Annotated in this window: 40 protein-coding genes and 3 tRNA genes (1 of these 43 running past the window's edge); 21 read left to right on the top strand and 22 right to left on the bottom strand. The window is 72.0% G+C overall.

Annotated elements, in window-relative coordinates; genetic code table 11:
• The 3 genes from GGQ69_RS00220 to GGQ69_RS00210 form a co-directional block, all read left to right on the top strand.
• Window positions 1-1,704: the 3' portion of a prolyl oligopeptidase family protein gene (locus GGQ69_RS00220; RefSeq protein WP_221243322.1), read on the top strand. Its footprint begins 702 nt before the window's first position; 1,704 of the gene's 2,406 nt are visible here — the last part of the coding sequence; its start codon lies beyond the left edge, outside the window; its stop codon occupies window positions 1,702-1,704.
• An 81-nt stretch (window positions 1,705-1,785) separates the two neighbouring features.
• Window positions 1,786-1,874, top strand: a tRNA-Ser gene (locus tag GGQ69_RS00215).
• 383 nt (window positions 1,875-2,257) lie between these two features.
• Window positions 2,258-3,205, top strand: a complete 948-nt coding sequence (locus tag GGQ69_RS00210) for a DUF2382 domain-containing protein (RefSeq protein ID WP_183523293.1) — start codon at window positions 2,258-2,260, stop codon at window positions 3,203-3,205.
• A gap of 63 nt (window positions 3,206-3,268) precedes the next feature.
• Here GGQ69_RS00210 and GGQ69_RS00205 read toward each other — a convergent pair whose 3' ends face one another.
• The 4 genes from GGQ69_RS00205 to GGQ69_RS00190 all read right to left on the bottom strand — a co-directional run bounded on the left by GGQ69_RS00205 (window position 3,269) and on the right by GGQ69_RS00190 (window position 8,442).
• The gene (locus GGQ69_RS00205; protein ID WP_183523291.1) at window positions 3,269-4,006 is read right to left on the bottom strand and encodes a hypothetical protein; all 738 of its coding nucleotides are present in this window, start codon (window positions 4,004-4,006) and stop codon (window positions 3,269-3,271) included.
• 23 nt (window positions 4,007-4,029) lie between these two features.
• Entirely contained in the window at window positions 4,030-5,874 is a 1,845-nt protein-coding gene (locus tag GGQ69_RS00200) for an ABC transporter ATP-binding protein (protein WP_183523289.1), read from the bottom strand.
• A 7-nt stretch (window positions 5,875-5,881) separates the two neighbouring features.
• Window positions 5,882-7,027: a DUF1611 domain-containing protein gene (locus GGQ69_RS00195; RefSeq protein ID WP_221243321.1), complete on the bottom strand. Its 1,146-nt coding sequence runs from the start codon at window positions 7,025-7,027 to the stop codon at window positions 5,882-5,884.
• Window positions 7,028-7,230: 203 nt separating this feature from the next.
• Complete coding sequence (locus tag GGQ69_RS00190) at window positions 7,231-8,442, bottom strand: MFS transporter (protein WP_370577027.1); 1,212 nt, start codon at window positions 8,440-8,442, stop codon at window positions 7,231-7,233.
• 123 nt (window positions 8,443-8,565) lie between these two features.
• Here GGQ69_RS00190 and manB point away from each other — a divergent pair, with 123 nt between their 5' ends.
• Window positions 8,566-10,083, top strand: coding sequence for a phosphomannomutase/phosphoglucomutase (gene manB, locus GGQ69_RS00185; RefSeq protein ID WP_183528086.1), 1,518 nt, complete (start codon window positions 8,566-8,568; stop codon window positions 10,081-10,083).
• A gap of 144 nt (window positions 10,084-10,227) precedes the next feature.
• Here manB and GGQ69_RS00180 read toward each other — a convergent pair whose 3' ends face one another.
• Window positions 10,228-12,438: a RecQ family ATP-dependent DNA helicase gene (locus tag GGQ69_RS00180; RefSeq protein WP_255459357.1), complete on the bottom strand. Its 2,211-nt coding sequence runs from the start codon at window positions 12,436-12,438 to the stop codon at window positions 10,228-10,230.
• Window positions 12,439-12,567: 129 nt separating this feature from the next.
• Between GGQ69_RS00180 and GGQ69_RS00175 the strand changes: the two genes are divergently transcribed.
• Together GGQ69_RS00175 and GGQ69_RS00170 are read left to right on the top strand one after the other, a co-directional pair.
• Window positions 12,568-13,014, top strand: a complete 447-nt coding sequence (locus GGQ69_RS00175) for an Rrf2 family transcriptional regulator (RefSeq protein WP_183523287.1) — start codon at window positions 12,568-12,570, stop codon at window positions 13,012-13,014.
• Window positions 13,015-13,276: 262 nt separating this feature from the next.
• Window positions 13,277-14,458 (top strand): globin domain-containing protein, encoded by a 1,182-nt coding sequence (locus tag GGQ69_RS00170; RefSeq protein ID WP_183523285.1) that lies wholly within the window; start codon window positions 13,277-13,279, stop codon window positions 14,456-14,458.
• 139 nt (window positions 14,459-14,597) lie between these two features.
• Here GGQ69_RS00170 and GGQ69_RS00165 read toward each other — a convergent pair whose 3' ends face one another.
• Window positions 14,598-16,439 carry a phosphoenolpyruvate carboxykinase (GTP) gene (locus GGQ69_RS00165; RefSeq protein WP_183523283.1) on the bottom strand — a complete coding sequence of 614 codons (1,842 nt, stop codon included), beginning with the start codon at window positions 16,437-16,439 and terminating at the stop codon, window positions 14,598-14,600.
• Between the two features lie 300 nt (window positions 16,440-16,739).
• Between GGQ69_RS00165 and GGQ69_RS00160 the strand changes: the two genes are divergently transcribed.
• A tRNA-Arg gene (locus GGQ69_RS00160) sits at window positions 16,740-16,816 on the top strand.
• 121 nt (window positions 16,817-16,937) lie between these two features.
• On the opposite strand, the gene GGQ69_RS00155 is transcribed toward GGQ69_RS00160, so the two are convergent.
• The 12 genes from GGQ69_RS00155 to upp all read right to left on the bottom strand — a co-directional run bounded on the left by GGQ69_RS00155 (window position 16,938) and on the right by upp (window position 29,263).
• A complete protein-coding gene (locus GGQ69_RS00155; RefSeq protein WP_183523281.1) occupies window positions 16,938-17,492 on the bottom strand; it encodes a histidine phosphatase family protein in 555 nt (184 codons plus the stop codon).
• A 43-nt stretch (window positions 17,493-17,535) separates the two neighbouring features.
• The gene (locus GGQ69_RS00150; protein ID WP_183523279.1) at window positions 17,536-18,807 is read right to left on the bottom strand and encodes an acyl-CoA dehydrogenase family protein; all 1,272 of its coding nucleotides are present in this window, start codon (window positions 18,805-18,807) and stop codon (window positions 17,536-17,538) included.
• 4 nt (window positions 18,808-18,811) lie between these two features.
• Entirely contained in the window at window positions 18,812-19,720 is a 909-nt protein-coding gene (locus GGQ69_RS00145; protein ID WP_183523277.1) for a 3-hydroxyacyl-CoA dehydrogenase family protein, read from the bottom strand.
• A gap of 46 nt (window positions 19,721-19,766) precedes the next feature.
• Complete coding sequence (locus GGQ69_RS00140; protein ID WP_255459353.1) at window positions 19,767-20,603, bottom strand: enoyl-CoA hydratase/isomerase family protein; 837 nt, start codon at window positions 20,601-20,603, stop codon at window positions 19,767-19,769.
• A 2-nt stretch (window positions 20,604-20,605) separates the two neighbouring features.
• Entirely contained in the window at window positions 20,606-21,781 is a 1,176-nt protein-coding gene (locus GGQ69_RS00135; RefSeq protein ID WP_221243395.1) for an acyl-CoA dehydrogenase family protein, read from the bottom strand.
• Window positions 21,782-21,879: 98 nt separating this feature from the next.
• Complete coding sequence (locus GGQ69_RS00130; RefSeq protein WP_183523275.1) at window positions 21,880-23,547, bottom strand: AMP-binding protein; 1,668 nt, start codon at window positions 23,545-23,547, stop codon at window positions 21,880-21,882.
• Window positions 23,548-23,600: 53 nt separating this feature from the next.
• Window positions 23,601-24,380, bottom strand: coding sequence for an SDR family NAD(P)-dependent oxidoreductase (locus GGQ69_RS00125; RefSeq protein WP_183523273.1), 780 nt, complete (start codon window positions 24,378-24,380; stop codon window positions 23,601-23,603).
• Between the two features lie 73 nt (window positions 24,381-24,453).
• Window positions 24,454-25,596 (bottom strand): acyl-CoA dehydrogenase family protein, encoded by a 1,143-nt coding sequence (locus GGQ69_RS00120; RefSeq protein WP_183523271.1) that lies wholly within the window; start codon window positions 25,594-25,596, stop codon window positions 24,454-24,456.
• A gap of 50 nt (window positions 25,597-25,646) precedes the next feature.
• Window positions 25,647-26,495: an enoyl-CoA hydratase-related protein gene (locus GGQ69_RS00115; RefSeq protein ID WP_183523269.1), complete on the bottom strand. Its 849-nt coding sequence runs from the start codon at window positions 26,493-26,495 to the stop codon at window positions 25,647-25,649.
• Between the two features lie 73 nt (window positions 26,496-26,568).
• Window positions 26,569-27,243, bottom strand: a complete 675-nt coding sequence (locus GGQ69_RS00110) for a TetR/AcrR family transcriptional regulator (RefSeq protein WP_183523267.1) — start codon at window positions 27,241-27,243, stop codon at window positions 26,569-26,571.
• 169 nt (window positions 27,244-27,412) lie between these two features.
• Window positions 27,413-28,249, bottom strand: a complete 837-nt coding sequence (locus GGQ69_RS00105) for a winged helix-turn-helix domain-containing protein (RefSeq protein ID WP_183523265.1) — start codon at window positions 28,247-28,249, stop codon at window positions 27,413-27,415.
• A gap of 378 nt (window positions 28,250-28,627) precedes the next feature.
• Complete coding sequence (gene upp / locus GGQ69_RS00100) at window positions 28,628-29,263, bottom strand: uracil phosphoribosyltransferase (RefSeq protein ID WP_183523263.1); 636 nt, start codon at window positions 29,261-29,263, stop codon at window positions 28,628-28,630.
• Between the two features lie 56 nt (window positions 29,264-29,319).
• Between upp and tadA the strand changes: the two genes are divergently transcribed.
• From tadA to GGQ69_RS00070, 6 genes are all read left to right on the top strand, one after another.
• Window positions 29,320-29,796 carry a tRNA adenosine(34) deaminase TadA gene (gene tadA, locus GGQ69_RS00095; protein ID WP_183523261.1) on the top strand — a complete coding sequence of 159 codons (477 nt, stop codon included), beginning with the start codon at window positions 29,320-29,322 and terminating at the stop codon, window positions 29,794-29,796.
• Window positions 29,797-29,945: 149 nt separating this feature from the next.
• Window positions 29,946-31,379, top strand: a complete 1,434-nt coding sequence (locus GGQ69_RS00090; RefSeq protein ID WP_183523259.1) for an FAD-binding oxidoreductase — start codon at window positions 29,946-29,948, stop codon at window positions 31,377-31,379.
• A gap of 47 nt (window positions 31,380-31,426) precedes the next feature.
• Window positions 31,427-31,513 (top strand) — tRNA-Ser (locus GGQ69_RS00085).
• A gap of 106 nt (window positions 31,514-31,619) precedes the next feature.
• Entirely contained in the window at window positions 31,620-32,921 is a 1,302-nt protein-coding gene (locus GGQ69_RS00080; protein ID WP_183523257.1) for a cysteine desulfurase, read from the top strand.
• The gene (gene sufU / locus GGQ69_RS00075) at window positions 32,918-33,370 is read left to right on the top strand and encodes a Fe-S cluster assembly sulfur transfer protein SufU (protein WP_183523255.1); all 453 of its coding nucleotides are present in this window, start codon (window positions 32,918-32,920) and stop codon (window positions 33,368-33,370) included. Before GGQ69_RS00080 ends, sufU begins: the two co-directional genes overlap by 4 nt.
• A 132-nt stretch (window positions 33,371-33,502) precedes the next feature.
• Window positions 33,503-34,942, top strand: a complete 1,440-nt coding sequence (locus GGQ69_RS00070; protein WP_255459351.1) for a PHB depolymerase family esterase — start codon at window positions 33,503-33,505, stop codon at window positions 34,940-34,942.
• 28 nt (window positions 34,943-34,970) lie between these two features.
• On the opposite strand, the gene GGQ69_RS00065 is transcribed toward GGQ69_RS00070, so the two are convergent.
• Window positions 34,971-36,146 carry an alpha/beta hydrolase gene (locus GGQ69_RS00065; protein WP_183523253.1) on the bottom strand — a complete coding sequence of 392 codons (1,176 nt, stop codon included), beginning with the start codon at window positions 36,144-36,146 and terminating at the stop codon, window positions 34,971-34,973.
• 126 nt (window positions 36,147-36,272) lie between these two features.
• On the opposite strand from GGQ69_RS00065, the gene rlmH reads away from it, so the two are divergent.
• From rlmH to GGQ69_RS00045, 4 genes are all read left to right on the top strand, one after another.
• Complete coding sequence (gene rlmH / locus GGQ69_RS00060) at window positions 36,273-36,731, top strand: 23S rRNA (pseudouridine(1915)-N(3))-methyltransferase RlmH (RefSeq protein WP_183523252.1); 459 nt, start codon at window positions 36,273-36,275, stop codon at window positions 36,729-36,731.
• A gap of 61 nt (window positions 36,732-36,792) precedes the next feature.
• Window positions 36,793-41,997 carry an ATP-dependent helicase gene (locus GGQ69_RS00055; protein WP_183523251.1) on the top strand — a complete coding sequence of 1,735 codons (5,205 nt, stop codon included), beginning with the start codon at window positions 36,793-36,795 and terminating at the stop codon, window positions 41,995-41,997.
• A gap of 39 nt (window positions 41,998-42,036) precedes the next feature.
• Window positions 42,037-43,071, top strand: a complete 1,035-nt coding sequence (locus GGQ69_RS00050) for a DNA-formamidopyrimidine glycosylase family protein (RefSeq protein ID WP_183523250.1) — start codon at window positions 42,037-42,039, stop codon at window positions 43,069-43,071.
• Between the two features lie 210 nt (window positions 43,072-43,281).
• Window positions 43,282-44,472 (top strand): glucose-1-phosphate adenylyltransferase family protein, encoded by a 1,191-nt coding sequence (locus GGQ69_RS00045; RefSeq protein WP_183523249.1) that lies wholly within the window; start codon window positions 43,282-43,284, stop codon window positions 44,470-44,472.
• Window positions 44,473-44,598: 126 nt separating this feature from the next.
• Here the strand turns inward: GGQ69_RS00045 and GGQ69_RS00040 are convergent, their stop codons facing one another.
• Window positions 44,599-50,118: a carboxyl transferase domain-containing protein gene (locus GGQ69_RS00040; protein WP_183523248.1), complete on the bottom strand. Its 5,520-nt coding sequence runs from the start codon at window positions 50,116-50,118 to the stop codon at window positions 44,599-44,601.
• Between the two features lie 58 nt (window positions 50,119-50,176).
• Window positions 50,177-52,114: a ketoacyl-ACP synthase III gene (locus GGQ69_RS00035; RefSeq protein WP_183523247.1), complete on the bottom strand. Its 1,938-nt coding sequence runs from the start codon at window positions 52,112-52,114 to the stop codon at window positions 50,177-50,179.
• 270 nt (window positions 52,115-52,384) lie between these two features.
• On the opposite strand from GGQ69_RS00035, the gene GGQ69_RS00030 reads away from it, so the two are divergent.
• The 3 genes from GGQ69_RS00030 to GGQ69_RS00020 are packed head-to-tail and all read left to right on the top strand — an operon-like array spanning window position 52,385 to window position 55,974.
• On the top strand, window positions 52,385-53,410 hold the full coding sequence (locus GGQ69_RS00030; RefSeq protein ID WP_183523246.1) for a pseudouridine synthase: 1,026 nt from the start codon (window positions 52,385-52,387) through the stop codon (window positions 53,408-53,410).
• Entirely contained in the window at window positions 53,407-54,009 is a 603-nt protein-coding gene (locus tag GGQ69_RS00025; protein WP_183523245.1) for a DedA family protein, read from the top strand. The genes GGQ69_RS00030 and GGQ69_RS00025 overlap by 4 nt, the downstream gene beginning before the upstream one ends.
• A complete protein-coding gene (locus tag GGQ69_RS00020; protein WP_183523243.1) occupies window positions 54,010-55,974 on the top strand; it encodes a DMT family transporter in 1,965 nt (654 codons plus the stop codon).
• Window positions 55,975-56,007: 33 nt separating this feature from the next.
• Here GGQ69_RS00020 and GGQ69_RS00015 read toward each other — a convergent pair whose 3' ends face one another.
• Complete coding sequence (locus tag GGQ69_RS00015) at window positions 56,008-56,325, bottom strand: hypothetical protein (RefSeq protein ID WP_183523241.1); 318 nt, start codon at window positions 56,323-56,325, stop codon at window positions 56,008-56,010.
• Between the two features lie 73 nt (window positions 56,326-56,398).
• Here GGQ69_RS00015 and GGQ69_RS00010 point away from each other — a divergent pair, with 73 nt between their 5' ends.
• On the top strand, window positions 56,399-57,556 hold the full coding sequence (locus GGQ69_RS00010) for an NADH:flavin oxidoreductase/NADH oxidase (RefSeq protein ID WP_183523239.1): 1,158 nt from the start codon (window positions 56,399-56,401) through the stop codon (window positions 57,554-57,556).
• The last annotated feature ends 115 nt before the right edge of the window (window positions 57,557-57,671 follow it).

Here is a 57,671-nt window from a genome sequence, read left to right as displayed (position 1 = left end):
ACCGTGTTCTCGGTGGACCGCGGGCACGTGGCGGCCTTCGGCGGCCACGACTCGACACCGGGGTGGGAACGCACCGTGGCGATCGACGCGATCGACTTCTACCGCTCCACCACGTGGCTGCGGGACCCGGAGGCCGACGGCCCGCGGCCGGGCTGGCGGCTCGTGGACGTGCCCGAGGACGCCGAGGTGGACGTGCACCGGCAGTGGCTGGTGCTGTTCCTGAAGTCGGACTGGGACCGGAGCCTGCCCGACGGGACCACCGTCCGCCATCCCTCCGGCTCCCTGCTCGTCTGCACGGTGACCGGCCTCCTCGGCGGGACGGAGGAGCCGCAGCTGGCCTTCGTGCCCGGCCCCGAGGCCACCCTGTCCTCCTGGTCCTGGACGAGGTCCCACCTGGTGCTGACGGTCTTGCGCCACGTGGCCTCCTCCGTCCTGGTCCTGCCCCAGTCGTTCCTGGGCACCCCGGATGCCGCGGCGAGCGCCCGGCCCCTGGTCCTGCAGACCCCCAATCCCGCCGACCCCTACCTGACGCTCTCGGTCGGGGCCGTGGACGACGAGGACGAGGACTGCGGCGACGACCTGTGGATCACCGCCACCGGAGCCCTGACGCCGCCGACCCTGCTCCGGGCCACCCTGCCGGCGGTCCTGCCCGCGGCCCCGTCGACCGGGCCGGCCGGGTCGGCCGGGTCGGGCGCCCCGGGCCCGGGGACCGGTGCGGCCGGCGTCGTCCCCGCGCTGGTGACCGTGCGCACGGCCCCGCACCGCTTCGACGCCACCGGGCTGTGCGTGCGGCAGTTCTTCGCGGTGTCCGCGGACGGCACCCGGGTCCCGTACTTCCAGGTCGGTCCTGAGGACCTGGCGGCCGACGGGACGCACCCGGTGCTGATGGACGGGTACGGCGGCTTCCTGGCGTCCAAGCTGCCGGCCTACTCCGGTGTCCACGGACTCGGCTGGCTGACCCGGGTCAACGACGCCGGACGCAGCGGGATCCACGTGATCGCCAACATCCGCGGCGGCGGGGAGTACGGGCCGGTCTGGCACCGGGCGGCACTGCGGGAGAACCGGCACCGGGCCTACGAGGACTTCGCCGCGGTCGCCCGGGATCTCGTGCGCCGCGGGGTCACCGACCGCGCCCACCTGGCGGCCACGGGCCGGTCGAACGGAGGGCTGCTCATGGGCGTGATGGCCACCCGGTACCCCGAACTGTTCGGCGCGCTGAGCTGCGGGGTGCCGTTGCTGGACATGCGCCGGTACACGGCGCTGTCCGCCGGGCACAGCTGGATCGCCGAGTACGGGGACCCGGACGATGCCGACCAGTGGGAGTTCATCCGGACCTTCTCCCCCTACCACCTGCTGCTGGACGAGCCGGTGGCGGACGCGGCGCAGGGCCGGGACGGGGCCGGTGCGGGCAGCGGGCACCCGGACCTGCTGGTGTGGACGGCCACCTCGGATGACCGGGTCGGGCCGGTCCAGGCGCGCAAGATGGCCGCGCGGATGCAGCGCCTCGGGGTGCCGAACGCGTGGTTCCACGAGGACCTGGAGGGCGGGCACGCCGGGGCGAGTGACAACCGCCAGGCCGCGGCCATGCACGCCAGGTCGTTGGAGTTCCTCTGGCAGTCGGTCGGTGACGGCGCCCGGGTCCCGGCGGTGTGCCAGGACGCCGGGACGGCCGATCCCGCAGGCGTCGGCGGGCCCGCACGGTGACCCGGCCGGGGCGCGCTTTGATTCGGAGCGCCCGAGGCGGCTAACATGGCATGGTTACCGGCCGTCGAGCCGGTGGCCGAAGGAGACGTGCCAGAGCGGCCGAATGGACTTCACTGCTAATGAAGGGCCCGGCGAAAGTTGGGCCGGGGGTTCAAATCCCCCCGTCTCCGCCCGCGATGCCGCGGGACCCGTTGTCCGGGTCCCGCGGCATCTCTCGTTCCGGCGGTCTCTCCGGACCTCCCGCCGGGGCACCGCCCCTACGCCTCCCCTCCGTCCGGGCTGCGGTCCGACGCCTCCGCGAGGGGCCTCCGCATCGACGTCCGTGACCTTGGCGGATCCTCTGAAGAGGCTGGTAAGTCCCTGTTTAAAGAGACAAGCCCCCGGGTGGTGTGCCTAGCGTCAGGGGTAGGCACTCGGTCGGTATCCCACCTGCTTCCGCGACCCGGACAGGCGAGACCGGTCGATACCGAATCCTCGCCGGTTCATCCCGGCAGGTGCGTCTCCATCAGGCATGTGAACGCATGCCGGACACCACGAGTAAGGGGAACATGCCATGCAGGATTTCACCTCAGTCGAGAAGCTTCAGCACGCCACCGTCTACGGCACCGACGGGGACAAGATCGGGTCCGTCGGCCAGGTCTACCTGGACGACCAGACCAACCAGCCGACGTTCGTCACCGTCCGGACCGGGCTGTTCGGCATGAAGGAGACCTTCATCCCGGTCTCCCAGGCCACCCAGTCCCAGGACGGCCTCCAGCTCCCGTTCGACAAGGCCTTCGTCAAGGACGCCCCGAACATCGACGCCGACGGATCCCTGACGCCCGAGGAAGAGCGTCGGATCTACGAGTACTACTCCTTGGACTACCCGGCGGGCGGGCGGCACGGCGATGACGCCGTCGGCTCCCCGCGGGCCGCGGGGACCGGCCTCCGGCAGGACACCGACCCCGACGCCGGACGGACTGCCGCCAGCGGCACCACGGCCGGCGGCGTGGGGGGCCTGGGTGTCCAGCGCGGCCACGCGAACGACACCGCAGCCGACCTGGACCGCGATGTGGATGCCGGCGGAGCCGACCGGCAGGGCGGCATCCACACCACCGGCACCGGCGGGGCGGACACCCACGGTGTCGGCACCGACCGTGAGTCGGTCGTCGTGCGCGATGAACAGCTCGACGTGGGCACCGAGGTCCGCGAGACCGGGCAGGTGCGGTTGCGCAAGCACACCTACACGGACACCGAGACCGTCGAGGTCCCCGTGTCCAAGGAGGAGGTCGTCGTCGAGCGCGAGTCCATCGACCCGAACTCCCCCGAGGCCCTGAGGAACACCGGGGACGAGGAGGTCGTGGTGACCACCCGCGAGGAGGTGCCGGTCGTGGACAAGACCGCCACCGCCGAGAAGGTCACCGTGGACAAGAACCGCGTGCAGGACACCGAGCGCGTCTCGGGCACCGTCCAGCACGAGGACGTCGAGGTGGACGGCGAGGGCGACGCCCGTCGTCGCTGACCCGACCCACACCTGAAGGCGCCCGGTCCCCTCGTCGAGGGGCCGGGCGCCTTCACGTGTGCCTCAGTCGTCCTGGCCCTGTTCGCGCTGCAGGATGTGCAGGAACTGCAGTGACTCCTCCGCGGTCAGCACGGTGTGCGCCGACAGTTCCAGGGCCGCTTCCTCGATGCGGCCGTCCCGCACCATCGCGGTGAGCTGGTCGCGCAGGAAGGGGGGCAGGTCCGCGCTGGAGACCCGCACCGTGGTCTCATCGCGGACCACTTCCAGCTCGAAGGGCCGATCTGCCGGCAGCGCGTCGGTGAGCCAGTCCTGGGGAACCACCAGGTTGGTGGTGTCCGGGACCTCCTCGGTCGCGGAGTCCCGCGGTTCCGGCGGACGAGCCTGCTCCGGCGAGGGCTGGGGCTGAACTGCCGTCCCGGTGTCCGCGGCCGATGCCGGGCCCGGCGCCGCCCCGGGGCGGACCCACATCTGCGGAAACGTGGCCAGCGCCTGGACGTCCAGCATGGACTCGAAGGTCCCCAGGCCGGTGGACTGGCGGTAGGCCATGACGGCGTCGCTGGTCCGGCCCGCGGCGATGAGCCGGTAGATCTCCCGGTGGGACTCCTGGTCGAGCCGGCCCGAGGCCACGCGGGCACTCTCCGAACTGACCCTGCCGGCCAGGGACCGCCTGCCGCGGCGCCGCTGTCCCGCAGCGCCGGGCTCTGGGGTCGCGGAGGACGCGCGGCGGGAAAGCCACCAGGCTCCACCGCCCACGATGGCGCCCACCACCACGACGATCAACGCCGGCACGAGGTATTCCATGGGACCAGTCTAGGTGGCCCCCCTCAGGGCGCGTCGACCGTCCAGACCCGGTGACCGGGGGCCACCCTGCCGGGATTCTGTGAGGTGAACAGCACCACTCCGGGGTACTCCTCCAGCTCGCGGCGCAGCAACCGCAGGCCCTCCTCGTCCAGGTCCGTGTCGATGCCGTCCAGCACGAGCAGGGGTGGGTCGTCCAGCAGCGCCCGGCCCAGTTTCAGGCGGGCGATCTGGGACCCGGTGAGCGGGTGCCCGCCGTTGGTGATCCTCGTGTGGGCGCCCTTCGGCAGGCTCGGCAGCACCTCGTCCAGTCCCACCCGCGCCAGGGCCTGCGCGGCCTCGTCGTCGGTGGCCGAGGGCTTGCGGTAGGTGATCGCGCGCGAGACCGTGCCGCGCTCCAGCGGCACCCTCCCGGAGGCGTGGCCCACCAGCCTGCGGCGCTGGCGTCCCGGGGCGAGGGTGTAGTCGTAGCCGGCCACGGTCATCTCCAGCTCCGGCACCGGTTGCCCCGGAGCGGCAGGCGTGTTCTGCCCCGCGAGCAGGTTGCGCAGGAACGGGTGGACCCGGCCCGGGTCCTCGGACCGGACGTGGATGACGTCCCCGGCGTGGGCCTGGAGCATCGGCACCCGTTGGCCCTGGACCACCATGTTCCCGATCCTCAGGCCGTGGCGACCGGAGGCGGACCGGTCCCGGGGGCGGTCCTTCCAGCGCTGCTCGCGGTCCCTCTCCGCCTTCTCCAGGGCCGCGGCCTCGGCGAGCAGCGGGGCCTGGATGCGACGGGCGGCCTTGTAGTTCTGCCGGTACTCCACCACGCGCCCCAGGTCGCCCAGCGGGGTGGTCATCACGCCCACAAGGGTCATGGAGGAGGCCACCCCGGCGGCGTCGATGATCCCCAGGGCGCCCAGCACCACCACGGTCGCGGTGGCGAGGGAGGCCGCCGTGATGGCCGAGGCGCGGACCAGCCCGGTGATCCGGGCGCGCGCGACGGCGGCACCCACCACCTTGCCCGAGTCGCGGTCCAGTGCGTTCAGTTCGCGACGCACCCCGCCGGCGGCCTGGATGGATTCCCCGGCCCGTACCGTGTCCGCGATCCGGGCCGACATCCGGCCCCGACGGCGGCGCAGGTACCGGGCGCGGGTGAAGGTCGCCCTGGCCAGCGGGGGCACGGCGAGTCCGAACAGCACGATCGGCATGCCCACGGCCAGGCCTACCCTCCAGTCGGCCAGGGACAGCACGGCCAGCACCACCGCCACCAGGGGCAGGGAGGTCATCAGCGGGACGATGCCCTGGGAGACCCAGTTGCGCACCGCGGTGAGGTCGTTGGAGGCCCGGGTGATGGTCACCCCGAGGGAGGGGTTGCCCGCGCCTGCCAGGGAGGTGCCGATGAGCTTGCGGCGCAGTTCGTACACGTAGTCCTGGCCGAGGTCCTCCCCGGCCACCCGCTCGGCCCAGCGTGCACCGAAGACGGAGAACACGGCCACGCCCAGGACGGCCAACTGCGGCCAGGGGACGAGGGGCCGCGCGCCGGCGACAGCGGCCGGGTCCAGGGCCGATCCGTCCGGCGCGGTCCCGGAGTTCAGGGCGGCGTTGTACTGCGCCGGGGCGCCCAGCAGGGCGTCCACGCTGAACGCCATCACCAGTGCCATGACGGCCTGGAAGACGCCGAGCAGGACGAGGATCACCAGCAGGTGGCGGCGCCGGCCCGCCCAGATCGTGGGCATCCGCTCGGACGTGCCGGTCGCCTCGGCGGTGCCCTCGTCCTCGAGGTCCGCAGCGTCGCCCGCGGTGCCGGGGGTATCCAGGATGTCCTCCAACGTGGGATGGGTGGCGGCCGCTCGAGGGACCGGTCGCGAGGCCGTGATGTGCTCCACCGCGTGCTCAGTGCCGCGGCAGCAGCGCGGTGGAGACGGCGGCCCCGGTCAGTGCGTAGGTGTCGATGACCGGAACGGACAGGACCGCGCGGGCCTCTGCAGTGGCCAGCGGTGAGGAGGTCAGCACGCCGGACACCGCCGCGACGTCCAGGCCGGCGGCCTGCAGCTCGCCCACGCCGGCGACCGCGCCGAGGGCGTCCCCGGCCGCGAACACGATGCGGTCCACGACGGCGTGGAACAGCGGATCCCGCAGCAGCCGGGCGGTCTCGCCCTGGTACACGCCGTCGGCGATCTCCACGACGACCACGTCGGTGTCCGTCCCCGACAGGGCGTCGATGACGTTGACCGTCAGCGCACGGACCTGCTCGAAGTCCAGCCGGAAGGTGGTCGGGTAGCCGAAGTCGGTGAAGTCCAGGACCCTGGCGGCGCCGCCGTCGCGGTAGATCATCGGGTCGTTGCCCGCACCGGTGCCGGTGGACTTGCCGGCCGAGACCGTCAGGCCGGCGTTCGTCAGGCCGTTGACCAGGGTGGCCATGGCCGTGGACTTCCCCGAGTTCATGGAGGTGCCCAGCACCCCGATGACCGTGGGCCGGCCGGGCAGGGTGCCGGCCAGCTCTGGGGCGGCGGCGCCGAGCGGAGGGACCGGGTTCAGGGCATAGGGCGCGAACCGGGTGAGGTTGACGATGCCGAGGTCGTCGGCGAGCAACCCGAGTGGCTCGATCCGGGTCGGGTCGTCCACGCTGACGTGCTGCTCGGTGACCGTCCCGGCCACCCCGCCGGCGGCCACCAGGTGGCAGGGCTCGAGGGAGTCAGGTACGTGGGCCAGGAACTGGTCGGCCGCGTAGCGGTGGCCGTAGGCCAGCATGATGAGCGCGCCGGGGAACAGGATGGCCTTGCGGGACTCGGGGGTCTCGACGCGCTTGTGGTTGAGGATCTCGGTCACGCGCGCCACCACCACGTCGCCGGCCTTCGGCGTGACGGTCGGACCGGCGGCCAGGTGGAACCTGGCCCGGTCCGCCTCCACGGCGCGAGCTACGAAGCGGGTGGTGTAGGACGCCTGGATGCGGGCGGGCAGCTCCAGCCGCTGGTAGGTGGCACCGGCGGTCTCGACCAGGGGAAGGGTGCTGGCGGTGTTGGTCATCTCGATCGTCATGGCTGATGCCTCTCACGTGCGGTGCGTCGGTGACCGTCCGGGGTGTTCCGTCGGCCTCGTCACCCATGGAACCAACCGGCCATGAACGGCACATGAGCGGCGGATGAGAGGGCTCTCATCTTCGGTGCCGGCCGCGCCAGATCCCCCTGAACTGGGGCGATGCCGCATCGAGGACCGTCACGGAACGGGTGCCGTGAGCCTTCTCACGGCGGGGTGTCGCGGGGCAGGAACACCGAGGCGAGCACGAGGGCCAGCAGCGCCAGCACCACCGTCATCAGGACCGTCCCGGGCCAGCCCAGCCCGGTCAGGAACACCCCGCCCAGCCAGCCGAACACGCTGGAACCGGCGTAGTAGCCCAGGTTGTACAGGGACGCGGACTGTGCCCGTCCGGCCGCGGCCGCGGCCCCGGCCCAGCCGGAGGCGACCGCGTGCGCTGCGAAGAACGCCCCGGTGAACAGGACAGTGGCCCCGAGCACGACCCACACGCTGGGCACCAGGGTGAGCAGCACGCCGGCGACCATCACGGCAGTGGCCGCCCGCAGCACTGACCGGCGGCCGTGGCGCGCGGCGAGCCGGCCGGCCAGCGGTGAGGTCCAGGTCCCGGCCAGGTAGGCCAGGAAGACGAGGGAGACCAGGGTGATCGGCAGGCCGAAGGGCTCCTCGAGCAGGTGGTAGCCCAGATAGTTGTACATGGCCACGAAGCCGCCCATGAGCAACGTGCCCTGGGCGTAGATGCCCAGCAGCACCGGGGAGCGCAGATTGACCGTCAGGGCCCGCACGGCCCGCCGGAGGGTCGTGCGGTGCGGGGTGAAGCGGCGGGCGGCGGGAGCCAGGGCCAGGAACCCGGCCGCGCAGGCGACGGACAGCAGGGTCACCACCAGCATCCCCAGCCGCCAGTCCACGAGCTCGCCCAGCGGGGCGGCGACGATCCGCCCGGTCAGCCCGCCCACGGTCGTCCCCGAGATGTAGGTCCCGGCGGCGGCCGCGGCGGAGAGCCGGTGGACCTCCTCGTTGAGGTACGCGATGGCCAGGGCGGGCACGCCGCCGAGCGCGAGCCCTTCGAGGAAGCGCAGCGCGAGCACGGCCTCGAAGGCGGGGACGATGGTGGCGACCAGGGAGAAGGCGCAGGCCGCCAGGACCGCGCAGCCCATGGTGCGCTTGCGGCCGAAGCGGTCCCCAGCATAGGACCAGGGGATCACGCTGACCGCCAGCCCCAGGGTGGCCAGGGACACCATCAGGGCGGCGTCCTGGGCGGAGACGGCCAGGTCGGAGCTGATCAGCGGCAGCATGGCCTGCGGCGAGTAGAGCTGGGCGAAGGTCGCGACGCCGGCCAGGAACAGTCCCAGCAGCAGCCGCCGGTAGCCTCCGGCGCCCGGCACGTGGCCGGACCACGCAGCACTGCCTGAACCGTTCACGGTGGCGACTCTAGACCCTCGGCGCAGGCCCCTCTGTCCGGTGGCGTGGCACAGGACGCCGGCACGGGCACGGCGCGGACACGCGGATCCGGACCGGGGACTGGCCTAGGATGGCATGTCGTGATGACTTCAGTTGACCTCAGCCAGTCCTTCAAGGCCTACGACGTCCGGGGCATCGTCGGCGAGACGATCACCGCCGCCTCGGTGCGCGCGGTGGGTGCCGCGTTCGTGGACGTGCTGGGGCTGGCCGGGGACCGCGTCCTGGTGGGTGGGGACATGCGCCCCTCCTCCCCGGAGTTCGCCCGTGCCTTCGCCGAGGGGGCGACGGCACGCGGCGCCGACGTGGTCATGCTGGGCCTGGTCTCCACGGACATGCTCTACTACGCCTGCGGCGTGGAGCAGGCGGCGGGCGTGGTGTTCACCGCTTCCCACAACCCCGCCGAGTACAACGGCATGAAGATGGCCAAGGCCGGAGCCGTCCCGGTGTCCTCGGACACGGGCCTGTTCCAGATCCGCGACGTCGCCCAGGGGTACCTGGACGCCGGTGACGTGCCTGCTGGTGAACGCACCGGGGCGGTCACGGAACAGGACATGCTCTCGGGTTACGCCTCCTACCTGCGGTCCCTGGTCGACCTGTCCGGCATCCGCCCGCTGAAGGTGGTCGTGGACGCCGGCAACGGCATGGCCGGCAAGACGACGCCCGCCGTGCTCGGTGACGCCGTCCTGGAGGCGTTGCCGCTGGAGATCGTGCCGCTGTACTTCGAGCTGGACGGCACGTTCCCGAACCACCCGGCCAACCCGCTGGAGCCGGAGAACCTGCGGGACCTGCAGCGGGCCGTCACGGAACACGGGGCGGACCTGGGCCTGGCCTTCGACGGCGACGCGGACCGTTGCTTCGTGATCGACGAGCAGGGCGCCCCGGTGTCCCCGTCCGCCGTGACCGGCCTGGTGGCGCGCCGGGAGATCGCCCGGGCCAGGGCCGGTGACACCGTGAACGGCACCGTGCACGCCCCCGAGGCCGAACCGGTCATCATCCACAACCTGATCACCTCCCACGCCGTGCCGGAACTGGTGGCCGCCGAGGGCGGCCGCGCCGTGCGGACCCGCGTGGGACACTCCTTCATCAAGGCGGTCATGGCCGAGGAGAGCGCCGTGTTCGGTGGCGAGCACTCCGCGCACTACTACTTCCGGGACTTCTTCAACGCCGACACCGGGATGCTGGCCGCCATGCACGTCCTGGCGGCCCTCGGGGCCCAGGAGGGGCCGCTGTCGGAGCTGGCCGCCGAGTACGACCCGTACTCCGCCTCCGGTGAGCTCAACTCCGAGGTCGAGGACAAGGCCGGAGCGGTGGCGCGCGTGCTCGAGGTCTTCGCCCCCACGCTGGCCGGGGACACCGCCTCCTCCGGGCAGGACACCGTGGCGGACGACGACCACCTGCGGGGATCGGGCCTGGCCGGCACGCGGGTGAGCGTGGACCGGATGGACGGCACGACGGTCGCGGCCGTGGACGGCGCCTGGTGGTTCAACCTCCGCCCGTCCAACACGGAGCCGTTCCTGCGCTACAACGGGGAGGCCCGGGACACCTCGACCATGGAACGCGTCCGTGACGCCGTGCTGGCCCTGGTCCGACAGGGTTCCTGAGCCCCGTTCCCGGGCCCCGTTCCTGAGTCCCCTCTCCCGAGGACGCCACCGAGGGATGCCCCGCAGGGACGCCCCGCCAGGACGCCACCGCCAGGACGTCCCTTTGGCGCGTGGCGGGTGCCCGCGGATGCCCTCCTGCCCCTCCTAGCCCGCGAGGGCCAGGACGAGGGGCAGCACGCCCTGGGCGCCGGCCTCGCGCAGCACCCGGCCGGCCTCGGTCAGCGTCCAGCGGCTGTCCGCGCGGTCATCCACCAGCAGGACCGGTCCGTGCCGACCCGCCTCCTCGGCGGAGGCGAGCTGGTCCCGCATCGGGCCGGGCACCGTGTACCGCTGCCAGACCGAGGCCAGGCGGAACGCGCTGTTCCCGCCGGACTCGCTGCGCGGGACGTCACTGGCGAACTCCAGGTGGCCCAGGTAGGGCAACCGCCCGATCCGTGCGATCCCCTCGGCGAACGAGGTGACCAGCTGGTTCCGTGACGTCGACGGAACCGAGACCACGGCGATCGGACGCTGCTCCCACTCCCAGGCCGTCAGGACCTTGACGGCCGCCTGCAGCAGGTCCTCGTCGATGGGCGCATCGACCACACCGTCCCGGGTGGCGGCGAAGAGGGCCCGCAGCCTGCCTCCCCAGCCCAGGTCGGTCAGGCGGGCCACGGCCCGGCCCTCGCCGTTCTGCAGTGCCTCGGGGATGCGACCCTTCAGGGGGACGCCGAGCCGGTCCATCCCGCTCGGCCACGTCCGGCGTGGCTCGATGGGCACGCCGACGCGGCCCATGGCCCGCGAGGCGCTGTCCCGGGCCGTCTCCGCCACCGCGGTGGGATACCAGGGGCCGGCGCAGTTGTCACACCGGCCGCACGGGGTGGCCTCGGGGTCGTCGAGCACGCGGGAGAGGAACTCCATCCGGCAACCGGTGGTGTTCTCGTAGTCCAGCATGAGGTTCTCCTCGTGCACCCTGGCCTGCGCGACCCGGCCGTACCGCTCCCCGTCATAGGTCCACGCCTGGCGGGTGCGCTGCCACCCGCCCTGGGTCCGCTCGACCGCCCCGTCCACGGCCAGCACCTTCAGCAGCAGTTCCAGCGGGGTGCGCTTGACGTCCACGCGGGTCTCCAGGGCGGGCACGGACAGCGGCCGGCCCGCCGCCTCCAGCTCGTTCAGCACCGACCGGGCCCGGTGTTCGTCCGGCATGGACGTGGTGGCGAAGTACCGCCAGATGTCCCGGTCCTCGGTGCCCGGCAGCAGGAGCACGTCCGCGTGGTCCGTGGCACGGCCAGCGCGGCCGACCTGCTGGTAGTACGCGACCGGGGAGCTGGGTGCTCCCAGGTGGATGACGAACCCGAGGTCCGGCTTGTCGAACCCCATGCCGAGCGCTGAGGTGGCCACGAGGGCCTTGACCCGGTTCTCCTTCAGCCCCTGTTCCAGTTCTGCGCGTTGTTCCGGATCCGTCCGGCCGGTGTACGCGGCCACCTCGTGCCCGGCCTCCCGCAGGGCCCGGGCGGTGTCCTCCGCCGCGGACACGGTCAGCGCGTAGACGATCCCCGAACCGGGGAAATCCCCCAGGTGGGTGAGCAGCCACGCCAGCCGGCTGGCAGGGCTGGGCATCCTCAGCACGCCCATCCGCAACGACGACCGGGCGAGCGGGCCCCTCAGGACGAAGACCTCCTCGGTACCGGCGACGCCGAGCTGTTCCGCGACGTCCTGGACGACCCGGGCATTGGCCGTGGCGGTGGTGGCCAGGACGGGGACACGGCGCTCACCGGAGCCCGGCAGCTGGGCGATGAGGTCACGGATCCGCCGGTAGTCCGGACGGAAGTCATGACCCCAGTCCGAGATGCAGTGTGCCTCGTCCACCACGAGCATCCCGGTGCGGCGGATGAGGTCCGGCAATTGCACGTCCCGGAAGTGGGGGTTGTTCAACCGTTCCGGGGACACCAGCAGGACGTCCACGGAGTCCTCGGCGAGGCGTTGCTGGACCAGGTCCCACTCGGTGGCGTTGGCCGAGTTGATGGCCTCCGCCCGCACCCCCGCCCGGGCGGCGGCGACGACCTGGTCCCGCATCAGGGCCAGGAGCGGGGAGACGATGAGGGTCGGTCCGGCGCCCCGGGCCCGCAGGAGCAGGGAGGCCACGAAGTAGACCGCGGACTTCCCCCAGCCGGTGCGTTGCACCACGAGGGCGCGGCGACGTCGGGCGACCAGCGCCTCGATCGCCTCGTACTGCCCCTCGTGGAATTGCGCGTCGGGGTGGCCCACGAGCCGGCGCAGGATCTCGAGAGCCTCGTCCTTCAGGCCGTCCGGGCGCTCGGCACCACCCCCCGTCAGCAGGTCGGTGTCTGCCTGGCCGTACTCTTCGTCCACCATGGGCCCAGTATTCCAGCCGGCAGGGACACGCTAACCGGCATACCGCAGCACCGTGGAGTCGGGGCCTCGCCCGGCGGGTTGTGCAGTACCTCGGGTCCCCCGTGGTCCTGGATCTGGGACAATGGAGGGGTGAAGCTCAACGCGTTCGGCGACGTCTGCCTGCGCACCCTCATGCTCCTGGGCGCCCAGCCGGACCGGCAGATGACGGGCCGGGAGATCGCCGAGTCCGTCGGGATCCCCTACAACCACGTCAGCAAGGCGGTACTGGAGCTCAAGAACCGCGGCGCCCTCGAGGTGTCACGCGGGCGCCATGGCGGGGCCCGCATCACCCCGGTCGGCCTCGGGCTGTCCGTGGGCGGCCTGTTGCGCGACCTCGACACCCAGCCGGACATCGTGGACTGCACCGGTGCCGTCACCGACGGCGGGCGGGCCTGCCCGCTGCTGGACGGCTGCAGGCTGCGGTCCGCGCTGGCCCGGGCGCGGGAGGCCTTCTATGCGGAGTTGGACGGGACCACGGTCGCCCAGCTGACCGGCCCTCCCGAGCCCGTTCGGCTGCCGACGCCGGCGGTCCGCTGACCAGCCTCCCCCGCGCCCCGGGAAACACGGCCGCACCAACGCCGGCCATCGCCAGCGCCTCCGCCACTTTCGGCACCCCTCCACCAGCGCGCCCTGGCCACCCCCGGACTCCCGGGACTCCTCCGGACTCCCCCAGGGGGCGTTCAGTGACGTCCTGTGGACGGTGTGACGCGCTCGTTTTGACGTGAACTTCTACGAGGTGTAGAAATCGGAGTGTCAATCTTGCATACGCCAAGCAAGTTTCACCGACGAAGGAGTCGACATGCTCTCGGACACCGCCCGCCCCGTCATCGAGGCCACGCTTCCCGTGGTGGCAGCCCACCTGGACGAGATCACCCCGAAGTTCTACGCCCGCATGTTCGCCGCTCGCCCCGAGCTGCTCGACGGCATCTTCAGCCGCGCCAACCAGCGCAACGGCACCCAGCAGAAGGCACTGGCCGGCTCCATCGCCTCCTTCGCCTCCCACCTCATCGAGCACCCGGACACCCTGCCCGAGAAGGTGCTGATCCGCATCGCCCACAAGCACACCTCCCTGGGCATCGTCGAGGAGCAGTACCCCATCGTCTATGAGCACCTGTTCGCGGCCATCGTGGACGTGCTGGGCGAGGCCGTCACCGAGGAGGTGGCCGCGGCCTGGACCGAGGTGTACTGGCTGATGGCCGACGCCCTGATCAAGATCGAGAAGGGCCTGTACGCCCAGCAGGCGAACGACCAGGCCTGGTCCCCGTGGCGCGTGGCCGCCAAGGAACCCGCGGGCCGCGGCAGCGTCACCTTCCGCCTGGAGCCCGCGGACGCGACCCCGGCCACGGTCGCCCGCCCGGGCCAGTACGTCTCCGTGCGCGTACGCCTGGCCGACGGCCTGCGCCAGTGCCGCCAGTACTCCCTGTCCGAGGACGCCGCCTCGACCACCACCCGCGTGTTCACCACGAAGCTGGACGAGGGCGGGGAGGTCTCCCCGTTCCTGCACCATGGCGTGCAGGTGGGTGACGTCGTCGAACTGTCCAACCCCTACGGGGACATCGAGCTCGACACCTCGGACGCCCCCCTCGTGCTGGCCACCGCCGGCATCGGCTGCACCCCCAGCGCCTCGGTCCTGCAGACCCTCGCCGCGGAGGCCTCCGAGCGGCAGGTCCTGGTCCTGCACGCCGAGCGCACCGAGGGCGACTGGGCCCTCAAGGAGCAGATGCGGGAGAGCCTGACCGCCCTGCCGAACGCCGACTTCGCCCTGTGGCTCGAGGACACCACGGACGCCAGCGCCGAGCTGGCCCCGCGCCCGGGATTCATGGACCTGGCCGCCGTCGACCTCCCGGCCGACGCCAAGGTCTACCTCTGCGGGCCGCTGCCCTTCATGAAGGCCGTGCGCTCCCAGGCGATCGCCGCGGGCATCCCGGCCACGGACATCCACTACGAGGTGTTCGGACCGGACCTCTGGCTGGCCGCCTGAGCCGGCCGGGCCGGCGTCGTACCCCACGACGCCGGCCCGCGCCCACCTGACGAGAACGGGCCGGGCCCGGTGGTCACCCACCGGGCCCGGCCCGTTCGTATCTCCTGCCCCCGGACGCGGCCGAGGGGCTCGTGGCGCCTCAGGCGCCCAGGCGCTGCTTCAGTCCGTCCAGCTGGCCGCCGATCGAGGCCGGGAGGGAGGAGCCGAACCGCGCGAACCACTCCTCGATGGAGGCCACCTCGGCCGTCCACTCCTCGGTGTCCACCTTCAGGGCGTCCTCGAGGTCGTCGGCCGAGATCTCCAGCCCGGTCAGGTCCAGGGACTCCGGGGTCGGGGTGCGGCCGATCGGGGTCTCCGTGGCGTCGGCCGTGCCCTCGAGGCGCTCGACGATCCACTTCAGCACCCGGGAGTTCTCGCCGAAACCGGGCCACGCGAAGCCGCCCTCGCGGTTACGGCGGAACCAGTTGACCAGGTAGATCTTCGGCAGCTTGTCCTGGGCGACCTTGCCCGACTCGCGGACCCAGTGCTCCAGGTAGTCACCGGCGTCGTAGCCCATGAACGGCAGCATGGCCATCGGGTCGCGGCGGACGACGCCCACCGCGCCGGCCGCGGCGGCCGTGGTCTCCGAGGACAGGGTGGCGCCCTTGAAGATGCCGTCCTCCCAGTCGAAGGACTCGGTGACCAGCGGAATGGTGGTCTTGCGGCGGCCGCCGAAGAGGATGGCGTCCAGCTTCACGCCGTTCGGCTCGTTGTACTCCGGGGCCAGCATGTCCGTCTGCTCGATCGGCGTGCAGAACCGGGAGTTGGGGTGGGCCGCCGGGGTCCCGGACTCGGGCGTCCAGTCGTTGCCCCGCCAGTCGGTCAGGTGCGCCGGGACCTCGTCGGTCATGCCCTCCCACCACACGCCGCCGTCGTCGGTGAGGGCGACGTTGGTGAAGATCGAGTTGCCCTTGGCGATCGCGCGCATGGCGTTCGGGTTGGTCGACCAGCCGGTACCCGGGGCCACGCCGAAGTACCCGGTCTCCGGGTTCACCACGCGGAACTCGCCGTCGTGGCCGGGGCGGATCCAGGTGATGTCGTCACCCAGGGTCTCGGCCTTCCAGCCCTCGATGGTCGGGTCGATCAGCGCGAGGTTGGTCTTTCCGCAGGCCGAGGGGAAGGCGCCCGAGATGGTGTAGGACTTGCCCTCCGGGTTGGTCAGCCGCAGGATCAGCATGTGCTCGGCGAGCCAGCCCTCGTCCCGGGCCATGACCGAGGCGATGCGCAGCGCGTAGCACTTCTTGCCCAGCAGGGCGTTGCCACCGTAACCGGAACCGTAGGACCAGATGGAGCGCTCCTCGGGGAAGTGCACGATCCACTTGGTCTCGTTGCACGGCCAGGCGACGTCCTCCTCGCCGTCCTCCAGGGGGGCGCCGACGGAGTGCAGGGCCGGGACGAAGAACGCCTCGGTCTCCTCCATCTTGCGCAGCACGTCGGTGCCGATGCGGGCCATGATGCGCATCGAGTTGACCACGTAGGCGGAGTCGGTGATCTCCACGCCGAACTTCGGGTCCTCGGCGTCCAGGTGACCCATCACGAAGGGGATCACGTACATGGTGCGCCCGTGCATGGAACCGGCGAAGGCGTCCTGGAGGATGCCCTTCATCTCGCCGGGCTCCATCCAGTTGTTGGTGAAGCCGGCGTCCTCCTCCTTCTCGGAGCAGATGAACGTGCGGTCCTCCACGCGGGCGACGTCGGCCGGGTCGGAGAAGGCGGCGTAGGAGTTCGGGAACTTGTCCTCGGCGAGCTTCACGAAGGTGCCGGCCTCGACCAGTCCGGCGGCCAGGCGGTCATACTCCTCCTGCGAACCGTCCACCCAGTACACGGAGTCCGGCTCCGTCAGGGCGGCGACCTCCTTCACCCAGTCGAGCAGCTTCCCGTACGAGGTCGGGGCCTCCGCCACGGCTCGATCTGCGAAGGTGAGTGAGGAGTTGTCTGCCATGGGGGTTCCCTCCATTGGGTAGCGGCTGCCTTTGGGGTCGCCTCCGGAACGGGCCGTCAGTGGCCGGCACTCCGTTGTGCGTACACCGTCTCCGGTGCCTCATTCTACCCACGCAGATCACACGCCCGTTCCGGTGACGTCACCTTTCGGACACCCGGTCCCGGCACCGCACCCCCTTCCCGCACGCCCGGAACGATCGGCCGGGAGGCCGGCCCGCGGAGCCCGTCAGGACCCCGATCGAGGCCGATTTGGCGAACGGCAGGTGAATCGCTATAGTTCTTCAAGGCCGTTCGCGGCGATGCGCCCTTAGCTCAGCTGGATAGAGCGTCTGTCTACGGAACAGAAGGTCAGGGGTTCGAATCCCTTAGGGCGCACCAAGTAAAGATGACAGAAGAGGCCGGACCCCACGGGTCCGGCCTCTTCTGCATCCCGGACCTCCCGGACGCGCTCCCCCGCCAGTCCGCGAGGACCCGAGGCCGCCCCGCGGGGGCCGACGCGTCAGGGGCGCGGCACGACGAAGTGCGTCATCCGCGCGTCGCGGCCGTCCAGGGTGGCCCACTCCCCCGGCACGGCGAACACCTGCAGGCCCAGCGTGGGCAGCCGCTCGGCCATGGTGACCACCGCATCCTCGTCGGAGTCGATGGAGGACAGCCGCATCCCGAGGTCCTGGACCCACGGCAGGTGGCCGACCACCATCAGGGTCCGCACCTGTTCCTCGGTCTCGTTGATCACGGAGAGGGCGCCGGTGTCATCGGTGTCGTAGAGACGGGAGTCCAGGTAGGGCGTCGGCGCCTTCTCGCCCAGTTCGCTGCAGACCCAGGTGCAGGTCTGCCGGGTGCGCACGGCGTCCGAGCACAGGATCATGTCCGGATAGATCCCGTGCTCCACCAGCCATCTCCCGGCCAGCGGCGCCTCCCGGGTGCCCCGCCCGCCCAGGGGCCGCTCGTGGTCCGGCACGCCCTTGGGCCAGTCGGACTTGGCGTGGCGGAGGATCACCAGGGTCTTCTCCCCGGTGCGGTTCCGGGAGGCGGGGTTCACGACGTCGGAGGGCATGGTCCCAGCGTAGTGGTCGCCCTGACCACAGGGCCGGCCGGGGTCACAGGGCGTTCTGCCCGGTGATCTTCCGTCCGATCAGCAACGACTGGATGAACTCGGTGCCCTCGTAGGTGTGCACGACCTCCATGTCCGTCAGGTGCCGCGCCACGTGGAAGTCGAGCAGCAGCCCGTTGCCGGCCAGCAGGTCCCGGGCCTGCTGGGCGATCCAGCGGGCCTTGTGGGCGGTGTGCATCTTCGCGATCGAGGCCATCGACCCGGTCCACTGGCCGGTCTCCTGCAGGTGGGCCATCCGGAAGCACAGCAACTGGATGGCCGTGAGCTCGGTGAGCATCTGTGCCAGCGTGTTCTGCACGAGCTGGTTGGACCCGACCGGGCGGCCGAACTGCTCGCGGACCTCGGCGTAGGTCACGGCCGCCTCGAAACAGGCCAGGGCATGCCCCAGCGCCTCCCAGGACGCACCACCGCGGGTGGTCGCCAGGACCCGGGACACGTCCCGGAAGCCCTGGGCCCCCGGCAGCCGGTTCTGCTCGGGGATCCGCAGGTCCCGGAAGGACAGGTTGGCCTGCAGGATCGCCCGCTTGCCGACCTTTCCCTCGATGACCTGGTAGTCGAAGCCCTCCGGGCGGTCCTCCGGATCGCGGGGGTCCTCGCGTTCCATCACGAAGGCCTTGACCTGCCCGTCGGCCTCGTCGCGGGCGAAGATGATGACCAGGTGGGCCATGGAGCCGTTGCCGATCCACCGCTTGGCGCCGTTGATGACCCAGGTGTCGCCCTCGCGGCGGGCGGTGGTGTCCAGGTTCACGGAATCCGAGCCGTGCCGGGGTTCGGTCAGCGCGAAGGCCCCGATCCTGCGCAGGGCCGCCATGTCCGGCAGCCAGCGCCGTTTCTGCTCCTCGGAGCCGAGCATGTTGATCGTGCCCATGGACAGGTTGGCCTGGACGCCCAGGAACGTGTTCATCGACCCGTCCCCGCGGGACAGCTCCACCGTGGCCAGTCCGGCGGCCAGCCGCGAGAGCCCCGGCGCGCCGTGCCCGGTGATGGCCCCTCCGACCACGCCCGTGGCGGCCAGCGGTTCCAGCAGTTCGTAGGGGAACTCGGCCCGTTCCCAGTAGCCGTTGATGACCGGGAGCACGTCCCGGTCCACGAAGGCCCGCACGGAGGCCCGGGCCCGCCGTGCGTCCTCGGGCAGGTCCTGCTCGAGCAGCAGGTAGTCCGTGTCCCGGGCCGTGGTGAGCCCGGAGCGCAGGGAGTCCAGGTATCCCGCGGTGTCCTGCGCCCAGTCCACGGAGTGGGGGCCCGTGGCCTGCGGCATCGCCTCAGTGTCCATAGCTGTACCAGCCCTTCCCGGTCTTGCGGCCGAACTCACCGGCCCGGTACTTCTGCTCCAGCAGCGGGTGCGGCTTCTCGGCCTCGTCCCCGGTGAGCTCGTAGGTGGCCTGGCGGATGAGGTAGGTGACGTCCAGGCCCACCAGGTCCATCAGCTCGAAGGGACCCATCGGGTGGCCCAGCGCGTTCTTGGCGGCCTCGTCGATGTCCTCCACCGAGGCGACCCCCTGGGAGTACAGGTCCAGTGCCTCGTTGCGGACCGCGCCCATCAGCCGGTTGGCCACGAAACCGGGCACCTCCTTGGTGAGCAGCACCGGGACCTTGCCCATGGCCCGGGCCACGGCCTCGACGGTCGCGACGGTCTCGTCGGACGTCGAGGCGTGGCGGACGACCTCGACGGCCTTCATGACCAGGGCCGGGTTGAAGAAGTGCATGTTGCAGACCTTCTCGGGCCGGCCCGTGGCATCGGCCACCGCGGAGGAGCCGTAGGTCGAGGAGTTCGTGGCCAGGATGGCGTGGGGCGGGGCCAGGCGGTCCAGTTCGGCGAAGACCGACCGCTTGACGTCGAGCTTCTCGGTGGCGGCCTCGATGACCAGGTCGGCGGTGGTGATGGCCGGTTCCAGGTCGGTGGTGAACGTGATCCGCTCCCAGGCCGCGTCAGCGGTCTCCTGGTCCATCCGGCCCTTGGCGACCCGGCCGTCCAGCCAGGTGCGCATGTCCTGCTCCGCGGCGGACACCGCCTCGGCGGCCACGTCCCGGACGGTGGTGGTGAACCCGGCGACGGCGGCCGCCATGCCGATCTGCCGGCCCATCGCCCCGGACCCGATCACCAGGATCTGCCGGACCCCGGCGTCCGTGGCCGGGGTCGTGGTCTGGTCCGCGTTCTGGTTCGTCGTCATCGCTGCATCACCCTTCAGGTCGTCCATGTCGTGTCGGTCGCGCGCGTCATCGGCCCCGGAACTCCGGGGTGCGCTTGTCGAGGAAGGCGGTGGCGCCCTCGGCCTTGTCCTCGGTCGTGTACAGCAGGGTCTGTGCCAGCCGCTCGAGCAGCAGGCCCGTCCTCTGGTCGGTCTCCGCGCCCTGGCCGATGACCATCTTGGCCAGCCGGATCGCCAGCGGGCCCTTGGTGAGGATGGTGCCCACGGTGGCTGCCGCCGTCGGGAGCAGCTCGGCGGCCGGGACGACCGTGGTCACCAGGCCGTAGCGCTCGGCCTCGGCGGCGGTGAGGATCCGGCTGGTCAGGATCATCTCCACCGCCCGGCCGGTGCCCACCAGCCGGGACAGGCGCTGGGTCCCGCCCGCGCCGGGCAGCACGCCCAGCGTGGTCTCCGGCAGGCCCATCCTCGCGTGCTCCGCGGCGATCCGGATGTCGCAACTCATCGCCAGTTCCAGTCCACCGCCCATCGCGACGCCGTTCAGGGCGGCCAGGGTCGGCTTGGGGTAGTCCTGGATCCGGTCGTACAGCCGCTGCATGTGGGCCGCCAGGCCGTACGGCAGGTCGTAGTGCGCGAGCTGGGAGATGTCCGCGCCCGCGATGAACGCCTTCTCCCCGGCCCCGGTGAAGATGACCGCGGAGACGTCGTCGTCCTCCTCCCAGGCGTCCAGGACCCGGCCGATCTCGGCCAGCACCGTCCGGGACAGCGCGTTGCGCTTGTCCGGGCGGTTGATGGTGATGGTCCCGACGGCCCCGCTCACCTCGGCCAGGATCGTCTCGAAGGCCTCCGGGAGGCTCTCCGACGAGACCGCGATGTCGGCCTGCGGTTGGGTCTGCTGGTGGGTCATGGTCAGGCCTGCGTTCGGGTGAAGGCGCCGATGCCGGTCAGGGTGCGGCCGATGGTGAGCTGGTGGACCTCGTCGGTGCCCTCGTAGGTGCGCACGGACTCGAGGTTGTTGGCGTGGCGCAGCGGGGAGTGCTCCAGGGTGATCCCGTTGCCCCCGAGCATCTCCCTCGCCTCGCGGGCGATGCCGATCGCGACCCGGCAGTTGTCCAGCTTCCCGGTGGAGATCATCGCCGGAGTCACCGCGGCCGGGTTGGTGTCCTTGGTCCGGCCGATCTGATGGGCCAGCAAATAGCCCTTGTTGATGGCCACCGCCATGTCCGCCAGCTTGGCCTGCGTCAACTGGTAGGACGCCAGCGGGGTGCCGAACTGTTCCCGGCCCAGCGTGTAGTCCAGCACCGCGTTGAACGAATCCCGGGCCGCGCCCATCACGCCCCAGATGATCCCGTACCGGGCCTCGTTCAGGCACTGGAACGGGCCCTTCAGGCCCACCGCGCTCTCGGCCGGCAGGATCGCCTCGGCCGGCAGGCGCACCCCATCGAGGTGGATCTCGCACTGGACCGAGGCCCGCATCGACAGCTTGGACCCGATCGCCTCAGCCCGGAACCCCGGGGTGTCCGTGGGGACCACGAACCCGCGCACCCCCCGGCCCTGGCCGTGCTCGCCGGTCTGGGCCCAGATGATCGCCACGTCGGCCAGGGTGGCCAGCCCGATCCACCGCTTGGCACCGTTGAGCACCCAGTCCCCGCCGGGCTCCTGGCGGGCGGTGGTTCTCATCGAGGCCGGGTCCGAGCCGGCCCCCGGCTCGGTGAGCCCGAAGCAGCCGATCGCCTCACCGGCGGCCATGGCCGGCAGCCACTGCTGTTTCTGGGCCTCGGAGCCGTGCTTGTGGATCGCGGACATCGCCAGCGAGCCCTGCACCGAGACGAAGGTGCGCAGCCCGGAGTCCCCGGCCTCCAGCTCCTGGGCCGCCAACCCGTACTGAACCGCAGACCGGCCCGCGCACCCATACCCGGACAGGTGCATGCCCAGCACCCCCAACCGGCCCAGCTCCGGCACGATCTCCCGCGGGAACACCGCCGCCTCATACCACTGGGCGATGTTCGGACGGATCACCTCATCCACCAGCCCCCGCACCTGCAGCGCCAGGGACTTCTCCTCGGCGGAGAACAACCCGTCCATCCCCGTCAGGTCCACCGGCCCCAAAAACGAGGCCGAGACATCCCCCGACACAGACCGACCGGCCGGTGCGGTGTTGGTTGCGGTGTTGGTTGCGGTGTTCACTTCTGTGCTCCTTGTGCCTGGGCCTGCTCGACGAGTTCCTTGCGCAGCAGGTACTTCTGGATCTTTCCGGAGGGGGTGCGGGGCAGCTCGGGGACGATGACGAGGCGCTCGGGCCAGTACGGCTTGGCCAGCCCCTTGGCGTCGAAGAACGCCCTCAGGGTGTCCATCGTCAGCTCCGGCGCGCCGTCGCGCATGACCACGGCGGCGGCCGCGGTCTCCTGCAGCCGCTCGTGGGGAACGCCGATCACGGCCACGGCCTCGATGTCCGGGTGCTCGTAGAGGACGTTCTCGACATAGGTCACCGGGATGTTCTCACCGCCCCGGATGATGACGTCCTTGGTGCGCCCGGCCAGGCGCACGTACCCGTCCTCGTCCATGGTGGCGAGGTCCCCGGTGTCGAACCAGTCGCCGTCGAACTCCTCGCGGGTCTTGTCGAGCTGGCCGAGGTAACCGCGGAACAGGAACGGGCCGCGGATCTGCAGCTTCCCCTCCTCGCCGGGGGCAGCGGGCCGGCCGTCGAAGCCGACGACCCGCGTCTGCATCCCGTCCAGGGCACGCCCGTCCGTGGAGATGATCTTCTCGTCCGGGTCGGAGGGGTGTCCCATGGTCACGAGGCAGCACTCCGTCTGTCCCCACCCGCCGAAGACGCTCATCTCCGGCAGCTTCTCCCTGGCCTCGGCCACGTAGGACCGTGGGATGGGGGCGCCCATGCAGCAGAAGTGCCTCAGGGAGCTCACGTCGTGCTCGGCGAGGTTCTTCGCGCCGATGAGGTCGTGCAGGAACGGGGTGGCCGCCGAGGTGTGGTTGATCCCGTGCTTCTCCACCAGTTCCACAAACTCCTCGACGTCCCACACGTCCTGGAAGACACCCGTGCCACCCAGCATGATCGGCAGGGAGACGCCGTAGAGGAAGCCGGTCAGGTGCCCGAAGGTCGAGGCCATGTGGATGACCGAGTGCTCGTCCAGGCCGAGCCGGTCCGGCCAGGGCAGCGCGCCGGATAGCACCGAGTTGTGGGTGTGCATGACGCCCTTGGGACGGCCCGTCGTCCCGGAGGTGAACATGATGAGCGCCAGCGAGTTCGGGTCGGGACGCAGCGCCGCCAGGTCCACCGGGTCGGACTGTCGGCGGGCACGGCCGCGGGCGAGGAAGTCCTCCCAGGACGTGAAACCGTCCCGGGCCCCCTCACCGTGCACGATCACGGTCTCCCGCAGGTCCGGCAGCTCCGGGCGCAGGCGGTCGACCATGTCCGCGTAGTTGAACTTCCGGAAGGTCTCGGTGATGAACAGAACCGAGGTGCGCGCGGTGGCCGCCATGAAGCCGATCTCCCGGTCGCGGTAGATCGGGATCAGCGGGTTGGCGACGGCGCCGATCCGGTTGGCGGCCAGGTAGATGACCAGCCACTCGTACCAGTTGGGCAGCTGGATCGAGACCACGTCGTCGGCCTGGACGCCGGACTCCAGCAGGGCGTGGGCACAGTCCTCGACGTCGGAGGCCAGGTCGGCATAGGTGTGCGCGCCGCGCACGTCGATCGTGCAGGTCTGCCCGGGACGCGCCGCGACGGCGTCGTCCAGGTAGTCGGCCAGCAGCCTGTTCCGCCAGTGTCCGGACGCGGTGTAGGTGGCGATCTCCTCGTCGGTGAGGAGCATCTCGAAGGTGTGGGGCATGGGGTTCTTCCTGGTCGTGCGGCCGTCCCGGGGGTGGCAGCGGGGCAGGGCGGTCAGATCATCGTGAGGCCACCGGAGACCGAGAGGGTCTGGCCGGTGATGTACTTCGAGGCGGGAGAGGCCATGAAGGCCACGGCGTTCGCCAGGTCCTCCGGCTGGGCCAGCCGCCGCAGCGGGATGGACTTCTCCAGGGCCGTGCGCAGCTTGGGGTTCTCGGCGGAGATCTGCTCGAACAGCGGGGTGTCGGCGGGCCCGGGGCAGACGGCGTTGGCCGTCACCCCGTGGCGGGCGGCCTCCCGGGCCAGGGTCTTGGTGAAGGCCACCACCCCGCCCTTGCAGGCGGAGTACACGGCCTCGCCGCTGGATCCCACGCGGGCCGCGTCCGAACCGATGTTCACCACCGTGCCGTGGCCCTGGTCGACCATCCTGCGCACCACGGACTGGGAGCAGTGCAGGACCCCGTAGAGGTTGATGCCGATGACGCGGTCCCAGACGTCCACCTCGGAGTCGAGGAAGGGCCCGACCTTGTCCCAGCCCGCGTTGTTGACCAGGACGTCGATGCGCCCGAAGGTGGACATGACCTGTTCGGTCATCGCGTCCACGGCGGCCCGGTCGGTGACGTTCACTGAGATGCCGATGGAGCCGTTGCCCAGTGCGGCGGCGGTGGCCTCGGCGGCCTCGCCGTTGAGGTCGGCGACGACGACGGTCGCGCCCTCGGCGACGAGGCGGGTGGCGATGCCCTTGCCGATGCCGCTGGCGGCGCCGGTCACGATGCAGATCCGGCCCTGCAGGTTCTCGTCGTTGACGGTGGTGTTCGTGGTCTGTTCAGTCATGGTGTGCTCCATGGGTCGAGTGGTCTGGCGGCCGTGGGTGGCGTCGCCGGGAGGAGGCGGTGGTCGCACCGGTTCAGGGCGCGACCTCGCGGGGCAGGTTCTGCCGCGAGATGATGAGCTTCATGATCTGGGCGGTACCGTCCCCGATCTGCAGGCCGAGGACGTCCCGCATCCGCTGTTCGATCGGCCGGGTGGTGAGGTAGCCGAACTGGCCGTGGGACAGCAGGCACTGGTTGATGACGTCGTAGGCCGTCTTCGGCGCCCACCACTTGCACATGGCCGCCTCCTTGGTGTGCGGCAGGCCCGCGTCCTTGAGCCACAGGGTCTTCTGGCACAGCACCCGGGCCGCGGTCAGCAGGGTGTCCGCCTCGGCCAGCGGGAAGGACAGTCCCTGGAACTTGCTGATGGGCTGGTCGAAGGCCATCCGCTGGCCGGCGTACTCCCAGGTCTCGTCGAGGGTGACCTGGGCGGCACCGATGACCTGGAGGCCTATGAGGGCGCGGGAGAAGTCGAATCCCTGCATGACCTCCGTGAAGCCCCTGCCCTCGGCTCCGAGCAGGTTCTCTTCCGGGATCCAGGTGTCCGTGAAGGTGACGAACCCGCGGCCCACGCACTTGGTGCCCATGTCCGGGGTGGCCTCCCGTGCGACGCCGTCGCGGTCGAGTTCCACCAGGAAGGCGCTGATGCCCCGGCCCCGGCGGTTCTCCTCGGTCCGGGCGAAGACCACCGTGGCGCCGGCGTGGAGGGCGAAGGACATCGACTTGGTGCCGTTGAGCACCCAGCCGCCGTCCTGGCGCCGCGCGGTGAGGCCGGGATTGCCGGCGTCCGAGCCGCCGTCGGGCTCCGAGAGGCCGATGGCCACGATGTCCTCACCGCTGGCGATCCTCGGCACCCATGCCCTGGCCAGCTCGGGGCCGGCGTTGCGGGCCAGGATCTGCCCCACCAGGGAGCCGACCACCTGGACGTAGCCGACGTTGATGTCCCCGCGGGAGATCTGCTCGGTGATCATGCCCGCGGTCAGGGCCCGCTCGCCGCGTCCGCCCAGCTCCTCCGGGAGCTCGGGGGCGATCAGCCCGCGCGCGCCCATCTCACACCGGAGGGCCGGGTCGATGATCCGGTCCGCCTCCCGCTGCCGGTAGCCCGGCGCCAGCTCCTCGGCCATTGCCGCCGCGGCATCGATGTAGCCCTGCATCGCCGTGTCGATCGTGAAGTCCATGAGTCCCTCGTCTGGTCCTGGTGTGGTGGTCGTGGTGGCTCTGCCGACGGTCAGTGGCTGACGACCTTGGAGGCGAAGTCGGGTGCCCGCTTCTGGGCGAAGGCGATGGCGCCCTCCATGCCCTCGGGTGACACGGCGTAGAGGTCCAGGGCGGACATCGCCATGGCGCTCAGGCCGGCCTGGTGCTCGGTGTCGGCGTTGAAGGACTGCTTGAGGAAGCGGATGGCGGTCGGCGACTTCGCCGCGATCTCGTCGGCCCAGGCGAGGGCCTCGTCCATCAGCCGGTCCGGTTCGACGACGGCGTTGACCAGGCCCCAGCGCTCGGCGGTGGCGGCGTCGTACTTGCGGCAGAGGTACCAGATCTCGCGGGCGCGCTTCTCGCCGACGATGCGGGCCAGGAAGGCCGAGCCGAAGCCCGCGTCGAAGGACCCGACGCGCGGGCCCGCCTGCCCGAACTGGGCGGTGGAGGAGGCGATGGTCAGGTCGCACAGCACGTGCAGCACGTGCCCACCGCCGATGGCGAGGCCGTTGACGGCGGCGATGACCGGCTTGGGCAGGTCGCGGATGGTCTTGTGCAGCAGGCCGATCTCGAACATGCCGGACTCGCTCGGGCCGTAGTCCCCGGTCTCGGCGCGCTGCTTGACGTCCCCGCCGGTGCAGAAGGCCTTCTGTCCGGCCCCGGTGAGGATCACGGCCTGCACGCCGCGGTCGGCCCAGGCCAGCTTGAGGGCCTTGATGAGCTCCTCGACGGTCTGGGAGCGGAAGGCGTTGTAGCGGTCCGGGCGGTTGATGGTGATCACGGCGGCGGCGTTGCGGCGCTCGTAGGTGATGTCCCCGAAGTCCGGGACGGCCGGGGCCTGGGACGAATCGGTGGTGGCGGTGGAGTTCTCAGCGGTCATGATGGTCCTTTCCGTGGTGGCCCTGCCGAGTCTCCGGGCAGGTCCAGGGGTGGGTGGTCGGGGCGGTCCGCGCTCAGGCGGGCGCGCCCAGCAGGTCGGCGTACGCGGCTCGGTGGTCGGGGTGCACGGCCGTGGCGAGCATGAGGGCCGACTGGCTCGCCACGAACTCCTCGAACGTCATCCTCGAGGCGAAGTACCAGTGCTTCAGGGACCACGAGTGGGCGATGAGGAGCAGGTCGTAGGAGAGGATCCGGGTGTCGACCGGCATCAGCAGGCCGCGGTCCAGGGCCTCCTGGATGGCGTCGGTCAGGGGCTGGGCCGTCCTGACCTCGAGGTCCTTGATGAGCCGGCGTCCCTCCTCGTCCAGGGTGTGGGACTCGCGGTACGTCAGCAGCACGGCCTCGCGGTTGTCGTCCACCACCCTGCAGTAGGCCGAGAAGGCCGCAACCATCCGCCGCACCGGGTCCGCCTCCGGCGCCACGGCCGCGGGGATGAGCCGTGCCATGTCGTCCAGGACGCCGAGGATCACGCCCTGGACGAGTTCCTGCTTGTTGGCGAAGTAGCGGTAGATCAGGCCCACGGAGACGCCCGCCTCGTCGGCCACCGCCTGCATGGAGACGCCGTGCGAACCGCTGCGCTCCATGAGCCGCGCCGCCGCCTCGAGCAGCTGGCGGGTCCGGGCGCCCGAGCGGGCCTGGCGCGCGGCCTCGGCCGGTACAGCCAGTTCTTCCGCGCCCTTCAGCACCATGGACCTGCCCCTTCAGTGTGCGTGAACCTAAGTTCACCAAGAATGAATGTTCGTTCATTCGTGACTGTACTCACACCTCGACGGCGGGGTCAAGGGTGCGAGGGACGTTAAACGACGAGGACCCCGGATCCAGTGGATCCGGGGTCCCGCGGGGCCGAGAGGGCCTGGGTCAGATGCTGTATTCCGGTGCCGCCCAGACGACGACCTCGGGATGCTCGTAGAAGCGGTATCCCTGACCGCGCACGGTGCGCACGGTCCCGGACAGCCGGCCCAGCTTGGAGCGCAGCCGGCGGATGTGGACGTCGATGGTGCGCTCGTTCGGCACGTCCTCGGCGTTCTTCCACAGCGATTCCAGCAGCTCGTCGCGCCCCACCGTGCGGCCGCCGTTCTCCACGAGGTAGTTCAGCAGCTCGAACTCCTTGTAGGTGAGGTTCAGCCCCTCACCGTCCAGCATCACCTCGCGGCGGGCCAGGTCGATCAGGACGCCGGGCTGACGGGTGGAGACGGGCGCGGGAGCCTGCAGCAGGTCCGGCCGGGTGCCCTGCTGGATGGTGGGATCACCCAGCACCTGGCGGACGACCTCCAGGTCGGCCCCGGGGGCGCCGGCCGGGGCGATGGCCACGGCCGCCGCGGACTGCGAGCCCGGGACCAGGGACTCCACGTAGTGGCGCAGCTCGTTGGCCAGCCGCGTCAGGGAGGTCCCGGCCGCCGAGGCCGCGGACTCGTCCATCCCCACGTAGATCACGAAGCCCCGCGCCTCCGTCTCGGTGGCCACGGCCTGGGGGCCGGGAATGCCGTTGGGGGCCAGCACCGGCGTCGGAGCGGTCTGGGGCTCGGCGTCCCGCGCGACCGCGCCGGAGTCGCCGTGGTCCTGCACCGACTGCAGCGGACGGGTGTGGGGCATCCCATAGGTCCCGCCGTGCTCGCGGTAACTGCGGACGCGGGCTGCGCGGCGCTGGGCGTTGCGGACCGAGATGTGGACGTATCCCTGGGGGCTGGTGGTCATGTCGATGAATCCTTGCGTCGATCTCCTCGTCGGCGTGGAGCCAGCAGGTCGGACCGGATCACGGTCGTCCCCGCCCGCCGCACACCGGCCAGGAGCCGGCCTGGTCGCACCGCCGACGCCATCGCCGGGCGGACTGGGCCTCAGGGAGGCCGACCAGGTCGCGGAACTTCATGTGACAACCCTGAAGCGTCACAATCCGTTCTCGCAAGTAACAATGGTCACGTTGTCTCACATCGTGAGACAGAGGCGCATTTTTGTGGCGAAGGTCACGTCATCTGAGGGGTCTGAAGCGCTCTTTGGCGTATTCCGGGGTAAGTTACCGCCTCTTTGCCCCGCGGTCCCCGTTTGTTACCGAGCCCGTTGCCGGTGCGACGCCCTCTATTCGGCGACGCCGTAGAGACGGTCACCGGCGTCCCCGAGGCCCGGGACGATGTAGGACTGCTCGTTCAGGCGCTCGTCGACGGCCGCCAGGTAGATGTCCACGTCGACGTCGGCCAGCTCGCCCTCCAGGCGCGCGATGCCCTCGGGCGCGCCCAGGAGGCAGATGCAGGTCACCCGGCGCGCCTTGCGGGCGTACATGAACCGGACCGCCTCGGCCAGCGTCCCGCCCGTGGCCAGCATGGGGTCCAGGATGAACACGTGCCGGTCCGTCAGGTCGGCCGGCAGTCGCTCCGCGTAGGTGACGATGTCCAGGGTCTCTTCGTTCCGGGCCATCCCCAGGAAGCCGACCTCCGCCGTCGGCGCCATCCGGACCATGCCCTCGAGCATCCCGAGGCCGGCGCGCAGGATCGGCACCACCAGCGGCGTGGGCCGCGCCAGCCGGACCCCGGTGGTGGTGGCGACGGGGGTCTCGATCCGGACGGGCTCCACCGCGACGTCCCGCGTGGCCTCGTAGGCCAGCAGCATGACCAGTTCCTCGGTCAGCTGCCGGAAGATCATGGACGGGGTGTCCCGCTTCCTGAGGACCGTGAGCTTGTGGGCTACCAGCGGGTGTTCGACGAGCTGTACGCGCATGGTGCCAACCCTACAGAAGGAGGGGCCGCGCCCCCCTCCGGATAGGCTCAGTCTCCATGCATCCCGAGCACGATTCCTGGATGGCGCTGGCCCTGGACGAGGCCCGCCGCGCCACGGACACCGGTGACGTGCCGATCGGCGCGGTGGTCCTGGGCCCGGACGGGACCGTGCTCGGCACCGGTCGCAACGAGCGGGAGGCGAGCGGGGACCCCACCGCCCACGCCGAGGTGCTGGCCCTGCGGGCCGCGGCGGCCGCGCGCCGGGACTCCGGGCACGACGACGGGTGGCGCCTGGAGGACTGCACCCTCGTGGTCACCCTGGAGCCCTGCGCCATGTGCGCGGGGGCGATCGTGCTGGCCCGCGTCCCGCGACTGGTCTTCGGCGCGTGGGACCCCAAGGCCGGGGCCTGCGGATCCGTGTTCGACGTCGTCCGCGAGCCGCGGCTGAACCACTGGGTCGAGGTGTTTCCCGGCATCCGCGAGCAGGAGTGCGCGGAGGTGCTGACAGGGTTCTTCCGCGCGCACCGGGGCTGAACCGGAGCTGAGGGCCGCGGGCCGGACGCGGCCCGCCGGACCCGCAGGAGCGGCGCTCCCGGAGCGTTGACCGGTGACTGGCGCCGGGGAAGAATTCACTGCACGGCCGGCCCGTCCGGGACCGGCACCGAACCGGAAGCTGGTCCGTCATGACTGGACCCCGACTCTCTCCCGAGGCGTTGCGCGCCCTGTCCTCAGCGGTACGCGGCACGGTGATCGGACCCGAGGACGCGTTGTACGACGACGCGCGGAGGGTGTGGAACGCGATGATCGACCGGCACCCGGCGGTGGTGGTCCGCGCCGGTGACGTGGCCGACGTCGCCCCCTGCCTGGAGTTCGCCGGGCGTCACGGGCTGCCCGTCGCACTGCGCGGTGGCGGCCACAGCGTGGCCGGCTACGGCACCGTGGACGACGGACTGGTGCTGGACCTCGGGAGCTGCCGCGACGTCACGGTCGACGTGGACACGGGCACGGCGACCGTGGCGCCGGGCGCGACCCTGGCGGACCTGGACCGGGCCACCACCGCCCACGGGCTGGCCGTGCCGATCGGGGTGGTCTCGGCCACCGGGGTCGCCGGGCTCACGCTGGGCGGCGGTTTCGGCTGGCTGACCCGGAAGCACGGGCTGACGGTGGACAACCTGCTGGCCGCGGACGTCGTCACGGCCGACGGGCGCACCGTGCACGCCAGCGCGGAGGAGAACCCGGACCTGCTCTGGGGATTGACGGGCGGCGGCGGGAACTTCGGGGCCGTCACCTCGTTCACCTTCGCGGCACACCCCCTGCCGCCCACGGTCCTGGGCGGCAACCTCATCTACTTCCGGCCCCGGTGGGAGGGGGCGCTCCGGGCCTTCGCCGACTGGACCCGGGACCTGCCGGACGAGATGACGGCCATCCTCACCGCGCTGACTCCCCCGCCGGACTGGGACCTGGGCGCTGACCCGATGCTGGTCATCGGCTTCGCCTGGGCCGGTGCGGAGCACGGCGAGGGCCTGGACCACGCCGACGAGCTGGCCGGGATGGCCCCGCCCGACGCCGAGGAGGTCGGCCCCACGGCATGGCCGGAGTGGCAGTCCGCGATGGACGGCCTGTTCCCGAAGGGTGTCCGCGCGTACTGGAAGAACTCGGGGGTGCTCCGGCTGGACGACGAGGTCATCGCGGTGCTGTGCGCGCGGGCGGAACAGCAGACCTGGCAGGGCACCGCCTTCGACCTGCACCACATGGGCGGGGCGTTCCGGCGCGTGGACCCCCGGGCGACCGCGTTCCCCGACCGGAGCCCGGAGTACTGGCTGAACGTCTACGGCTTCTGGGCGTCCGCGGCCGATGACGAGCGCAACATCGCCTTCGTGCGCGGCCTGGCCCGGGACGTGGAGCCGTTCTCCGGCGGCGCGCAGTACGTGAACTTCATGGCCCGGGAGCCCGAGGGCCCCTCCTCCGGACCGGACGAGGGGGACCTCTGGCGCCGGGCGGCAACCCTCTACGGCGAGGAGAAGCTGGACCGACTGGCCGCCCTGAAGAGGTGGTACGACCCGCAGAACGTCTTCCGGCTCAACCACAACATCCCGCCCCTGCGGGTGGGGGCCTGAACAGGATTCGGCGGTCCACCGACTCCTCCGGTAAGATGGACCGGTCTGGTGACGTGTCCGAGCGGCCGAAGGTGCAACACTCGAAATGTTGTGTAGGTTCACCCCTACCGTGGGTTCAAATCCCACCGTCACCGCCGACTGACAGGCCCTCGCCCCGCAATGACCGCGGCGGCGGGGGCCTGTTGTCTATCGGCGGCAGTCACCGACCACTGACGCCGGACCTTCTGGAGAGGCAGGACGATGAGCACTACGAGCACCCACGCGACCCTTCCGACCGATGCCGAGGTCGTGCGCTGGCGGCGGGACTTCCCACTGCTGGCCACCGAGGTCAACGGTCATCCCGTGGCCTACCTCGACTCCGGCGCCACCTCGCAGAAGCCGGCCGCCGTCCTGGACGCCGAGCGCGGTTACTACGAGCAGCTCAATGCGGCGGTCCACCGCGGCGCACACACCCTGGCCGCGGAGGCCACGGTGCTCTTCGAGGACGCCCGCGCCGCCGTGGCCGGTTTCGTGGGGGCCGCCGAGGACGAGGTGGTCTGGACCTCCAACGCGACCGAGGCCCTGAACCTGGTGGCCTACGCCTTCTCCAACGCCAGCGTGGGCCGCGGTGGTGAGGCGGCCGAGCGCTTCCGCCTGGGTCCCGGGGATGAGGTCGTGGTCACCGAGCAGGAGCACCACGCCAACCTGATCCCCTGGCAGGAACTGGCCGCCCGGACCGGTGCCACGCTGAGGTACATCCCCGTGACCGACGACGGCGCCCTGGACCTGGAGGCGGCCGGCACCGTCATCACCGACCGCACCCGGCTGGTGGCGTTCACCCACGTCTCGAACGTGCTGGGCGTGGTGAACCCGGTCCAGGAGCTGGTGGCCCGCGCTCGCGAGGTCGGCGCCCTCGTGGTGCTCGACGCGTGCCAGTCCGTCCCCCACCTGCCGGTGGACTTCCCCGCGCTCGACGTGGACTTCGCCGCCTTCTCCGGCCACAAGATGCTCGCGCCCACCGGGATCGGCGCCCTCTACGGCCGCCGGGAACTGCTCGCGGCCATGCCGCCGTTCCTCACCGGCGGGTCGATGATCACCACCGTCACCATGGAGGCCGCCGAGTACCTGCCCCCGCCGCAGCGCTTCGAGGCCGGCACCCAGAAGGTGTCCCAGGCGATCGCGTGGGCGGCCGCGGTGGACTACCTGCAGCAGATCGGCATGGACCGGATCGCCGCCCACGAGGCCGAGCTCGGCCGGCGGCTGCTCGCCGGCCTCCGGGAGATCCCGGGGATCCGGGTGCTCGGCGGGGACATCGAGGGTGAGCGGGTCGGCCTGGCGAGCTTCGACGTCACCGGGGTGCACGCCCACGACGTCGGCCAGTTCCTGGACGATCGCGGGATCGCGGTGCGCGTGGGCCACCACTGCGCCCAGCCGCTGCACCGCCGCTTCGGGGTGACCGCCTCGACACGGGCCAGCACGTACCTGTACACGACCGAGGACGAGGTCACCCGGTTCCTCGAGGGCGTGGCCGGCGTCGGCGAGTTCTTCGGGGTGCGCGCATGAGCGCTGCCGACCTGCAGGGCCTCTACCAGGAACTCATCCTGGACCACGCCAAGACCCCCTCGGGCACCGGGTTGATGGACTCCGCCGACGGGCAGTCGCACCAGCTCAACCCCACCTGCGGGGACGAGATCACGCTGCAGGTGCACCTCGGCGAGGGGGGCACCGTCGCCCACCTCCGCTGGGAGGGCCACGGGTGCGCCATCTCCCAGGCCTCGGCCTCGCTGCTGTCCGAGCTCGCCGAGGGCCTGTCCACCGCGGAACTGACCGAGCGGATCGACGCGTTCCGCACGGCCATGCAGTCCCGGGGGAAGATCCAGCCCTCCGAGGAGCTGTTCGGCGATGCCGTGGCCCTGGGCGGGGTCTCCCGCTACGTGGCCCGGGTCAAGTGCGCGATGCTCGCCTGGGTGGCCGCGGAGGACGCGCTCGCCCAGGCGACCGTGGGCCGCTGACCCGGCCTTTTCCCGGCCGGACTGTGCTCCGGCTGTTACCTGAATCACCTATCAGGTGTACCGTGCTGTGATCCAGCTCACAGCCGCAGTGCCCGGGAGAGGATGCCCGGCCGGCGTGAGGGAGGAGGAATCATGACCCCACCCGCTCACCCTGACCGGGACGACGCGTTCGACCGACCGGGCCCCGATCACCGCGGCCCGTCGGTCCCGGGCCCCACCGGACCACGGCGGACCCGTCGGCGACTGGTCCCCGTGCTGCTGGCCACGGTCCTGCTCTCGGCCCTGGCAGCCACCCTGACCCTGGTGGGGACCTCGTCCATGGCACAGGCGATCATCTGTCCACCGGGCTTCGAGACGCTGCCGGGTTGCACGGACACCGCAGGCGACGGGAGCGGTGACGACGGCACGACTCCGACGGGGACATGGACCACCGAGACCATCGCCGGGATGAGCGTGAACCTCTATGTGCCCGAGACCGCCCCGGCCCACCCGGACGGCAGGGCCCTGATGGTCACCCTGCACGGCTGCGTGCAGAAGGCCGCGGACCTGAGGAACGGCGGGAACTGGGCGGCCACGGCGGACGAGTACGGCATGGTGGTGGCCGTCCCGGCGGCACCGAACGGCGGGGTCCTGCTCGGCTGCTGGGACTACTACGACGCCCAGCACTCACGCACCTCCCCCGCCCGGCACGACGACAACCTGCTGGGACTGGTCTCCGCCCTGACCTCCCGGACCGGGGTGGGAGTGGACGCGGACCAGGTCTACCTGACCGGCCTGAGCTCGGGCGGCGGCCAGAGCATGGTCATGGGCTGCCTGGCCCCGGACGTCTTCGCGGGCATCGGGATCAACGCCGGCCCGACCGTCGGGACCACCTCGGGGCAGATCTCCTCGGTGGCCACCTCCACGGCCCAGGGCACCTCCACGTGCCGGACCTTCGCGGGCACCGCGGCCCCCTCCTTCGGCACCCAGCTGACCTCGGTCGTCTACGGCAGCAACGACTCCGTGGTGGCGCCCGGGTACAACCCGCTCAATGCCGAGATCATGGCGGGGCTGTATGGCGCGACCTCGACCTCGTCGTTCTCCCTGGCCGGCCTGGACGGGGCCAACACCGCCGGGACGGGAACCCTCTACTCGGACGCGGACGGTCCGCGGGTGTCCCTGGTCCAGAACACCGGGCTGGGACACAACTGGCCCGCGGGCGGCGGTCCGGGCGGTTCCTACATCTCCACCCAGAGCATCGACTACCCGGCGTACGTGACGGAGTTCTTCTTCGAGAACAACCGCCGCACCGGGCCGCCGCCGACCGGGGAACCGGAGCCCACGCAGGAACCGGAACCCACACAGGAACCGGAACCCACGCAGGAGCCGGAGCCCACCGCCGGTCCGGAGCAGTGTGTCACCGCGGCCAATGCGGACCACCGGTCTGCCGGCCGCGCGACCTCCTACGGCGTCAACCCCTACAACCCGTTCTACGCCGTCGGGTCCCAGGACTACCTGGGCCAGGGCGACGCCACGGTGACCAGCCTGCACCGGTCCGCGGACGGCGTCTTCGACCTGGTGCCGTCCTGCTGAGGCGCCGGCGGAGCCGCCGTTGAGTCCCTCAGGACGCGACGTCCCGCCGTCGGTCCAGCTGCCGGTCCAGGAAGTCGGTGATGACATCCCAGGTCAGCTGCTGGCCCGGCGGCGGGGCCGGGTCCAGGTGGGCGGACTCCACCTCGGTGTCCAGCACGGAACCGGACGCGGCGAAGCGGAAGTCGTGGCCGACGTCGGCCACCTCGTAGTAGGCGGTGGGCACCCCGGCGGCGTCGAGGGCCGCGAACAGCAGTGAGCTCTGCCGGTACGGCACCACCCAGTCGTCGGTCCCGTGCGCGATGAGGGTGGGAGGGTCCCCTGCGTCGATGTACGCCAGGGGGCTCGCGGCGATGGCCAGGTCCGGGTGACGGAGCGTCGAGGCCCCGATGAGCCGGGACTCGAAGGCCTGCAGGTCGTCGTGGCAGCGGGTGACCCCGTAGGACTCGTTGAACCGGTCGCAGGCCCCGGGCAGCATCTGCGAGGTGATGGAGAGGAAATCGGTGGGGGCGAAGAAATTCACCACCGCGTACACCCGCGAGGACACCCCCGTCACCCCCAGTTCCCCCTCGAGCGCCGGCTCGCCCGAGGTCACGCCGAGCATGGTGGCGATCCAGCCGCCGGAGGAGTTGCCGGCGGCCACGACCCGGTCCGGGTCCAGCCCGAACTCCTCGGCATGGGCGCGGATGAAGCGCACGGCCGCCTTGGCGTCGTGCACCTGGGCCGGGAAGACCGCCTGCTCGGAGCTGCGCACCGAGAACAGCGCCACCGCGTAACCGCGCCGCACCAGCTGTTCCGCCACCGGTTCGCCGCCCAGGTTGCCGCGGTCCGACGTCCAGCCCGAGCCCTGGCTCCACAACACGACGGGGTACGGTCCCCTGCCCCGTGCGGGCACGAAGAGGTCCAGGGTGCCCGCGTTGCCGGGCAGGACCGCGTACTCGAGCCCCAGCAGTGCCTCGGCGCCCCGGGGCAGGACCCGGGACGACGGCGGCCCGGCCTGGGCGAGCAGGGCCGGCACGGCCACCGCGATGACCACCGCCAGGGCGATGACCACCGCGAGGGCCCCGCCTGGGGTCCAACCGGGGGTCCAACCGGGGGTCCAGCGCCGCGGGGACCGCCGGCGACGGGAGGCGGGCCCGGGGTCCGCCGGCGACGAGGAACCCGGCGAGCCGGCGGGTGGTCCGGGGGCGTCGGCGGGAACGTCCATGCTGGGGCCTTTCGCGGACCGGGCCGGCCCATCCGGCGATGCCTCCACATTAACCGGAGGAAGCGCCCCGGTCAGGGCACGGTTCCGTCACGGGCGCGCCGCACGAGGAGATGTCAGGATGGACCCATGAGCGTGAGGATCCTGGCCGTTGGCAAGAAGCACGAGTCCTGGGTGTCCGAGGGCATCGACCGCTATTCCAGGCGCCTGAAGAAGCCCTTCGACCTCTCGTGGCAGCTGCTTCCGCACTCGTCGCGCGAGGGCGACACCGCGCGTGCCGAGGAGTCCGCGCGGATCCTGGCGAAGGTCGACGGCCGGGACCACCTGATGCTGCTCGACGAGCGGGGCAGGGGCTTCGACTCCCCCGGTCTGGCCCGTCACCTCCAGGGGCGGTTCGACCTCGGCCAGCAGGTCACGCTGGTGATCGGCGGCGCCTACGGCGTGGACGCCTCGGTGCACGAGCGGGCGGACACGGTGTGGTCGCTGTCGAAGCTGGTCTTCCCGCACCAGCTGGTCCGGCTCATCCTCGCCGAGCAGCTCTACCGGGCCCAGGAGATCGCCGGGGGCCGGCCCTACCACCACGTCTGAGCGTCCAGCGGCCGTCCCGGCCCCCGTTCCGGTGTCCGCGCCGGGGCGTACGCTGATGCCGATGACAGTTCTCCCGGATGCGCAGGCGGTCCTGGACCGCTTCACGCCCGCCACCCGCGAGTGGTTCGCGGGAGCCTTCGCGGCGCCCACGGACGCCCAGATCGGCGCCTGGGACGCGATCTCCAGCGGCCAGCACGCCCTCGTGGTCGCCCCGACCGGTTCCGGCAAGACCCTCTCGGCATTCCTCTGGGCCCTCGACGGGTTCCTGCGGCCTGCCGGGGACACCTCGCCGCCGTTCGGCCCGGCACAGGACCCCCTGCCGGGCGACCTGCCCGCCCCGGCCCCGGGGAAGCGGCCGAAGAACCTCACCCGGGTGCTGTACGTCTCCCCGCTCAAGGCCCTCGGCGTGGACGTGGAGCGGAACCTGCGGGCACCGCTGATCGGGATCACCCAGACCGCCCGGCGGCTGGGCGAGGAACCCCGTGACGTCAGCGTCGGCGTGCGCTCCGGTGACACCCCGGCCCGCGAGCGCCGTCAGCTGGTCAGCAGTCCCCCGGACATCCTCATCACCACCCCGGAGTCGCTCTACCTGATGCTGACCTCGCAGGCCCGGTCCACGCTGGGCGGGGTGGAGACCGTCATCGTGGACGAGGTCCACGCGGTGGCCGGGACCAAGCGCGGCGCGCACCTGGCCGTGTCCCTCGAGCGCCTCGACGCCCTGCTCCCCGCCCCGGCCCAGCGGATCGGGCTGTCCGCCACCGTGGAGCCGAAGGAGGAGGTCGCCCGGTTCCTCGGCGGCATCCAGCCGGTGCGGGTGGTGGCCCCGGGGTCGGCCAAGTCCTGGGACGTGCACGTCACCGTCCCGGTGCCGGACATGACCGAGCTGCCCTCGGCGGCCGGCGCCCACGACCTCGGACCCGGTTCCGGTCTGGAGGCCCAGGCCTCGATCTGGCCACACGTGGAGGAACGGATCGTGGACCTGGTCGCACGCAACCGGTCGACCATCGTCTTCGCGAACTCCCGGCGGTTGGCCGAGCGGCTCACCGGACGGCTCAACGAGATCTGGGAGGAGCGCCGGCTCGCCGCGTCCCTGGACGCGGAGGCCGGATCGGACGCGGCTGACGGCGGGCACGGCGGTGGGCGGGAGGAACCGGCACGCCTCGGTGAGGTCCTGGCCGGGGCGGTGCCCGACGCCCGGGGAGACCGGCCGGCCCCGGGACATGCTCCCGCCCAGCTGATGGGCGGGTCCGGCCAGTCCGCCGGGACGGTCACCGAGGGCACCGGCACCGAGTTCGCCCGGGCCCACCACGGTTCGGTCTCCAAGGAACAGCGCGCCCTCATCGAGGACGCGCTGAAGACCGGCCAGCTGCGCTGCGTGGTGGCCACCAGTTCGCTCGAGCTCGGCATCGACATGGGCGCCGTGGACCTCGTCATCCAGGTCGAGTCGCCGCCGTCGGTGGCCTCGGGACTGCAGCGCGTGGGCCGGGCCGGGCACCAGGTCGGGGAGACCTCCTCCGGCTGGTTCTTCCCCAAGCACCGTGGTGACCTGGTGGACACCACGGTCGTGGTGGAGCGGATGCTGGCCGGGAGGATCGAGTCCCTCACGGTGCCCGCCAATCCGCTGGACATCCTGGCCCAGCAGACCGTGGCGGCCTGCGCCCTGGACGAACTCGACGCCGAGGCCTGGTTCGACCGCCTGCGCCGCACCGCCCCCTTCGCGACCCTGCCGCACTCGGCCTACGAGTCCGTCCTGGACCTGCTCTCGGGCCGCTATCCCTCGGACGAGTTCGCCGAGCTGCGCCCCCGCGTGGTCTGGGACCGCGAGGCCGGTACCCTGACCGGTCGCAACGGCTCCCAGTGGCTGGCGGTCACCTCCGGTGGCACGATCCCGGACCGCGGGCTGTTCGGCGTCTTCCTGGCCGGCTCCGAGGATGCGGCGGGCACCGGTGCGGACGGCCCGACGGCGGCCGGCACCGCCCGCACCGGCGGCCGCCGCGTCGGCGAACTGGACGAGGAGATGGTCTACGAGTCCCGGGTGGGGGACGTCATCGTCCTGGGCGCCACCAGCTGGCAGATCCAGGACATCACCCACGACCGGGTGCTCGTCATCCCGGCGTTCGGCCAGCCCGGGCGGCTGCCGTTCTGGCGCGGCGACGCCGAAGGCCGCCCCGCCGAGCTGGGCGAGGCGGTCGGGGCCTTCCGCCGCGAGGTGGAGACGGCGCAGTCCGCGGCCGCGCCGTCCTCGGAACCCTCCGCCGAGGACGGGGGCGCCGGCGCCGGAACCCGGGCCGCGGACCGGTTGCAGGCCGCGGGCCTGGACGAGTGGGCCCGGGACAACCTCACCGCCTACCTGACGGAGCAGCGCGAGGCGACCGGGGTGCTGCCCACCGAGAAGACCCTCGTCGTCGAGCGCTTCCACGACGAGCTGGGCGACTGGCGCGTGGTGCTGCACTCCCCCTACGGGATGCCGGTGCACGCCCCGTGGGCGCTGGCCGTGGGCGCCCGGCTGCACGCCCGGTACGGGATGGACGGCTCGGCCATGGCCGCGGACGACGGGATCGTGCTGCGCGTGCCGATGATGGAGGACGAGCCGCCCGGGGCCGAGCTGTTCCTGTTCACGGCCGAGGAACTGGAGGAGATCGTCACCGCGGAGGTGGGCGGATCGGCGCTGTTCGCCGCCCGGTTCCGGGAGAACGCCGCCCGCGCCCTGCTGCTGCCGCGGCGGGACCCGCGCAGGCGTTCACCGTTGTGGCAACAGCGCCAGCGGGCGGCCCAGCTGCTGGAGGTCGCCCGGAAGTACCCGCAGTTCCCCATCATCCTGGAGACCGTCCGGGAGTGCCTCCAGGACGTCTACGACCTGCCGGCCCTGAAGCGGCTGGCCGGCCGGATCGAGGACAAGTCCCTGCGCCTGGTGGAGACCACCACGCAGTCCCCCTCCCCGTTCGCCCAGTCCCTGCTGTTCGGCTACGTGGCCCAGTTCATCTACGAGGGCGACTCCCCGCTGGCCGAGCGCCGCGCCGCCGCCCTCTCGCTGGATCCCGGGCTGCTCAATGAGCTGCTGGGCCGGGCCGAGCTGGCGGACCTGCTGGACCCGGGCGTCATCGCCACGGTCGAGGCCGACCTGCAGCGGCTCTCCCCCACCCGGCGGGTCAGGGGAGCCGAGGGACTGGCGGACCTGTTGCGACTGCTGGGCCCGCTGACCGCCGCCGAGGCCGCCGCCCGCCTGCAGTCACCGGAGGCCGAGGACGCCGAACCGGGTGCCGGTGCCGCGACGGAACACCAGGCCGCCACCCTGCTCGACGAGCTGGTCGCGGCGAACCGGGCCCTGCGGATCCGGCTGGGCGGGCGGGAACACTACGCCGCCATCGAGGACGCCGCCCGCCTGCGCGACGCCCTCGGCGTCGCCCTGCCCATGGGCGTCCCGCTGGCGTTCATCGAACCGGTCACCGACCCCCTCGGCGACCTGGTCTCCCGCTATGCCCGCACCCACGGCCCCTTCACCGCCACCGTGGCCGGCGCCGCGCTGGGGCTCGGTGCCGCCGTCGTGCTCCAGGTCCTGCAGCGGCTCGCGGCCGAGCGCCGCGTCAGCGAGGGACGCTACCGTCCCGGCGGGACGGGCCAGCCAGGGCCGCTGGACACCGAGTGGTGCGAGGTCGAGGTGCTGCGCCGCATCCGGCGCCGCTCGCTGGCCGCCCTGCGGGCCGAGGTCGAACCGGTGGAACAGCCCGCCTACGCCCGCTTCCTCGCCGACTGGCAGCACCTGGATCCCGCCCCCGGCGGCGGCTCCCCGGCCACCCTGCGCGGCGGGGACGGCGTGGCCACCGTCCTCGACCAGCTCTCCGGCGTGCCGGTCCCGGCCAGTGCGTGGGAGTCGCACGTGCTGCCGGCCCGCGTGCGCGACTACGCCCCGTCCCAGCTCGATGAGCTGCTGGCCACCGGGGAGTTCCTCTGGTCCGGCACCGCCGCGGCGGCCGGCAACGACGGCTGGATCGCGTTCCACCACGTCGACTCGGTGGACCTGAGCCTGGCCCGCGCCGAGGACTTCGAGCCGAACCCGGTGCACCGGTCGCTGCAGGAGGTGCTCGACGGCGGCGGGGCCTGGTTCTTCGGCCCGCTCGCCGGCCGCGTGCGCGAGGGCTGGAGCGGTGACGACGACCGTCCGACGAACGCGGACGTCCTCGCCGCCCTCTGGGACCTGGTCTGGGCCGGGCGCGTCGGCAACGACACCCTGGCCCCGGTCCGCGGGCTGCTCGGCCAGGGACGGACCGCCCACAAGTCCCGGGCGCGCACCCCCCGCGCCCGGCCCGCCCGTCCCGGACGCGGCGCCCGCCTCTCGCGGCTGCGGCGCCTCGAGGAGGTCACCGGTTCCCTCGACGCGGCCCTGGCCGGTGACGACGGGACCTTCCACGGGCCCGCCGGGACGGGACTTCCCACCGAGCTCGGGCCCACGGGAGCCGCGCGGGCCGCGGGACGGTGGTCGCTGCTGCCGGCCCCGGCCACCGACCCCACCCTGAGGGCCCACTCGGCCGCCGAGTACCTGCTGGACCGCTACGGCGTCATCACGCGGGGCTCGGTCATGGCCGAGGAGGTGCCCGGGGGCTTCGCCACCCAGTACCGGCTCCTCACCCGGATGGAGGAGGCCGGCCAGGTCCGCCGCGGGTACTACATCGAGCACCTCGGCGCCGCCCAGTTCTCCACCGGGGCCACCGTGGACCGGTTGCGCGGCTTCGCCCGCCAGGACGTGGCCGAGTCCCCCGCGGCGGGTCCGTCCACGGCGGCCGCCCACGTCGCCCCGGCCGGTGTGACGTGGTCCCCGCCGGCCCCCTCGGCCGCCACCTCCTGGACGCCGCCCGGACGGAACCCCCGTCCTGACCCCGGTCCTCCCGCCGTCGCGCTGGCCGCCACGGATCCCGCCAACCCCTACGGCGCGGCCCTGCCGTGGCCGGAGATCCCCGCCGGCCAGGACGGGGTGCGCCCCACCGGCCAACGTCCGGGACGCAAGGCCGGAGCCGTCGTCGTGCTCGTCTCCGGTGAGCTGGTGCTGTACGTGGAGCGCGGCGGGCGCACCCTGCTGTGCTTCTCCGAGGACCCGGACGTGCTCGGGCCCACGGCCCGGGCCCTGGCGTGGGCACTGCGCACGGCGCGGGTGGAGAAGATGTCGCTGGAGAAGGTCAACGGCCTGCCGGTACCGGGCACGGCCCTGGCCGCCGCCCTGTTGGAGGCGGGCTTCTACTCCTCGCCCTCCGGCATGAGGTTCCGGTCGTGAGGCCCGCCAGGACCTCACGGGAGCGCCCCGGAGGCCGGCATGCCCGAGGGTGACTCCCTGGTCCGGGTGGCCAACCGGTTGCGCCCCGTGCTGGCCGGGCAGTCCCTGCTGCGCACCGACTTCCGGGTCCCCCAGCTGGCCACCGCAGACCTGTCCGGCAGCACCGTGGGCGCGGTGTGGCCGCGGGCCAAGTACCTGGTCATCGAGACCGGTGAGCGCGCCGTGCTGTCCCACCTGAAGATGGAGGGGCACTGGGACGTGTACTCGCGCACCGGTCCCGACGGCGGCCCGGTCCGGCCCCGGTGGCGCTCCCCCGGTTGGCAGGCCCGGTGCGTCCTGGAGACGGCCGGGGACCAGGTCGTCGGGTTCCAGCTCGGACTGCTGGAGGTACTGCCGACGGCCTCCGTCGCCGAGCGGCTGGCCTTCCTGGGACCGGACCTGCTCGATCCGGCGTGGGATGACCCCGCGGACGCGGCCCGGCTGCTCCGTGAGTCGGTGGCGCGGCTGCAGGCGGACCCGCAGCGGCCGATCGGGCTGGCCCTGCTGGACCAGCGCCTGGTCTCCGGGATCGGCAACATCTACCGCTGCGAGACCCTGCTGCTGGCCGGGCTCCACCCCCACCGGCCGGTGGGTGCCGTGCCGGACCTGCCCGGACTGGTGCTGCTGGCGCGGGACCTGATGCGGGTCAACACCGGCCCCGGGCCGCGCGGTACCACCGGGGTCCTGCCCGACGGCGACGCCGCCTACGGCGTCCGGGTGCGGCCCGCCCCGGAGGGGCGCCGCGCGGGGGGCCGGCGGGACGCGGGCGGCGCGCGGTTCACGCCGGGCGGGGTTCCCGTGGACGGCGATCCACGCGGCCGCGCCGGAGCGGCGAGCACGGCAAGCGCTGCCGGCGCTGCCGTTGCTGCCGGTGCCGGGCTGCCCACCCGCCGGCAACCGAACTACTGGGTCTACGGCCGGGAGCGGAAGGGCTGCCTGCGCTGTGGCGGACCGGTCGTCGTCGAGCAGTTCGGGGACCTCGAGTCCGGGACCCCCGAGCGCGTGCTCTTCTGGTGCCCCCACTGCCAACGGTGACGGCCGGGTGGACGGGGTGGATCGGCTGACGACACCTGACGGTTGACGGGGCGGGGTCGGCTGACGGGGTGGTTGCGCACGGGTTACCGTGAAGGCCGGAACGAACGCCGGGGCCTGACACGGTGGCGAGCCTGCGGGCCGCCCACCGGAGGGCGCCCGGGGACCATCCCCGGCGCCGGGAGCCCGGACGCCGACGCGACAGGAGGAGCCATGGCCGACCCCTTCCCCGACGACCCCGCCCGCCGCACCGTGGCCCTGGTGCTGGCCGGCGGCCGCGGATCACGGCTCTCGCCGCTGACCGATGCGCGGTCCAAGCCCGCCGTCCCCGTCGCCGGGCAGTACCGGCTGATCGACGTGGTGCTGTCCAACCTGGCCCACTCGGGGCTCCGGGACGTGTGGGTGGCCGAGCAGTACCGTCCCTTCACCCTGAACCAGCACCTGGCCGGGGGCAGGCCCTGGGACCTGGACGGAACCCGCCACGGCCTGCGGATCCTGCCCCCCGCGGAGGGCCGCATCGAGGAGGGGTTCTCCGCCGGCAACGGCCACGCCCTGTTCCAGCAGCTGTCCCTGCTGGAGGCCTTCGGCGCGGAGACCGTCGTGGTGCTCAGCGCCGACCACCTCTACCAGTTCGACCTCGGTCCGGCCCTGGACCAGCACCGCGAGCGCGGCTCGGACCTGACGGTCGTGACCACCGAGACCGACGAGGACCCGTCCCGGTTCGGCGTGGTGCAGGTGGCCCGCGACGGCACGGTCACCGACTACGACTACAAGCCCGAGGACCCCGCCGGGAACCTGGTGGCGGCCGAGATCTTCCTCTTCGACGTCGCCGCCCTGGCCCGGGCCACCCGCCGCCTCACCGCGGAACGAGACGACCCGGAGGGCACCTCCCTGGGTGACTACGGGGAGACGATCCTGCCGCACTTCGTCCAGGAGTGCCGCGTCCACGAGTACCGGCTCGAGGGGTACTGGAGGGACATCGGGACCATCGACGCCTACTTCAAGGCCCACATGGAGCTGCTGGAGCAGCGAGGCCTGCAATTGAGCAGGCCCGGCTGGCCGTTGATCACCAACGCCGAGTCCACGCCCCCGGCCTGGATCGACACGAGGGCCACCGTCTCGACCTCGCTCATCTCCGCCGGCGCCCGGATCCACGGCGAGGTCGAGCACAGCGTCATCGGGCCCGGCGTGGTCGTGGAGGCCGGGGCCAGGGTGTCCCGGTCGGTCCTGCTGGGCCAGGCGACCGTGCCGGCCGGCGCGGTGCTGGAATCGGTGATCGCCGACGTCGGCGCCGAGATCCCCGCCGGCCGGACGGGCCGCACCCGGCCCGGCCCCGGCAACATCACCGTCCTGGTGCCGGCCGACCGCGGGCCGGACAGCGACGACGAGACCACCGGCCACTGACCCGGACCGCCGGGCCGGACAGCTCAGGTGCGGGACCCGTCGCCGTCCGGGGACGTCCCCGGCGCCGGATCCCGCACCTGATGCACGGGTGGTGCGGGCCCGCGGTGGAGCGGGCCCGCACCGGCCTCACCGCACGTCGGCGGTCTGGGCCTCCTCCGCGTCCTCGAGGGTGACGCCGGCCTGGCGCAGCCCGCGCTCGACGGCATCCACCAGGTAGGGCCGCAGTCCGCCGGCCGGCACGATGACATCCACCGAGCCCACCTCGCGGGCCCGCTCGATGCTGTGCTTGCGGTCGAACTCGGAGCCCACCTCGCTGAGCTTCTCCGAACGCACCTCGGCGCGCAGCTCGGTCAGCTGGACGAGCATCCGGGCACGGTCGGTGTCATCCGCGGCCTCCACGGCGGCGATCAGCTCCTGGACCCGCGGATCCGCGGCCACCCGGGCGTTGACGTCCTTGGTGAACACCACCGCGGCGGCCGAGGACCCGCCGAGCACGGAGGCGTAGGCGCCCTCGACGGCGGCGACCTCCATGGTCTCGTTCAGCGTGCCCGAGAAGACCACGAAGGCACCGCCGTGGTACCGCGTGAGCACGCAGAACACGATCGGGCCGTCGAAGTTCACGATCGCCCGGCCGATCTCGGCGCCGTACTCCAGCTGCCAGGTCCGCATCGACTCCGGGGAGCCGTCGAAGCCGGACAGGTTGGCCAGCACCACCAGCGGCCGGTTGCCGCTGGCCGCGTTGATCGCCCGCGCCGTCTTCTTGGACGAGCGCGGGAACAGGGTGCCCGCGGTCCACTGGTCCGGACCGTCGGTCGGGTACTGGCCCGTGCGCTGCACCGCGCGGGACTCGATGCCCACGAGGCACACCGGGTGACCGCCCAGGTGCGCGTCGAAGACCACGGAGGTGTCGGCGTCGGCCATGTCCGCCCAGCGCTCGAGCACCTTGTGGTCCTGGTCCGCGACCGCCCGCATCACCGTGCGGATGTCGTAGGGCTTCTTCCGGTCCGGGTTCGCCTCGGCCGAGAAGATGTCCCCGACCGTGGTGAAGTCGCTGGACGGGTGGGTGTGCGGATAGGTCCGCACGTCCCGGTCCACCGGGTCCGACGTGGGAGCCGGGCGCGGGAAGCGCTCCCCCGGGGCGACGTAGGCGTGGTCGTAGTGCGCGAACAGCACGTCCACCGCCGAGGCCAGGTCCGGGGCCCAGTACTGCGCCTGGCCGTTCGGGCCCATGACGCGGTCGTAACCACCGATGCCGAAGTTGTCCTCGGCGGAGACACCGCCCGCGTAGTCCAGGGAGTGCTTGCCGGTGAGCACCATGGCGCTGTCCGGGGTCATCACGAGGATGCCCTTGGTGTGCATGAGCATGGTCGCCTCGGCGTTCCAGTACGGCTGCGCACCCACGTTGATCCCGGCCACGACGATGTTCACCTCGCCGCCGCCCTGCGTGAAGGTCACGATCCGGCGCAGCGCGCGGGACACCCAGTCCATGTTCTCGGTGCCGCGATCCATGGAGATCTCGGCACCGGCGGACAGCGCGAACCACTCGACCGGGATGCCCTTCTCCTCGGCGAGGTCGATCGCGGCCACCACCCGGGCGCACTCCGGCTCGGCCAGCGAGCCCAGCGCCTTGGTCGGGTCCCCGAACAGCACCACGCGGCTCATGCCCTCGGGGTACCGCTTGGTCGGCGTGGTGACCACGCCGGCCACGATGCCCGCCGTGTTCTTCCCGTACGGACGGTCCACGGGGACCATCCGGCCGACCTCGTCCAGGTCGTGTTCGCTGAACGAACCCGTCTCGCCGGTGAGCATGGGGATGATCTCGTACGGGTACACGTTCCCGCGGGACCGTGCCCGGTGGACCTTCTGCGTGTAGGCGTCCATCGGCGGCAGCGGCTCCGTGTCCGGCTCCGTCACCCGGATGCTGACGCCTCCGGCCTCGAAGACGTAGCGCAGGGCCTGCTCGTGCGGCTCCGCGCCCGGCCGGTCCTGCATGCGGAAGACCAGGGTGATCTCCTCGAGGCCCACACCCAGGGTCAGCGGACGGAGGTTGCGGGCCACCACGGCCGCGATCTCCTCGATGCGGTGGTCGAACACCGGCCAGGCGTACAGCACCACCCGGTTCGCGAACAGCCGGCGCTTGGTGCCGCGCCGGGCCTGCGCGCGGCGGATGCCGGCCAGGCAGGCGGCGATGGTGCGCTCGGCCACCGGCAGTCCGGTGACGTTGCCCTCCGCGTCCAGGTCCGGGGTGACGTCGCGAATCTCGGCGAGCGCCACGATGCGCTCGTCGGCCGGGTTCTCCTTGGCCTCGAGGTGGAAGAGGAAGGTGTCCGGTTCGGCCGGCAGTCGCGTCCCGTTGAACTCCTTCAGTCGCCACAGTTCCACGCGCTGACCCGTGAGCGGGTGCATGTCCCGCGTGACCCGCTCCTCCTGCAGCTGCCCGCCCGAGGGACGGAAGGTGAACTGGCGGTGGGCCGAGCCCGCGGGGCCGAAGGCGGCGACGCTGACGCGCCGGGCCACGGCGGTCCAGCCGGTCGCCGAGAGCGCCTCCCGCAGCGCGTCGGACATCTCGTCCGGGTCCTCGGGACGGCCGTCCCAGGACAGGTAGAGGTCCAGGACGATCTCGCCGTCGAGTCCGGCCGCGACCGGCTCCAGGGCCGAGAGGGTCTCCCGGAGCCCTTCGAAGGACCCCACGGCGGAGACCAGTGCCAGCCGGGTCCCGCGCAGGTCGAAGGTCCCGGTGATCACGGGGCGCCCCGCCGCCGTGACCGACTGCACGTCGGTCAGGGTGCGGATCTTGTAGAACCGGCGTGTGATGGCCTCGAGCAGTTCGGCCTCGCCGATCCGGTTGCCGCGCACCGACTCCCCGACCAGGCTCAGGATCGGCTCCGGTCCGGCGACGATCTCGTCGATCCGCGCCTGGCGGTCGCCGGCCTCCGGGTGCGCCGCGAGGTAGGAGACGCTGCCCCGCACCCGGTCGAAGACCTGTTCACGGGCGGCCCGGATGCGCGGCTCCTCGAAGAGGCGGTACCGGAGGTTGCGGGCCACGTCGCCGATGACCGAGAACCGGGCCTGGGTCGCCACGACGAGGCGGTCCAGCACCTCCTCCACGCCCCCGATCGTCCGGCCGATCGGCTGGCGGTCCTCGAGCCAGCGCTCGAGCAGCCCCAGGACGACGGGGACCTGGTGGTCGATGCGCTGCTGGGCCAGGAACAGGCGGAAGACCGCCTGCTCCAGCTCCGGGGTGCGGTCCAGGCTCATGACGTCGTAGTGCCGCAGGGCACGGGAGAGCCGGTCCTGGAACGACGTCGGCAGGCCCTCGCCCTCCGCGTCCAGGGAGTGCAGGTAGGTGTGGAAGTGCTCCCGCGGGCTGTGCACGCGGGTGTCCAGTTCGTCCTCCCGCAGTGCCGGCCGGTTGCGGGCGAGTTCGCACAGGTCCGCGAACGTCGTCAGCAGGTCGAGCTCGGCCTGGACCAGTCCGGCATCGTCCAGGGACTCGCGCTGCACGACCTCGTCGTAGTCGGCCAGCAGGTCCTTGCCCCGGGTCTCGCTCACGTCGAAGCCGGTGAGGAGGGCCCGCAGGCCGTGCAGGTGGGCCAGGGCCTCGCTCCGCGAGTCCTCCCCCGTGGTGATGTCCCCGGCGGTGAACTCGACCCGCGGGGCGTCGTCCGCGACGGCCTGGTCGTCCGCGGACTCGAGCCGGACGAGGGAGGCACCGGCGTCGACCTGGGTGTTGACCGCCGCCAGCACCTCCTTGACGCGGCCGGCCTGCGGGGCGCGCACGGAGGTCTCCATCTTCATCGCCTCGAGCACGACGAGCACGTCCCCGGCCTCGACCTCGTCCCCGACGCTGACCGGCACGGACATGACGACCGCCGGGGAGGGGGTGCGGACCAGTCCGGCCTCGTCGCGCGAGATCCGGTGGGAGACGCCGTCGACCTCGATGAGGTGGCCGCCGGTGCCCTCCACGGCGACGACCATGGAGGTCCCCTTGCCGGTGACGACCCGGCGCTCGTACTCACCCAGTCGCTCGACGTCGACCTGGGTCTCCCCGTGGTCGCCGATCACCCGGTACCGGTGCGGCCCGGTCTTCTTGACCGTGAACGCGTAGGGCTGGCCCTGGTGGGCGAGCTCGACCGGGCGGCCGACGGTGTGGTCGGCGCGCGGGCGGCCACCGTAGGCGGCGGCGAGGAAGCGCTGGCGCTCCAGGGCCTCCTCCGCCTCATACACCTCGGCGGCGGCCGTCAGCAGCGCGATGTCGGCCTTGTCGGACAGGGACGTGCCGGTGCCCGCGCCGGTCCGGTCCAGCCAGCCGGTGTCCGCCGAGGCCGTGATGAGCTCCTCGCGGTCCAGCAGGTCCAGCAGGAAGGACTTCGTGGTGGTGCCGCCCTCGATGACCACCGTGGTCTCCCGCAGCGCGGTGCGCAACCGTGCCAGCGCGGAGTCACGGTCCGGGCCCCAGGCGATGATCTTGGCGACCATGGAGTCGAAGTCCGGCGGGATGACGTCGCCCTGGCCGATGCCGGTGTCCACGCGGATGCCCGGTCCCAGCGGCAGGTCGAGCAGCTTCACGGTGCCGGGTGCGGCGGCGAACTCGTTGTCCGCGTCCTCGGCGTTCAGCCGGGCCTCGACCGCGTGACCGTTCTCGGCCGGCATCTCGCCCTCGAGCGGCTGGCCGGCGGCGACCTGCAGCTGCAGGCGGACCAGGTCCAGCCCCGTGGTCTCCTCGGTGATCGGGTGCTCCACCTGGAGCCGGGTGTTGACCTCGAGGAAGGTGAACAGCTGCTGTTCGGGCTGGTAGAGGTACTCCACGGTTCCGGCACCGAGGTACCCGGCGGCCCGGACCAGGTCGGCGGAGACCTGACGCAGGTGATCGGACTGCTCCCGGCTCAGCAGCGGCGAGCTGGACTCCTCGATGACCTTCTGGTTGCGGCGCTGGATCGAGCAGTCGCGCACGCCCGGGGCCCACACGTTGCCGTGGGCGTCCGCCATGACCTGCACCTCGACGTGGCGGGCGTGGGTGACCAGCCGCTCCATGAACACCACCGGGTCACCGAAGGACCGCAGCGCCTCGCCCTGGGTGCGTTCGAAGGCGGTCTCGAGCTCGTCCTCGGCGTACACCTTGCGGATGCCGCGGCCGCCGCCGCCGCTGCGGGCCTTGATGATCAGCGGGTAGCCGATGTTCTGCGCGTGCCGGCGGGCGTCGGCCATGCTCTCCACGGGCCCACCGCTCCACGGGGCCACCGGGACGCCGACCTTCTCGGCCAGCAGCTTCGCGGTCACCTTGTCGCCCAGCCGGCGCATGGCCTCGGCCGAGGGACCGATCAGGGTGATGCCCAGCTTGTCGCACAGCTCGGCGAAGTTGGGGTCCTCGGCCACGAAGCCCCAGCCCACCCAGGCGGCGTCCGCCCGGGACTCGACCAGCGCACGCTCCAGCTCGGCGTAGTCCAGGTAGGGGCTGCCGGTCCCCGTCTTGCGCAGGGCCACCGCCTCGTCGGCCTGGCGGACGAACATGGCCCGCCGCTCGGCCTCCGTGTACATGGCCACGGTGCGGATGCCGTGGCCGAACTGGGCGTTGACCTCCTTCACGGCCCGGATGAGCCGCACTGCGGCCTCACCGCGGTTCACTACTGCGATACGTTCGAACATTCCTGACGTCACCGTCTTTCCGTCACGGGGCTGGGGGGAGTTGTCGGGGTCCACGTGCTCAGTTGAAGGCAACGGCCACGTCCTCGACGGACGACCCGTGCTCGAACACGTGGGCGTCGGCGGCGGCGGCCGGGGCGGCCATCACGGCGGGGTCGACCCGCATGATCGCGTAGCCGGCCACCGATCCGGCACCGAAGCCCGGCGCGAAGATCCGGGTGGGCCGGTCGATCACGCCGTCGCGGACCGCGTCGAAGATCGCCAGGGGAATGGACGCGGAGGAGGTGTTCCCCACCCGGTCGATGTTGAAGAACAGCTGCTCGGGGGTCAGGCCGGACTTCGTGGCCAGGTCGATGACCATGGACTTGTTGGCCTGGTGGGGCACGATCAGCTCGACGCTGTCCAGCAGGGAGGAGGCCCGCCCGTCGGGATCCGGCAGTTCGGAGATCTCGCCCAGCATCTGGGCGAGGTACCGCCCGGCCAGGTCCTTCACCTCGGGCCCGTAGACGGTGAGGTTGTTGTCGAACTCCGGGTTGGGCCAGATGATCGAGTTCACCTGGCTCACCGGGCCGGACGCGTAGGTGTTGAGGTACTCCAGGTCCGGGGTCTCACCCTCGGGCGCGACGCCGATGAGCAGTGCCGCGGCGCCGTCGCCGAAGATCATCCGCGAGGGCCGGACGTTGCCGATCTTGTCCGAGAACTTCTCGGCGCAGACCACCAGCACCGGGCGCTCGACGTCCTGCAGGATGCGCGTGGCCTCGGCGAGCGCGTACGGCAGCCCCGCGCAGGCCGCGATGAGGTCGTAGGAGGCGTTGGTCTGGTGGATCCCCAGCTCCCCGGAGACGTAGGTGGCGATCGAGGGCATCAGCCGATCGTTGGTGCACGTGGCCACGATCACCGCCCCGACCTCCTCGGGCCCCACGCCGGCGTGGTCCAGCGCGGACCGGGCGGCGTTCAGCGCCAGGTCCTCCACCTGGGAGAAGGTGTAGAGGCGCTCGCGGATCCCGGTCTTGTCCACGATCTGCTCGGCGGTCATCGGGGACCAGTTGTAGGCGGAGTTGCGGATCAGGTCGTCGTTGGTGCAGATCTCCTCGCCCCCGGCCACCGCCAGGGCGAGGATCCGGGGCTGGACGGTCAGGTCCCGCACCACGATGGGCTTGTACGGGCGGACGGGGGCCTTGGCCTCGACGGCCGGCGCCCCGGCGCGACGGCGTCCGCTGTGGCCGGTGGTGGCGCGGCGGATGAAGCGCTGGACGTCACGGCTCTTGGGACGGTAGACGATCACGTAGTCCTCGTCCCGCAGCTCCCGGGCCTCGACCAGCTCGGTCTTCGACCGGTCCCAGGGGAACTGGTTGTGCAGCACCATCGACCAGCGGCGCAGGGCCTCCAGCTGGGGGACGTCCTCGTGGACGTCCAGGATCTCCTCGTCCCGGAACACGGGGTAGTTGGGGTCGTAGTCGGTGATCCGTGCCACCAGCTGGGACGGGTCGGCCAGGATCTGCTCGACCGTCGGCTTGATCGCGGACAGCTCGGTGGCGTGGAACCTCCGATGCGCGAACACGTCGAAGAGCGTCTTGAAGACCTCGTCCTCGACCGTCGCGTCCCACCGCGCGTCCAGGGTGGGGTAGACCTCGCGCACGGCCTCGACCTTCCGGCCGCCGTCCTCCCACGGGGTCAGCGCGGGGATGTAGACGTCCTCGCGGTTGCGCGGCACGTCCTTCCACCGGGTCACGTGCTTGTCGTACATCGTCATCGCGTACCGGTTCGTCCAGAACAGGTTCATGGCGATGTCGCGCAGCAGGTCGGAGCGCCGGGCGTACTTGCCCTGTTCGATCCGCTGCAGGATCTCCGTGCCGCTCGGTGCCTTGGACTCGAAGTCCCGCTGGATGACCTCCTCGAGCGTGTCCAGGCTGTCCAGTGCCGTCACATCCAGCTCCGGGATGAAATTGGAGGGGAAGACGAGCCTCCCGTGGCTGTTCTTCATGACGGACTGCAACATCGTGATCTCCTACTGTCTGGACCCATGGGCCTGGTGCGCCGCGGCGGTCTTCTCGCCCCTCCGGGGGTCAGCTACCCCTTCAGTCTCATGGTGATGTGGGTCTCCACGGGAAATGTGAACTGCCATGGCTCTAAATGTGGTCCGAGGGTGAACTCTTGCCCGTTTTAAGTGTTACCGGAAGGTTTATTCAGGTTACTAATTAGTAAATTCGAACTTACTGGTTAGTAGGAGAGCGTAATTGATCTCGTCCTGGTCTGGAAGACTAGAGGCGTGTCCGTTCCCCCTCCCCTGCCCGTGCGCGACGGCGTCAACGCCACCCGCCTCCGGCTCCCCTCCTCGGGCTGGGACAGTGTGCTGGACTACGTGCTGCACCGCTGGGGCCATGTCGACCCCGAGGGCATCGTGGAGCGGTTCCGCACCGGCGAGGTCCGCGCCGCCGACGGGACCGTGGTCGCCGAGGACACCCCGCTGGGGGTGCACGAGTCCGTCTGGTACTACCGGTCCGTGCCCCACGAGGAGCCCATCCCCTACGAGGTGACCGTCCTCCACCAGGACGAGCACCTGCTGGTGGCGGACAAGCCGCACTTCCTGCCCACGACCCCGGGCGGCCGCTTCGTGCAGGAGTCCGCCCTGGTGCGGTTGCGCAACCAACTGGGACTGGACCACCTCGTGCCGATGCACCGCCTGGACCGGGCGACGGCCGGCGTCGTGCTGTTCTCCACCCATCCGGACACCCGCGGCGCCTACCAGGTGCTCTTCGAGCGCCGGCAGGTCTGGAAGGTCTACGAGGCCGTGGCCGCCCTGCAGGCCGGGACACGGCCCGAGACGCTGTCCGCCCGGTTCCCGTTGACCTACCGGAACCGGATGGACAAGGTCAAGGGCGTGCTGACCGCCCGGACCCTGGACTACGGTCCGCTCCATTCCGGGCACTCGCCCGGCACCCCGGCCCGGAAGGGCCGGCGGACCAACCGGCCCACCATCGGCGCCAACGCCGAGACCCGCATCGAGCTGCTGGGCACCGGGGTGTCCACGGGTGCCTGGGCGGGCGCCGCCGTCGCGCACCTGCGGTTGTTCCCGAGGACGGGACGCACCCACCAGCTGCGCGTGCACCTGGCGGCACTGGGCCTGGGCATCCTGAACGACCCGTTCTACCCGCGACTGCTGGACGCCGCCCCGGACGACTACGACCGGCCCCTGCAGCTGCTGGCCCACACCATCGGCTTCACCGATCCGCTGACGGGTGAGCAGCGGCAGTTCAGCTCCGGGCTGCGGCTGCGGGAACGACCCGTGGCATGACCGGGCTCGACGCGGCCTGGATCGAGTCCCTCGGCTGGTGGTTCCACCCGCTGACCGCGCTGCTGGTGGCCCTGGACGCGCCGGTGCCCCCCGTGCCGAGCGAGCTGTTCGTCATCGGCTCCGGGGCCATGGCGCAGCTCGGGACCGTGGGGCTCGCCCCCTCCCTGCTGGCCGCCTGGCTGGGCTGCTGGGCCGGGGACGTGGGGCTCTACGCCCTGTTCCGGTACCGGCTCACCGGCCTGCTGGACCGCGCCACGTGGGGCCAGCGCATCCACCGGGGCATCCTGCGGCTGCTGGACCGGGCCGGCCCGGCCCCCAGCTACGCCACGCTGTTCGTGCTGCGGTTCGTCTCCGGCGGGCGGACCGCCTCGATGGCGACCGCGGGGATCGCGTCCCTGCCCTGGAGGCCCTTCCTGGTGCTGTCCGGCGGTGGGGCCCTGGTCTGGACCCTCTACATGGTGGGCCTGGGCTGGGTCACCGGGAGCGCGACTGGCCTTCCGACATGGGCGAGCGCGGTGGTGGGCATGGTGTTGGGTACCCTTCTAGGGTTGGTCATTGCGGGGGTGATCGCCGTCCGGCGGCGCTCCAGGGAGGGGTGAATGGTGGACGAGACGTCCTCTTCCTCGGCCGCGCTGCACCGGATGAAGGCTGCAGCGGACAGGTCCACCGGCCCGGTGTCGCCCGGCCCGGTCTCCGGGTCGCGCCCGGAGGAACCCGCCGACGGACACTCGTCCGCCCGCCGGTCCGACGGTCCGTCCGGGGAGCAGGTCGGCCGCCAGGACGAACGCCCGGACGGCCGTGGGGTCGAGGCCGTCGACCGCGGTGACCGCGGGACGCCCGGGCACCGCGCGCCGGAGGGCGTCACGGCCGCCCAGGCGCGGTTGCGCCACGCCAACCTGCGCGAACCCGTCAATCCCGTGGAGTCCCTCAACGAGTGGCTGGACGGGCTCGGGGAACCGGACTGGGACAAGGTCTCCCAGGCGATCTACGAGTCCCCCGCCCATGCCAAGGCGGCCTACGAACAGGCCAAGGTCCGCCTGGCCGAGGAACGTGAACGCCGCGCGGAGGAGCGCCGGCAGGCCGAGATCGCCCGCCGCGAGGCCGCCGAGCGCGCCGAGGCCGAGCGGCGGGAGGCCGAACGCCTCGCCGAGGAGGAACGGCTGGAGGCCGAACGGCTCGCCGCCGAGCGGGCCGAGGCCGAGCGCCTGGAGGCCGAGCGCCGCGCACGGGAGCAGGCCCGCCTGGAGGCCCAGCGCCGCGCCGAGGAGGAGGCCCGGCTCGAGGCCGAGCGCCGGCTGGAGGCCCAGCGCGCCGAGGAGGAGGCCCTCCGCCTGGAGATGGAACGCCAGGAGCAGGAGGAGTGGCTCCGGCGCCAGCGCGAGCGGGAGACCTGGGCGTTGCAGGCCGCTGCCCGCGAGGCGGACGGTACCGACTGGGTCCCCCCGGCGGAGCGCCGTCCCCTGCTCGAGGAGCGGGGCGAGGACCTCACCGATGCCGAGCTGCTGGACCGCGCCCGGATCTTCCTGCCGGAGTGGCGGCACCGGTACCGCATCCTGGAGAAGGCCCAGGCCATCGAGGCCGCCACGCTGGGTCCCCGGTCCGCACCGTCGGCCTATGCGTCCCCGGAGGCCTATGGGGACGACGGGGACTTCTGGGATCACGTGGGGGAGCCCGAGGCCGGCCGGTACATCCCGCCCTACAACCTGCCCTCCCGCGAACCGGACCCCCTGCCGGGGTTCCTCGACCTGCTGCGCCAGATCACCGTGACGATCGCCTGGCTGCTGTTCGTGGCCGGCGGGATCTACGGGCTCGGCTTCCTCGGCGAGGACCCCACCGGCCCCTGGCTCCACGACCTGCACGGCGGCCGCTTCGCCGGCGGGTACTCGATGCTGTCCATGGCCTCGTGGGCCATGCTGGTCTGGCCCCTGCTGTGGCTCGCCCTGGGCGTGTACACCATCCACCAGTGGATGCCGTCCCAGGCCGCCGCCGCGCGCCAGCGGACCACCGGGTGGCGCGTGTCCGGGGCCATGGTGGCGGCCGTGGCGTGGTTCGTGATCGCCCGCAGCGGGGTCATGCTCGGTGCCGAACTCGTCGTCTGGCTGGCCCTGACGTCCCTGCTGGTGGGCTCCATCCACCAGCTGAACCTCTACACCGCGCGCACGCCGGTGGAACGGGTCATCACCGACGGGATGATCGGCCTGTTCACCGGCTGGGCGGTCATCTACGCGGCCACGAACACCTCCATCTGGCTGCAGTCCCTGGGCCTGAACCTGCTGTGGATCCCGGGCGCGGTGTGGGCGGTGCTCACGATCGTCGTGGTGGTCTGGGGCACGGCCATGATGGCCATGACCGAGCGCGGACGCATCACCATCGCCCTGGGACTGACCTGGGGGCTGGTGGCCATCCTGGTACCCCGACTGGTCGGATCCATGCACTCCGTGTGGGTCGCGATCGTCGCCGCGATGGGCCTGTTCGTGGTGCTGCTGGCCACGGAGAACCGGCGCTACCGGATCAACCACGCCGAGCACCGGGCGGCGCTGGGCCACGCGGTCGACGACGTCTGACCGTTCCGGGGCGGGCCGGGCCCGGCCCGGCGTTCATCGTCCCGGGCCGACCGGCTCCCACCGGCCGCGGGCGCGGCGCAGGACCTCGAGCCGCCCGGTGGTGGCCACCTCCATCACCGCCAGCCGCATCTGCGCCGCGGCACTGAGGGCCGCGCGGTTCTCCCCGTCCCAGGTGGACTCCGGCACCGTGAACCGCAGGACGATCCGCGGCACCCGGGCCACCACCTCCAGGTCCTTGGCCTCCACCGTGTACACGGACGCCAGGGCGGCCTCCGCGGTGGCCATGACCTCCTCGGGGGCGTGGCCGGGCAGCAGGTCGCCGATCTGCAGGCGGACACGGAAGGAGGGCATGGGAGCCATTCTAGGAAGCGCCGGCCGGGGGACCGGCGGAATACGGCCGGGCCACCGCGTGGTTGTGCCCAGCATGAGCCTTCTCTTCGAACCCGCCACCGTGGCCGGCCAGACCCTCCGCAACCGCCTGATCCTGCCCCCGATGTGCCAGTACATCGTGGGCACGAAGGACGGCGTGCCCGGCCCCTGGCAGATGGTCCACCTGGGCGCGCGGGCGGCCGGTGGCTTCGGCATGGTCGTGGCGGAGGCCACCGCCGTCGTCCCCGAGGGGCGGATCTCCGACCAGGACACCGGGCTGTGGAACGACGCCCAACGCGACGCCTGGGCGCCGATCACCGACTTCATCCGCTCCCAGGGCGCCGTGCCCGGGATCCAGCTGGCCCACGCCGGGTCCAAGGCCTCCACCTGGCCGGCGCGTCCCGGTTTCGACCAGGGCCCCATCCCGCCGGAGGAGGGCGGCTGGGAGACCGTCTCGCCGTCGGGCATCCCCGCCGTCTCCGTGACCGCGCCCACCCGCGAGATGACCGAGGCTGAGATCGAGGAGGTCATCGCGGCCTTCGTCGCCGCGGCACGGCGCGCGGATGCCGCCGGCTTCGACGCGGTGGTGGTCCACGGCGCGCACGGTTACCTGCTGCACCAGTTCCTGTCCCCCGTCACCAACCACCGCACCGACCAGTGGGGCGGTTCCTTCGAGAACCGCACCCGCCTGGTGCGCCGCGTGGTCGCCGGCATCCGCGAGGTCTGGCCCGGTGACAAGGTCCTGGGCCTGCGGCTCTCGGGGTCCGACTGGGTGGAGAGCAGCTGGGCCGCGGAGGACACCGTGCGCCTGGTGCGCACGCTCGTGGCCGACGGGCTGGACTGGGTCGACCTGTCCTCCGGTGGCATCGGGGACACCTACCTCGGCCCGAAGGGCCCGGGGTACCAGGTGCCCCTCGCCGAGGCCGTGAAGCGTGGCACCGAGGACCTCGACCTGGCACCCGGGCGCGGCCTCACGGTGGACGGGCCCGACGGCGGCGCCCGCCGGCTGTTCGTCTCCACCGTCGGTTCCATCACCTCCGACGAGACGGCCGAGGCCGTCCTGGTCAACGACCGCGCGGACGCCGTCGGCATCGGCCGCGCCGCCCTGGTGCGCCCGAACTGGCCCGCCGAGGCGGCCCTGTCCCTGGGGGACGACCGCTTCCGCCAGTTCGTCGCCGCGCCCTACCACGGCGGCAAGTGGGGACGGTCCTGAACCGGCGACTACCCTGACTCAGGTGCTGCCCTTCCTGCTGATCCAGACTCGCGCGGACGACGCCGTCGCCGCGGACGAGGTCCGCTCCACCACCGTCCTGGGCGGTTTCGGCCCG

Source organism: Micrococcus sp. TA1, assembly GCF_014199555.1.
Classification (GTDB): Bacteria; Actinomycetota; Actinomycetes; order Actinomycetales; family Micrococcaceae; genus Citricoccus.
The sequence above is the reverse complement of the archived record's forward strand: the minus strand, read 5'-3'. Positions and strand labels throughout refer to the sequence as shown.

Bases quoted from the DNA above. Each gene is read 5' to 3' on its own strand.
- GGQ69_RS00020 (WP_183523243.1), top strand. From the start codon at position 54,010: ATGGTGGACGAGACGTCCTCTTCCTCGGCCGCGCTGCACCGGATGAAG.
- GGQ69_RS00055 (WP_183523251.1), top strand. From the start codon at position 36,793: ATGACAGTTCTCCCGGATGCGCAGGCGGTCCTGGACCGCTTCACGCCC.
- GGQ69_RS00015 (WP_183523241.1), bottom strand. From the start codon at position 56,325: ATGCCCTCCTTCCGTGTCCGCCTGCAGATCGGCGACCTGCTGCCCGGC.
- GGQ69_RS00110 (WP_183523267.1), bottom strand. From the start codon at position 27,243: ATGGTGCTGAAGGGCGCGGAAGAACTGGCTGTACCGGCCGAGGCCGCG.
- GGQ69_RS00135 (WP_221243395.1), bottom strand. From the start codon at position 21,781: ATGGACGGGTTGTTCTCCGCCGAGGAGAAGTCCCTGGCGCTGCAGGTG.
- GGQ69_RS00205 (WP_183523291.1), bottom strand. From the start codon at position 4,006: ATGGAATACCTCGTGCCGGCGTTGATCGTCGTGGTGGTGGGCGCCATC.
- GGQ69_RS00025 (WP_183523245.1), top strand. From the start codon at position 53,407: ATGACCGGGCTCGACGCGGCCTGGATCGAGTCCCTCGGCTGGTGGTTC.
- rlmH (WP_183523252.1), top strand. From the start codon at position 36,273: ATGAGCGTGAGGATCCTGGCCGTTGGCAAGAAGCACGAGTCCTGGGTG.
- GGQ69_RS00040 (WP_183523248.1), bottom strand. From the start codon at position 50,118: ATGTTCGAACGTATCGCAGTAGTGAACCGCGGTGAGGCCGCAGTGCGG.
- GGQ69_RS00150 (WP_183523279.1), bottom strand. From the start codon at position 18,807: ATGCCGCAGGCCACGGGCCCCCACTCCGTGGACTGGGCGCAGGACACC.
- GGQ69_RS00070 (WP_255459351.1), top strand. From the start codon at position 33,503: ATGACCCCACCCGCTCACCCTGACCGGGACGACGCGTTCGACCGACCG.
- GGQ69_RS00080 (WP_183523257.1), top strand. From the start codon at position 31,620: ATGAGCACTACGAGCACCCACGCGACCCTTCCGACCGATGCCGAGGTC.
- GGQ69_RS00210 (WP_183523293.1), top strand. From the start codon at position 2,258: ATGCAGGATTTCACCTCAGTCGAGAAGCTTCAGCACGCCACCGTCTAC.
- tadA (WP_183523261.1), top strand. From the start codon at position 29,320: ATGCATCCCGAGCACGATTCCTGGATGGCGCTGGCCCTGGACGAGGCC.
- GGQ69_RS00125 (WP_183523273.1), bottom strand. From the start codon at position 24,380: ATGACTGAACAGACCACGAACACCACCGTCAACGACGAGAACCTGCAG.
- GGQ69_RS00130 (WP_183523275.1), bottom strand. From the start codon at position 23,547: ATGCCCCACACCTTCGAGATGCTCCTCACCGACGAGGAGATCGCCACC.
- manB (WP_183528086.1), top strand. From the start codon at position 8,566: ATGACTTCAGTTGACCTCAGCCAGTCCTTCAAGGCCTACGACGTCCGG.
- GGQ69_RS00165 (WP_183523283.1), bottom strand. From the start codon at position 16,439: ATGGCAGACAACTCCTCACTCACCTTCGCAGATCGAGCCGTGGCGGAG.
- GGQ69_RS00140 (WP_255459353.1), bottom strand. From the start codon at position 20,603: ATGACCCACCAGCAGACCCAACCGCAGGCCGACATCGCGGTCTCGTCG.
- GGQ69_RS00155 (WP_183523281.1), bottom strand. From the start codon at position 17,492: ATGCCCTCCGACGTCGTGAACCCCGCCTCCCGGAACCGCACCGGGGAG.
- GGQ69_RS00195 (WP_221243321.1), bottom strand. From the start codon at position 7,027: ATGACGATCGAGATGACCAACACCGCCAGCACCCTTCCCCTGGTCGAG.
- GGQ69_RS00145 (WP_183523277.1), bottom strand. From the start codon at position 19,720: ATGACGACGAACCAGAACGCGGACCAGACCACGACCCCGGCCACGGAC.
- GGQ69_RS00170 (WP_183523285.1), top strand. From the start codon at position 13,277: ATGCTCTCGGACACCGCCCGCCCCGTCATCGAGGCCACGCTTCCCGTG.
- GGQ69_RS00115 (WP_183523269.1), bottom strand. From the start codon at position 26,495: ATGACCGCTGAGAACTCCACCGCCACCACCGATTCGTCCCAGGCCCCG.
- GGQ69_RS00065 (WP_183523253.1), bottom strand. From the start codon at position 36,146: ATGGACGTTCCCGCCGACGCCCCCGGACCACCCGCCGGCTCGCCGGGT.
- GGQ69_RS00010 (WP_183523239.1), top strand. From the start codon at position 56,399: ATGAGCCTTCTCTTCGAACCCGCCACCGTGGCCGGCCAGACCCTCCGC.
- GGQ69_RS00050 (WP_183523250.1), top strand. From the start codon at position 42,037: ATGCCCGAGGGTGACTCCCTGGTCCGGGTGGCCAACCGGTTGCGCCCC.
- GGQ69_RS00045 (WP_183523249.1), top strand. From the start codon at position 43,282: ATGGCCGACCCCTTCCCCGACGACCCCGCCCGCCGCACCGTGGCCCTG.
- sufU (WP_183523255.1), top strand. From the start codon at position 32,918: ATGAGCGCTGCCGACCTGCAGGGCCTCTACCAGGAACTCATCCTGGAC.
- GGQ69_RS00180 (WP_255459357.1), bottom strand. From the start codon at position 12,438: ATGGTGGACGAAGAGTACGGCCAGGCAGACACCGACCTGCTGACGGGG.
- GGQ69_RS00035 (WP_183523247.1), bottom strand. From the start codon at position 52,114: ATGTTGCAGTCCGTCATGAAGAACAGCCACGGGAGGCTCGTCTTCCCC.
- GGQ69_RS00105 (WP_183523265.1), bottom strand. From the start codon at position 28,249: ATGACCACCAGCCCCCAGGGATACGTCCACATCTCGGTCCGCAACGCC.
- GGQ69_RS00090 (WP_183523259.1), top strand. From the start codon at position 29,946: ATGACTGGACCCCGACTCTCTCCCGAGGCGTTGCGCGCCCTGTCCTCA.
- upp (WP_183523263.1), bottom strand. From the start codon at position 29,263: ATGCGCGTACAGCTCGTCGAACACCCGCTGGTAGCCCACAAGCTCACG.
- GGQ69_RS00120 (WP_183523271.1), bottom strand. From the start codon at position 25,596: ATGGACTTCACGATCGACACGGCGATGCAGGGCTACATCGATGCCGCG.